Origin of the sequence: Acetobacterium sp. UBA5834, assembly GCF_002435675.1 — a bacterium.
Lineage (GTDB): Bacteria > Bacillota > Clostridia > Eubacteriales > Eubacteriaceae > Acetobacterium > Acetobacterium wieringae.
On sequence record NZ_DJGY01000060.1, the window covers coordinates 115,344 to 173,014 of the forward strand.

Sequence of the window (57,671 nt, forward strand, 5' to 3'; positions counted from 1 at the left end):
CTGGTTGGTATAGAGGATTTGCTTTTGCGGTTTGGCGACTTCAAACGCTTTCACATCCTTGTTCTTGATCCACGGTTTTAACCAACACGATTCAAAGCCCGGACGAACCGGATCCGTCACTTCAAAGATAAAAGCCTTGTCGTTTCCAGTGATAATGCCTTGAAAACTGTGGACAACATTATCCAGGGTAAAGGGGGTTTTGGCCTCAATCTTCTCGATGATTCTCCGGGTCAGCGGTGAATAGAGCCGCCAGGAATCGTCATTCAGCTGAATCTGCGAAAGTTCAAAGGACTCATAAAAATCGCTTGGCTGATCGGTTTGAACGAGCGATTCGATCAGTTTGGAATAGCTTTCCGGTTTGTGGTTTTTAATAAAGAACCGTTTAACCTGAATCCTTTGAGCATCATCAATCCGATTCGTTTTAAGCAGTCGGATAATGGCCGGATCAACCCCAACCCCCTCAATCACCCGGAGTCCGTTGAAATCAACGATTTCCTGAATTGCAAATGCTTTTCGGATAAAGGCCCGTAACGGTTTTCCATACAAAGCTTCGATAAAATAGCGGGAGGTGATATGGATAAGCTGCCCCCCCGGTTTTAGCAGTTCCCAGCCCCGATAGATAAAGCAATAGGAAAGATCCCCCTTATCCCGATACACCTCACCGTAGCGGTTTTTTAACTGCTTCATATAATCCGTCTGGATTTCTTTATGGCCGACATAAGGCGGGTTCCCGATGACTACATCGACCGACTGCACGGCAACTAATTCTTCGGTCAGAATATCGCCGCAAAAAATTCCCAGCGGCTTAACGTATTCTTTTCCTTTTAAGGTCAGGATCAGCCGGGTTACCAGACAGGCCATCGGATCCCGGTCAACTCCCAGCAGGCCGGTTTCCAGCAACTGGCGATGCTGCGTGGCTTGCTGCTCCGGAGTCAGTTCACCACTTCGAACCATAATCGCATCGTATATTGCACTAAGCAGGGATCCGCTTCCGCAAGCCGGATCGAGAACCCGAAAATCCTGCTGTTGGTTACCCGGTGAAAATGCTTCAAGTACATCCGCCGCCATATACCTGGCGATGTTTTCCGGAGTATAAAAGACCCCATGGTTTTTCTTGTGATTAAGCAGCAAACTGGCTTCGTAAAGGTTGCCGATCAAGCCGGGATTTTCTCCCGCCAGTGCGGGGGATGACTGAATAAATTCAGAGACCCACGCCCATATCTCATCCCCAATAGGCTGAGGCTCTGTCTGCTCCTGCCCCCAGAATGGTGTCTCAAGGGGGCGGCCCTGCCAGATTGCCAGGACATAATCCAGCGTAAAATTCTTTTTGATGGCCTTCTGGTGGGCTTCAAAGTCAAGGTGCTGATTATCTGCCAGGTATTTTAAAACAATGCACTTTAATAAAAAAAGCACATTGGCACTGCGCTCCTCAGCCAAATAGTTATATTTATTAATAAATCGTGTCAGCTTATCTGAAATCTCCTGAAACTTCATTAAAACCTCTCTTTAATTGATGTTAGCGTTATCTTGTTATTATACCATTATTTGCCTGAAAAAGATAAAGAAAAGGCTGAAATAAACGTTTCGCACAAAAAAAATCCAGAGAGTCTGATCTCCGGATTTTATTATGAAGTTATTTTCAAACTAATAGCTGATTCTAAAATAGTCTGATCTCGGTGATGGCCGTGTCATGCTCACCGTCCGCAGGTCCCGCTACCACTGAATCGATGACGAAAACCACCGAATCACCGGGATTAATGGTGACCGGGCTGATTGAGATCACCTGTTCATCCCGGATCCGTTCAAGAATCATGTTGGCCACTGGGCTGGTATTAACATACATCACCAGTCCCCGAACACTACCATTTTCAGCAAAGGATGTAGTAGTCTTGACGTAACCGTTTTTAATGGCCACTCCATGAATGGTCAGTGCGGAGGTTCCGTTATAGACACATTGAACATACTCACCAATCCCATCGCCAGACACCCCTTCAACCCAGGATGTGTTATCACTGCCATCCATCACGTTGCCGACATAATAACTGATCCCAGCCATATCCGGTAGGGTCGAAGACGCATAGAGACTGAAATTCGCATATTCCCAACCGGTGGCGGTGCCGCCTCCCGAGTCGGACCCTTCTGACTCAGATCCACCAGATGTGGTTGGAATATCATTGATAACGTATTTGCCTTCAATTATTTTACTGGCAAAACCAGCCCCATTGACTTCAATGGCTTTGATTGTTTTTTCACCTTTTGTCAAGGTAATCGGTTCTGTATATACGATTGAACTGACTGTGGGCTGGGATCCATCCGTCGTGTAAAAAACCATATCATTGGCATCCGCCTTAACGATTTCCAGTTTTTGTTCCCCCTGATAGGTACCCGGATTCAGATTAAAGGATGGCGCTTTAACCGTATAGCTACTTTTCTGATCGGCATATTTACTGTCTCCGGTAACTTCGGATGCCCGATCCAGCAGAGCAAAAAGATCCGTTTCTGATACTCCGGCCTGAATTTCCGAAGCAATATAGGCATCAAAGATCATTTTTAATTTTTCTGAGTTTTTTTCTTTTCGGATTGCTTCTTCGAAGAAGGTATTGGCCATTTTATAATTGCCCGCCCCGGTGTAAGCTTTGGCTTTTCCAAAAATTGCTGCAGCGCTATTCGGATCCAGCTTTAACACTCCATCGAAGGCCACCAGCGCTTCGCTATAATTTTGAACGGCCAGCAAATCTTCGCCGTTTTTCAGACCGCTGTTGATGGCATTGATTTTTTGAAAATTAATAAATCCAAAAACGGCTCCGGCAATCAGAAAGACTCCGACCACCGTCGCAATTGCAATAATGATCCCCTTATTCTTGCCCTGCTGCCCCGTTTTGCGATCCGGAATCCCACTTTCTATTTTTTCCCAATTCGTGTCCTCCGTTACCTGAGACTCCCACTTTTCCAGGCTCCGGATCGGATTTCCGCAGTTCTGACAAAACAGGCTGGATGCTTCGTTCTCGTGGCCGCATTTTTCGCATTTCATCTTAATCTCACCCCTCCAAAAACAGAATTGGCAGTTTTTTAAATCACTTATTTGTTTCTGACGCTTCCAACTTGATTACTGATTGAGCATACAAATTGTTTACCCATTTATAGTTCAATTAATCTCAGCGTAAAATTAATTCAAATCAACTTCTGATTTTGGGCATAAAAAAAACGACCATCTCATGCCGTTTTTAAAAATTCTAAATGGTGCGAGAGACGGGAGTCGAACCCGTACGCCTTGCGACACACGCCTCTGAAACGTGCTTGTCTGCCAGTTCCAACACTCTCGCATAAATCATTTTGAACACCACTATAGAATACACGCTTTTATACAAATTGTCAAGTCATATTCAAAACTTTTTTGGTATTTTTATTTTACACCAGTCAATTGAGTCCTTTAATATAGAATAACAGCACCGACCCGATCTGAAGCGCAATAATTATCGGAATTCCCCAGACAAACAAAGCGTGCCTGGTTTTATGGTGAAAAACCCGCATCCCCAGCAATCCGCCAATAGAGCCGCCAATCACACATAAGCCCATCAGGGTTTTCTCCGGAATCCGCCAGACCGCTTTTTTTGAACGCCGTTTGTCCTGCCAAAACAGTCCAAAAGTAAGTAGATTAACAAGGATCAGATAACTTATTATATAGTTCATTTCTTATTTTTCCTTATTCGTAAAATGATTTTCCATTCAACTCAATATTTTCACCTAACACATACAAGGTTCTTTTACCAATCGGATGATCGGTTATGGTTGAGAAAAATATATTTATGCAAAACATTGGCATGTTTTCATCAATTAACAGTCGGTTTGAGATGTATTTATTGGGATAATCCATGGTCACTTCAATGCTTTTTTTTACCTCAAAACTATTAAAAATTCGATGCATGATGGCAATGTTTTTCTCGGCTTTTTTTTCAATCCCTGCAGTCAGGTAACGACCAGTAAGAAACAGCGAATCGATGCTGTAGCCCACCGGCATTGCATCCGAAAAATACATCCGTCTGATTTCAAGCGTCTTTAATTCCCGTCGCTCGCCTTTTAATTTTGTCATCGAAATCAGGATATCTTCAGTCTGGATGTCTGTTATTTCTTCATTGATGTTTCCCTCCAGGGAAAAATTGACTAAAAAAAGATCCTTCTCTCGCTCTTTGACAAACGTCCCGACGCGTTCAATCGAGACCAGATAGCCCTTGTTTACCAGCGTGGCCAGGCTTTTTCGGACCGTCACCCCACTGGTATTATATTTTTCAGCCAGCTCCTGATTGGTCGGTAATTTTTCATTGGGTTTAAGTGAACCACTTCTGATCTCAGACAGAATATCGTTGACAATTCGTTCGTATATTTTTACTTTCATTTAAGTCCTTCAATCTATTCCTGATAAGACGTTCCACGGACGCAGCACCATTCACGCTTAATAAACAGCTGACGAAAACCCATGGGTTCATTATCGTCTAATATTTTTTGGGTAATTTGCATCACTGGCGTTTCTTCCGGGATTTTTAGAATTTCTGCCACTTCCCGATCACAATTCATCGCCGTCACATTCATCCTGCCCTGCATTTGAAACAATTTGTTTTTCTGCGACAATATTTCACTGAAACTGGTATATTCAAAATTATCGTTCCAAACAGTAATTCCCGGAAAATAGGGAATGTACTGAATATCATAGGCAATCGGCTTTTCCTCATAAAGCAGTACCCAGCGGACATAAACAACCCGGGCGTTGGGGGCTACCCGCAGATGGTAAACCAAATCAATGGTCGGTTTGATAATTTCCGATCCCAACAGTTCGACCCGTTGGTAGGGTTTTTTTAAGAGCTGTTCGGTTTTTAATGAAATCAGGTATTTATCGTTACTTTTTTCAAGTACATAATTCCCTTTTCCCGGTATCGAATAAATATAGCCTTCATCAATTAACTTCGAAATGGCATTACGGATGGTGATGCGACTGACACCATATTCATCAGCCAGGGTATTTTCCGGCGGGATGGCGGAATTGATGGCATAAAAATTCTTCTGGATCTTGTATTTAATGCTATCGGCAATTTCTTCATATTTGTGATTAATGCGCTTCGCCCCCCTCCGTTATCCAAGTTTTGCATTGCTTGACCCCTTCATAGACATCATGAGCAAAGGCGTCCACTCCAGTGTATTCAATTGCCTGGCGATGGGTCGAGAGTCCCCCGACAATAATTTTAACCTGATCCCTGATTCCAGCAGCCACCAGAGCGTCATTCACGGCTTTGATATACCGGACCCCTTCGGCGAGAATTGAGCTGATGGCAATCACATCGGGCTTTAATTTGATGGTTTCTGCCAAAATTTCCTGGGCGGTAATGTTAATCCCCAGATCAATGACCTCAAAATTTGACATCAACGCAGCACTCTTAAAAATTGACTTGCCAATGTCATGCAGATCCCGCTCGATGGTGCACAGTAGAATCCGACCAATCGGTTCACCCGATCCCTCATTGATCAGCTTCAGACTCGGCAATTTTAACACTTCTTCAAAAATGATGCCCGCCATCATTAAATCGGTCACACCATACCGCCCCTCTTCAAAATAATGACCGATGTGATCCAGACCAAGCTGGATCGCTTCGACAATCTGGGCCTGGGATGCGCCCTCTCGAATCGCATAATTGACAAGTTTAAGCACTTTTTTTTCTTCAATTTTTTTCATGGCCTCGACAATACTCTCAAAAGTAGTTGTATTCATGGCATGATTAGTCGATATATTCATCTGGCAGGTAACCCCTTATTATTTTAATCTGTTCTTTAGTTGGTGCGGTAAATTGATAACTATCTAAACGTCTGATAATCTCATCGTCGGTCTCTTTTAGTACCGCTGCCTTTGTTTTCCCTTCCCCAAAACCATGGGGCCGATATTGCTTTCTGATTAATTTAAGGTTTCGTGAAGAGATGTAATTTCCGGTTGATCCCACCTTCAGGATTTCATCCATCATCGTTGTGACATCATTAATTTCCATTCCCTGGACAAAGTCTTTCAAACTTAAGAAAGCATATTCATCCAGAATATATTTATTGTAATTAATTGTTTTTAAAGCATCTTCCATCCCAAAGCTATGCATCAGACAATCGACCTCTGCCAGCAGAGTTGAGAGCAGATTGATCCCGCTTTCAAAACCACTTTGATAATCGAGGTATTTTGAGTCGGTAAATGTACCGCCGGCCCGAAATGGAATTTTGTAATATTCTGCCATCCCCTTCGCAGCCAGTGTAAACAATGCCGTTGCAGGACTCCCAACTAATGTTTCGGCCTTGAACGGATCCACTCCAAATAGCGGCAAACCATAAATAATTGGCAGACCGGGGCTTTGAATCTGAGCAAAGACAATTCCGGCAATAATTCCGGCGTTGGCCAGCAGAAAATTACCGCCGGGAGTGGGCGGCGCTGTTAAACCGCTTAATCCACTGCCGCAGGCAATCATCAGTGGTTGATTTTCCAGACAATGAACGGTAATCACTTCCGTTGTTGAATGCCCCATAATCATCGGCGCCGATACATTGACATTACCAAGCACGACCGGTTTATGGTCAATGCCACGGTAGCGTTTAACCATTGCAATGCAAGCGCAGGACTCTTCCTGACTACCGACAATTGAAAGGCAAGGTTTATCAGAGTATTTTAAAAGCATCGCCATCCGATAGGCGCTTCGCAAGTCCAGAGGAATATCGAAAGGTTCAATGGTATAGGGACTCGCCATTTTAATTAGCTGATTCTGCTGATTGAGTTTGGTAAAATTCACATAATCCCTTCGGGTTCCCAAAGCAATCACTTCATTTCGTGACACATAGGTTCCACCATAAGCTGGCAGCGTGCAAATTTCACCCTTTCCGACTACCACACGGCCGCTATTTGAATAGACAGGAAAGGCAGAAGGTACCAATTTGAGACTTTCTTCAACCAGCGGCGCATCAAGAAAAACCTGTTTACCATCAACTCTGGCCCCGGCTTTTCTGAAAATCTCCTGTGCTTCATTCGAAAAAACAGTAATCCCCATGGTTTTTAAAAGTTTCAGTGACTGTTCATGGATAAGATCACATTCTTTTTTCGAAATGCTAAGCGTTAATTTCATGATCACTGCCCCCTGCAATCCCATCAATTTTGATACATTTTAAGATTATATCACAATAACCCCGGTTTGTTTACCGTTTCATCATGATAATTTCAGGTCTCATTCTTAAACGCCTTAAAAATTGAAACACACATCATAATCAGAATAAAAACAAAGGGCAGGGCCATAATAATCGCCACATTGCGGATTGCTACTAACCCGCCGCTTAACAGCAGCACAATGGCCATGGATGAAAGCACGATCCCCCAGACAACCTTTATTTTACGATCCGGATTTAAATCACCGTTTCGCGAGAACATCGCCACCACAAAATTGGCCGAATCGGCTGAAGTCACGAAGAATGTTACAATTAACAAGGTTGCCAAAAACGAAATCGCCTGGCCGAACGGTAAATGTGATAAGGTGACAAATAATCCAACCGCCACATCGCCGGTAATGGCCTCGGCAATACTTAGCTTATCGATGATTTCAAAATGCAGGGCGGTTCCACCAAAAACGGTAAACCAGAGACAGCAAAAAAGCGCCGGAATGATAATCACACCCATAATAAACTCTTTGACGGTTCGCCCCTTTGAGATCCGGGCGATAAAAGTTCCCACAAACGGGCCCCAGGACATCCACCAGGCCCAATAAAAAATGGTCCAGTTACCCAGCCAGGGATCATCGCTAAATGGTGTTAAGGCCAGACTCATTGGCAGAATATTATGAAGATAAGCACTTAAGCTGACAAAAAAAGTATCAATGATAAAAACCGTTGGCCCAGTAAATAGCACAAAAATCATGATTAGCAGCGCAATCACGATGTTGGTGTTACTGAGTGTTTTTATCCCTTTATCCAGTCCTGTTATCGAAGAAATCAAAAACAGCACCGTAATGATGACAATAATGATAATCTGGACGGTGATCGTATTGGGGATGCCAAAAAGTGTTTTGAGACCGCCATTAACCTGCAATGCCCCCAACCCCAATGACGTTGCCACACCGATCACGGTTAAGACCAGCGCCAGCACATCAATCAGCTTGCCAGCAATTCCTTTGGTCTTTTCACCCAGCAGCGGCTCAAGGGTCGAGCTGATCAGACACGGCTGTTTTTTCTTGAAGGTGACATAAGCCAAAGCCAGACCAACGATGGCGTATATCGCCCAGGGGTGAAAACCCCAATGCAAAAAGGCATACTGAAATGCCTTGCTGGCCGACTCACTGGAGGCCGCCTCAATCCCCAGCGGTGGCTGTAAGTAATGATAAACCGGTTCGGCCACGCCCCAAAATACCAGACCAATGCCCATTCCGGCACTAAAAAGCATTGCAAACCAGGAAAAATTTGAATACTCCGGGCGGTCGTCTTCATCCCCCAACCGCAGTTTTCCGTATTTACTGAAAGCCAGCCCCAGACAAAAAATCAGAATCCCCAGCACCGAGACCAGATAGAACCACCCCAGATTATGAGTAATCACACCAAACAGGACATTTGTCACATTCAGTAATTCATCGGTAAAAACAAATCCAAAAAACAAAAAAACAACTAACAAAACAAGTGAAATATAAAGTACCATAGTGTCTTCCTCTTTCTTATTCATGCACCAGTAATGCCATCTATAAAGTATCAACCGATCAGGTACAATTTGCAACCATCGCTTTCCATTGCGATTTACCACCCATATAAGCTAAAAACTTTCTCCGTCGCGATGATCCGTGAGAAAGTTTTTAACCCGGGTTTTAGAAACATGATTAAATCATTATTTGACTGGTCCGATTTGCCCTTGTCGGTAGGCTTTGCTGTACTTTCGACAGTGCTTATCCTGACCAAGCAGGGCGTAGGTGGCAAAGATGGTACCCATCATATCACGGTTGAGCGGATCAATCACAGCGGAATCCATTCCGGCTTCCATGGCAAAGGCCATGCAGGTTTTGTTCAGCAATGATCGCACTGGTAAACCAAATGACATATTGCTGATCGCTCCGGTTACATGAATCGTCGGATATAATGCTTTGATTTGGCGGATTTCTTCAGCGAAATTAAGCATCGAGTTGTTTTCAGTTGACAAAGCCATTACGCAGGGATCAATATGGATCCGATCGGGCGTAATCCCATATTTTGCCGCTTTTTCAACCATGATTTTGGTGATTGCCACCTTTGTTTCGACATCGTTGGGAATGCCCTTGTTATCACAGGTTAAACCAACCACCTGCCAGCTGTTTCCTTCCAGAAGCGGCAGTAACACCTCGCATTTATCGCCTTCTTCTGAAATCGAATTGATCAGGCCAGGCTTGTTGGCGTATTTAAAAACGGCTTCAATCACCCGAGGATTGGGGCTGTCAAGACACAGTGGCGTATCGGTTGCGTTTTGAACAATATCCATCAGCCATTTCAACGTTTCTATTTCAAATTCCGGTGCGGTGCTGGCACAGACATCAATATAAGTCGCTCCCGCCTCGGTTTGTTTCACCGCCAGGGCGGCGATATAATCAGCATCTTTTTTTTCGATCGCTGCTTTGACGGATGGAATCGTGCCGTTTATTTTTTCTCCAATTATTATCATCTTTTATCTCCTTGAAATACAGATAAAAGACAGTCTTTGTTACTGCCTTCTATCTGTTATATTATCGTTTACTCAAATCATTTTTGAATGTCTGCTCATTTTCTGTTTGGTTGAGCTAATAAATTAAGCAACCCATTCCTGACAGATCTTGACACCTTCAGCGGCATTGGTGGTATATTGATCGGCCCCAACATGTTCACAGGCTTCTTTAGTAACCGGATTTCCGCCAATAATAATTTTGGCGTCAATTCCAGCTGCTTTCACCATTTCAACGGTTTCCTTCATGGCATCGATGGCCAGGGTCAAAACACCGCTCATTCCGATGATGCAGCCCTGATTTTCTTTGGCGGTCTTAACAAACAGTTCCGGCGCAACATCAATTCCCAGATCTATCACTTCAAAACCCGCTGCTTCTGACATGCTTTTGAAAATATTCTTACCGATATCATGTAAATCACCATGAACCGTACCAAGTATAATGGTCCCGGCAACTGTATCAGCGCCACTGCCCAGCACTGGTTTTAACAGATTGATAGACTCGGTTAATAGTTCACCGGCAAAAATCAGATCGCCAACAAAATAGTCGCCCTTTTCAAACAGTTCACCAACAATTGCCATACCTGCCTGACAGGCGGCAATGGCTTCCTGGGCTTCTGGTTCTGACGGACTCGCTTTAACAAACTCGTTGAGTAAATCCATTACCAGTTCTTCTTCCAAATCTCCTACTGCTTGTGTTAATTCTTTTAAATCTAACATTTTTTTACCATTCCTTTTTTATTTTTTATTGACATGATGGTTGCAACCATCATGCCCTGGCCTGATTCTTTATCAATTATATTTGTTTTAGAATTTTTCGCTTTCCGGCAGATAACGGTTTAACAGTTCCTGTTGTTTTTTGGTCAGGTCTGGAGCCTGATAGCTTTCCAATCGTTCTTCGATAATTTTTGAAGCCCGCTGTCTGATATCGCCCACTTCTTCAAAAATAACGGCTGGATCACCAGCGGTTTTATTAAAAATCTGTGATAAGTGATGCTGATCGCGGTATTCTTTCGGGGTTCTTCCTGATAAATAATTACCCAGTGGGCCAGCCTTCTTGATTTCGTCAAAAACCTTACCGGCTTGTGTATCCGAGATTTTAATCCCTTTGTTTAGTCGCATCAAGATGCGATTGACCTCTTCATCGAGAACAAATTTTTCATAACTGCCGACGGCGTAGGATTGAAGAATCCCGGCATTATTCAGCGCAAAGTCTGATTTTCCCAGGTAAGTGGTCATCAATGTCGTCATTGATTCAACCCCAGCCTGATAATCGGGTTTGAGTGAATCCGAACCACTGACACCGGTTCTGACCGGTAGCCCATAGTAACGACCTAATGCCAATGTCGCCATTTGAATCAATTGTGCTTCCGGGGCACCAATGGCAATGGCGGTTTTACGCATGTCAGTCGGCGAAGACACGGTTCCGTAAATAACCCCGACGCCAGGATTAATCAATTGCGTTAAGACAATCCCAGCCAGAATGGTCGCATTATCCTGAATTACCGAACCCATCAGTGCTGCTGGAGCGGTCAGATTGGTCATCGAACAGGTGATAATGGTCACCGGCTGACCTTCTTCAACCAGACCCATGATGTTATCCAGCACCTCATAAGAATAGCCCAACGGCGAAAGGGCGCAGCAATTGGTTAACAATACCGGTCGATCCCAAATGTCATAGAATTCTTTGTACAGGTTGGCGATTTCTTTGGCCGCATCTTTCAAGCTCTGTTTTTTGACATTTAAACTGTTGGCAACATTACCATAGGTTGGTCGGTCTGAATATTTAAGACATAATGCCACCTGAGGGATATAGAAATTATCCTGGGATTTGTCTAAGTCCGGAGTATCATACGCTGAATTGTTGACAAAATCAGTCACATCACTGGTATGCATCAATTTAAGAAATTTAACCACATCCGGCAGTAATGCCGCTCTGTAAGTATCATCTTCAAATAAAAATTTTGAAGGACCGTAACAGCCAACTGTTTTCGGTTTAAAGCGCTCACCAATGTGTGTTTCACCAGCACTTGTGGTCACGGAAAATGATTTCGGTGCTGTCGCCAGAGCTTTGTTTAAAAGTTCTTCACTTATTTTTACAATATTCCCTTCGACGGTTGCACCATGTTTTTTAAAGATCGCCAGGGCCTCTTCGCTGGCAAAGGAAACACCGACTTCTTTTAAAACTTTTAAAGAATACTCATGCAGCAGTTCCACATCACTGGTGGAAACGTATTTTTCATAAAAGCGTCTGTTCATATACATTTGAAATAACCTCCGGTTTTTTTAATAAATACATGTATTTCGCAACTAAACTATAGCACAGCTTCGAAATTGTTGTCAATACTTATTTTGTAATCGAAATCACACCTGTGGATGATCTACATTATAAGAACTTCGAATAAATATTTCTGAATTACCTCAATTTTTTGGATATTTATTAAGATTTTCAGTTATTTTCCTTTCTTCAAAATAATTGTTGACCGTTTACAGTTATCGTGTTATACTCCATTGCATTAGACATGTGTTTCGCAATAATGTTTCAGGAGGATGAAATGAAAAATTTTGGATTTAGGAATGCAATGGTATTTTTAATACTAAGTGCTACAGTTGCTCTTGCCTATCAGTTACCCTTTTTACGCTTTACTTTTTACGATCAATTTGCCGCTGCGTATCAGCTTAGCAATACGCAAATTGGCGTTCTGGCCTCGGCCTTGAATTTAACCTACACCTTCTGCTATCCCATCGGTGGCTGGATGGCCGACCGCTTCTCCATGCGTTCAATGATTTCCACCACCCTGGCGGCTTATGCTGTGCTGACTTTCGCTTTTGCGATGACCACAAACTTTACGGCGCTGCTGATTATTCATTTTCTTTACGGGTTTTTCGGTATTGCCACCCTGTGGTCGGCCTACCTCAAAGGGATTAGAAATTTAGCGAACGAAGACAATCAGAGTAAAATGTTTGGAGGCAGCGAAGCTTTGCGCGGTGTTATTCAAACCCTGATGGGATTTGCCTTTCTGGCGATTGTCGGTTTAGCCGCTACCCCAGCCGCTGGAATGAAAGTTCTCTTTATATTTGGTGCCGGTGTTTGTGCCCTGTTTTTTGTTCTGGCCCTATTCTTTCTCCCCAAAACAGATATCAAACACGAAACCCAATCCGTCGTTAGTGAAACCAAATACAGTGTTATGGATGTCCTGAAAAACAAAGGCGTCTGGATCACAATTCTGGTCATTATGTTTGCCTATATTACCTGGGCCATTGGCAATGCCTATATGACGACCTATACGGTACAGGTGCTTAACATCTCAACAACAACAGCCAGTGCTATCGGTATCGTACGCAGTTACATCATTGTCTTGTTAGCTGGGGTAATTGGCGGCTTTTTTATGGATAAGTTCACGTACAAAGGCAAAGGCTTTATGATCGCTTTTGGTGCCATCGCCGCTGCTTTGGTTGCTCTGCTCTTTTCTGCCAAGGTGATTGCCATCAGCATCGTCCTGACTCTGGTGATCGCATTCATCGCAAATATTATGAAATCCACCTACTGGTCGATCATGGATCAGGCTGGTATCCCCGTTGGAATGACCGGAATGGCTACAGGTATTATCTCATTTATCGCTTTTATCCCGGATGTCTTCTACGGCCTGATTTGCGGTAAGTGGCTGGATGATGCCAAAGCTGCCGGTGATATTGCCACTGGCTTCAACCAGATTTTTATCTTACTGATCGTTTGTGCGATCCTCGGAATTGGTTCCTCGCTGTTACTGGTAAAACGAACCAACGATTTAAAAAACATGGAATCTGTGTCATCAGATTTAAAACCTGAAACTACACCTATATCGTAAAAAAATGCTCCAACTGGAAATATTCCGGTTGGAGCATTTTTAGGGCTTAAAACCCAATCTTTTAATATGATTATGTTTTTAAAAAACAGCATTTAAAAGCGCCTGATCGAGCAATGTCGGTCAAGCGCTTTTTGTTTATATTTTTAACCCATTAAACCCGGATAGAGCGGATATTTTTCGGTTAAAAAGGCGACCTTTTCCAGGGCCAGTTCCATGTCTTTTTTAATCAGTGCCGCTTCAATGGCATCGGCAACCACTTCCATGTCCGCTTCCACCAATCCCCGGGTGGTTACGGCAGGTGTTCCGACCCGGATGCCGCTGGTCACAAAAGGACTTTCCTTATCATAAGGAATGGCATTTTTATTGGCAGTGATGTTGACTTTTCCCAAGGTTTCATCGGCCTCTTTCCCGGTCAGGCCGACCTTGCTGACGTCTAACAGCATCAGGTGATTGTCGGTGCCACCGGAAACAATTCGAAAGCCCCGTTTTTCCAGCGCCGCCGCCAATACTTTAGCGTTCTTGACCACCTGTTCCTGATAGGCCTTAAACTCAGGTGTTGCGGCCTCTTTGAAAGCAATGGCCTTAGCGGCGATCATATGCTCCAGGGGACCGCCCTGGGTACCGGGAAAGACACCCTTATCGATCAGCTTGGCATATTCTTTTTTGCAGAGGATAATCCCCCCACGAGGACCCCGCAAGGTTTTATGGGTAGTGGTGGTAACAAAATCGGCATAAGGCACGGGACTTTGATGTTGTCCAGCCGCCACCAGACCGGCAATGTGAGCCATATCCACCATCAGATAACACCCAGCGGCCTTGGTCAGCTTTGAAATCCGTTCAAAGTCGATGGCGCGAGGGTATGAGCTGGCGCCAACTACTACCAATTTGGGCTGGTGTTCGTTGATCAGCTTCTCGATCTCATCATAATCGATGGTTTCGGTTTCCTGATTCACCCCATAAGAAATGAAATTGTAATATATTCCAGAAAGATTGGCCGGACTACCGTGGGTTAAATGACCGCCCTGATCCAGGCGCATCCCCAGAACCGTATCACCCGGTTGCAGAACTCCCATGTAAACTGCGGTATTGGCCTGGGCTCCAGAATGAGGTTGGACGTTGGCGTGTTCGGCACCAAATAAGGCCTTGGCCCGATCAATAGCGATCTGTTCAATGGTATCCACATGAACACAGCCACCGTAGAAACGGTGTCCCGGCGTACCTTCGGCGTATTTATTGGTTAAATGACTCCCCATGGCTAACATCACTGCGTCTGACACAAAGTTCTCAGAGGCGATCAGCTCTAAATGACTTTGCTGTCGATGCAATTCCTTTTTCATGAGTTCATAAATCTCAGGATCAGCAACTTTTACTTTTTCAAAATACATAATTTCCTCCATAAAACTCTTTCTAATAGTCATTTCGCCGATTTGAAAGCCTTTCAAGGGAAGCCGCAATACTTTTTAAATAGATCGATATTTCTTCAATTTTCACTTTGAAATAAAATACAAACATGATGCCTGACATCAAAAAAAAGATCAGTAATATCGGGATGATACTCCAGGCCACACCGGCCATACTATTTATAAATTGATTCATATCGTCCTCCACTAGGCCGCTGTCTTTCTATGAAAGACAGTTGTACGGCAATAACATTTACTATTGTAACATTAAATTCTGATAATGCAATACACATTCCATCATTTTTTGTGATTTGTTTTATGGTTTGGAAAATAAGGACCGCTTAGCAATCGTGGCCAATCCCGAAAGTCTTAACCATGATTCCAAAAGCTAACACTATATGTGCAGATGTTTTTCTGACTATTCTACCACTTCAATGGTATCCCCTGCTTTGATAACGCCACCTTCGAGGATAATGGTAAAGATACCTTCTCTTGGCATTACGCAATCGCCGACCTGTTGGGCGATTTCACATCCGGCATGGCATTCTTTGCCAATCTGGGTCACTTCCTGCAGGGTTTCGCCGATTCTTAGCTTTGTTCCCACCGGCAGTTCATAGACGCAGATGCCTTCAGTCGTAATGTTTTCAGCAAAATTACCGGCACATAGTCCCGCTGCGCCCATGGCGATCATCTTATCAATACTCTCCTGTCCCAACAAACTGACCTGACGATGCCATTTTCCGGCGTGGGCATCACCCTCCAGTCCAAAATCCTTTATAAAATTCCCGACCGAAATCGGTTTTTTCATGACACCTTTTGTTTCGCTAATATTAATTGCTATTACTTTTCCACTCATGTTTTTTCTCCTATTAAATTTTATTGATGGTTGGGATTTATAAACTCACCGGATTTGCCACCGGTTTTTTTAGCCAGATAAATCGCTTCAATGGTCATTTCTTTGTCGACTGCTTTGCACATGTCATAAATGGTCAGGGCAGCCACTGAAACCGCTGTTAGGGCTTCCATTTCCACCCCGGTCTGACCGGTGTTTTTAACCACGGCTTCGATTAGAATTCGGGAATTTGCCTCATCAATTTGAAAATTAATGTCACTGCCGGAAATAAATATATTATGACACATCGGGATCAGATCAGCCGTTCGTTTAACGCCCATAATTCCAGCAACCTGAGCCACTCCCAGAACATCGCCTTTTTTCATCTGGCCGTCGATGATTTTTTTAAGAGTTGCTTTTTTCATACTGATGGCTCCTCTGGCAACGGCCATTCGTTCAGAGCTTTTTTTCTCGCTGACATCCACCATTTTACTGCGGCCCGCCTCATTAAAATGAGTGAACTCGACGATCTCTTTATCCATTTCGTCCATATCATCCTCCAATTTCGTTCATATTTCTTAGTAACTGCTTTTCATGTTCATTAATATGATGCTTTTCCGGTTTTTTATTAATCGCCTGTAAGAGAATTTCTTTATAGGTCATTCCGGCTTGATGCAGCGCCACCAGGTCAATTTCGAAGTCTGAATGGAGGCAGGGTTTGATTTTACCATCGGTGGTCACCCTAATCCGGTTACATTCGCTGCAAAAATGCTTACTGATGGGATTAATCAGACCGACTCTCCCCTTGGCTCCAGGCAGCTGGTAATACTCTGCCGGTCCGGTTTTGTCCGGGATCAGTAGTGGTGTTAACGCTGGCACGCGCTTTAGCACCTCATCATTGGACAGGTATTTATTTTCTGCAAAACCGCTGGATTCACCCAGCGGCATCAGTTCAATAAACCGCACATAAACAGCTTCGTCCCGGGTATAATTGACAAAGCTTTCAATTTCATCATCATTAAACCCCTTGATCAGCACCGTGTTGATTTTAATGGGATGCATTCCCGCTGCCTTGGCGGCGGCAATCCCGGCAAAAACATCTTCCAGGTGCCCCCACCGGGTAATCTCATGAAATTTGACCGGATCAAAGGTGTCCAGACTGATATTCACCCGGTTTAAGCCTGCCGCTTTTAAATCTTTGGCGTATTTCGGCAAGAGAATCCCATTGGTGGTCATAGTGAGATCCTCAATCCCGGGAATCTCGCCAATTCTTCTGACCAAATCAACAATCCCATGGCGCACCAGCGGTTCTCCGCCAGTTAAGCGAATCTTATTAACCCCCAGGGACACCCCAGCTTTAATCAGATCCAGAATTTCTTCAAAGGACAAATTCTTCTGATGCGGATGTTTCTCAATTCCCTCCTCCGGCATGCAGTAAACACATCTTAAATTGCATAAATCGGTGATGGAAATACGCATGTAATTTATTTTTCTTCCATAATGATCCTTCATCTGTTTCCTGCTTTCTCCCCTGATGTCTAGGGTTTAACGATTTCTCCCGGCTGCTCCAGTTCATATCCCCCCAGCCGTTTTAGTGCTTCTCTGAATTGTTCTGATTTAAGTACCTTGATAAATATCTGCACCCGGGGATCGTCCAGATTTTCTTTTAAAATAACAAAATCATAGGCTTCATCACCAATCGGGATAAAATCCAGATCCATCATATTGGCGGCCGATAAAACCCCGATCCCGACATCGCAGGAACCGGACGCAACCGCCGAAGCCACCATCATATGGGTGTTCATTTCCCGGCTATAGCCCAAAATCTGATTGGCATCGAGCTGCTTTTGTTTTAATAAGTAATCCAACAATACCCGGGTACCTGAGCCCCGCTGCCGATTGACGAAACTGATATCCGGTCGGATCAGGTCGGTAATTCCCTGAATATTTTTGGGATTGCCTTTGGGTATAATCATCCCCTGGGTTCGTTTAACCCCTTTAATCAACACGACCCCCTCGTCAGCCAGATAACGCTTTAAATAGCAGAGATTATATATCCCGGTTTGTTCATCCAGCAAATGGATCGGGGCAATATGACACTCGCCTTTTTTGATTGCCATAATCCCACCCAGACTACCCACATGGGCCGAAGACAAGTTTACCAGTTCTTTGTTTTGATGAATGATATTGGCAACGATATCCATCAATACATCGTGACTGCCAATCGAAACCAGGGTATTTTCAATTTCTTCCCGGGGCCGCATCAGAATCAGCTCGACCTCTTCCCCGGCTTCATACCCTTCGACATTTTTGGGAATCTTCAAAATACCGTCAGCATTAACCAATGACATGGTCACCCCTGCGCCCCGATCCAGCGGCGTAGCCACAAAGCGCTGATTGACCCGACCACATTTCATCCGGACAAACTCCAGATACTTAAGCGATGACATCAGACGTTTTGAAAGCACTGCTTTGATGGTGACTCCCTCCGTCAGGATCTGATGGTTAAAGGCCAGAATTACCGGTTTAACAAAGCTTTCAAAGACAAAATAGGCAGAGACCGGATAGCCGGGAATCCCGATCACCGGTTTTCCCTGAATCATTCCCAAAACCACGGGTTTTCCCGGTTTAATGGCGACGCCGTGAACCACAACTTCACCCAGTTCTGCAATCAGCTTGCGGGTGTAGTCTTCGGTTCCGGCTGAGGAACCAGCGGAAATCAGCACCACATCATTTTCATCAACAGCTTTAATGATCGCCTTTTTGATCACCTCGTAGTCATCCTGTACTGTCGGGTAACGTCGGGCTTTGCCGCCATATTCTTTGACCAGCCCCGCAAACATATGGGTATTGGAATCAATTATTTTTCCTACCGCCATCGCTTCCCCGGCTTCCACCAGTTCGGTACCGGTGGGAATAATCCCCACCCGGGGTTTGTCCATCACTTCAATCTCCGTAATGCCGCCAGCCAGCAGGGCCCCCAGATCGATTGGGCGAACCCGGTGAAAAGCCGGGATAATCAACTCTCCGGCAACGATATCTTCACCAATTGGCCGGACATTCTGCCACAACGAAACCGGATTGTTGATGCTGACTTCATTATCACTTTTTATGATCACATCCTCAATCATCACCACCGCATTGTAGGGATCAGCAATTACATCTCCAGTATCGACAAAATTAAAATCGCTTCCTTTTATCAACGTCCGGGGATGACGTTCATCCACACCGACCATCGCCATGGCTTCCACGCAGATGCCATCCATGGCCGAGGCATTATAATAGGGCGATGAAATTTTCGCAAAAACAGGCTCTTTCGTCACCCAGCCCTGGGCTTCGATGACGGGTAGAACACGGCCTTTTTGATGCGCTTCGGCAAAGGATAATAAGGCCAGATACTTGGACACTGCCAGATTGAGATCTTCATTTTTTAAATATAAATTCCGTTCGTCTTTTTTTCCGGTATTTTCAGTATTCATTATTCCCTCCAGTTCAGATCTAAGTAGTCAGTCTACGAGCTTTTTAAAACAGGGTTACCAAAACCTGATCGCCAGTATTTTTTCCTTCTTCGTTTTCGGTAATTTCAATATAACCGTCAGAATACGCTAACAGCGTAATCATTCCCGATTTACCGTGAGTAGGCCGGACTTCGATGCCATTTTCAGTCTTTTTGATGGCCACGGTCTGGAAAGTTCGTCGGCCCGGGGCAGCATGAACATTTTCCGTAAGCACCCCCTGGACGGTCAGATCGTTTACACTATCCTGTCCATAATACAAGCGCATAAATTCCTGTAGTACGATCATCATCACCATAATAGCGGCGGCTGGCTGGCCCGGTAAACCGATTACCGGTTTTTGCGAAACGGTTCCCAAAATCGTCGGTTTTCCCGGTTTAACTGCCAGACCATGGAGTAGCACCTGTCCCAGCCCATCAATGACCTGAACGGTATAATCCTTTTCGCCCATCGAACTTCCACCAGAAAGGATCACCATCTCGCCGTTTTCGATGCCCTTTTGCACGGCTAAGCGAATCTCCTCACGGTCATCTCTGGCGTAGGCGGTTGAGATGACCTCGGCGCCCAAACGTGTTGCCACCGCTGCCAGCGCCGGGGTGTTAATGTCAATCACTTCCCCAGGTTTAGGTGTTTCACCAGGCCGAATGATTTCATCACCAGTGGAAATAATGCTGATCCGGGGACGCTTAAAAACCTCGATCTGCAAATAACCCAAAGCCGATAAAACGCCGATGTCCTGAGGTCTTAACTGATGGCCCCGGGAAAAAACCAGTTCCCCCTTTTTGATGTCATCACCAATTTGCATCATGTTTTCATTGGCACCGGCATTGGTGTAAATGGCCAGGTCTTTTTCTCCCAGTTTTTCAGTATACTCAATCATAATCATGGCTTCAGTACCGGCTGGTACCATCCCCCCAGTTGGAACATAGAAGGTTTCACCCTGGTTAAGGCGCTCGGCGGTTTCTTTGCCCATCTGGACTTCTCCGGCGATTCTTAAAAAGCCCGGTATGGCCTGGGACGCTCCTTGAACGTCGGTTAGTTTCACCGCATACCCATCAACCACGGACCGATCAAAGTGCGGAACATCGATAGTCGATACAAGATCAGCCGCCAGTATCCGCCCTAATCCATGGCTTAAATCAATGGTTTCATTCTCTAGCGCGATATCTATAAATGACTCATTGATAATTTTTTTCATCTCATCAATGGTTTTTACTTTTAATAACTCCATTTTTTTCTCCTTACCGACCATTTTTTTCATTCGGTGTCTGCTTTCTATTCTAACGGTTATTGTCAGAAAAAACAATATCAATTCAAGACTTTAATTTTTCGTTAAAAATTGTTATACTAAAATGAATAGTTTTTATTGGACTTAAGGAGGTGGCGCAATGTCACGTTATGAACGCAATTTTCCAGCTTTTTCCGAACAGGACTTTGAGCGCATTCAACGTGCCACAATTTGTATCGTCGGCTGTGGCGGTTTGGGGGGCTATATCATTGAGATGCTGGCCCGAGTCGGGATCGGTTCACTGATTTTGATTGATGGTGATGTCTTTGAAGATTCCAACCAGAACCGCCAGATTTTCTCAACCGAGAAAAATATTGGCACCCCCAAAGCTAAAGCGGCAGCAGCCCGGGTCAAGTTGATCAATAAAGAAGTGACGACCACCTATTATCACGATTTTCTCGACGAGGAAAACGGTTTTTCCTTGATTGGCGATGCCGATCTGGTGATGGATGCTCTGGATAATGTACCAGCCCGGCTGACCCTCCAGACCTTGTGTAAGGAAAAGAACATCCCCCTGATCCACGGTGCCATCGGCGGCTGGTTTGCCCAGATCACCACCGTTTTTCCGGAAGATGATACCCTGTCCCGACTCTATGACGGTGAAAAAGAATACGACTCCAAGGCTCTGGGCAACCCATCCTTTACTCCGGCTCTGGCAGCATCGCTACAGGTATCTGAAGCCTTGAAAGTCCTAACCGGCAAAGAAGAAATTTTGCGAAACAAACTGTTATATATCGATTTATTGGCCAATGACTTTTTTACATTTAATATTTAGGAGGAAAACATGTATCGAACTGGAATAATGACCTTAAGTGATCTGGGCTCGAAGGGCCAACGGGAAGACAAAAGCGGTCCGATGATTGAAACGATGCTGGCCGAAACCAAACTTTATGAGGTAGTCAAAACCATCATTCTTCCGGATGATCTGGACACCATTAAAGTTGCCCTGATAACCTGGGCCGATGAAGACCATCTGGATCTGATTCTGACTACCGGAGGCACCGGCTTTTCCGGACGGGACTGGACCCCGGAGGCCACCATTGCCGTCTGTGACCGGATGACTCCCGGCATCCCCGAAGCGATGCGTTATCACAGCCTGCAGATCACCCCCAAAGCAATGCTCAGCCGCAGTGCCGCCGGTATCCGCAAGCAAACCCTGATCATCAACCTCCCCGGCAGCCCCAAAGCCGTCAAAGAAAACCTTGAAGCCATTCTGCCAGCCCTGGATCACGGCCTGGAGATGCTCCAGAGCAGTGGCTCCGCCAATTGCGCCGAACCCATCAAGTAACCTAAAAAAAAGCGTATCTCCCCATCTGGTGAGATACGCTTTTTACTGTTTATTTCCTAAAGTTCCATACCGTTTAAGATATCACGCAATTGAACCAGCTCATCAGCAGTCAACGTGATGCCCTTACGCATTTTTTCGTGATCTGCATTCCAATCCCGGATATCATACTTGGGGTCCCGTTCATTCCAGCTAACCAAATTCAGCTCTTTCTGCCAACCACTGGGCAACTCGCTGAGAACACCGATTTCTTCTACAACTTTGAATGTTATTGCTGCCATCTTAACCTCACCTTATAATAATTCATCAAGTTTACCGCTAAACTCAATTTCTTTAAGCTCTGAAAAACCACCAACAAATGTCTCCCCTATAAAGACAAAAGGCACCGTATAATGATTGGTCTGATCCTGTAATTGGCGCCGGGTCTGCACATCATTGTAAATATCAATTTCGGTGTACTTCAAACCCTTATCATCCAGAAGTTGTTTGGCGGCTCGACAATAGGGACAGTGGGCCCAAGTATATAATTTAATTTCTTTCATTTTTCAGGTCACCTTCCTTTTTAAAAATTTCTATTCCTCTTGAATTTTATCATATTATTTCATTTTAACCCTTATTTCCCAAGTGTCAACAAATAATTCTTAAATAATTGTAGAATTATTCAGTCAATTATCGTATTATTAATCTATTAACAATAAAAGGAGATTATCATGCAAAATGTAACGATCGTGGATCATCCACTTGTCATGCACAAATTAACCCACCTGAGAAAGATGGAAACACCGTCCCGGGAGTTTCGGGAACTGGTGAAAGAACTATCCAGCCTGATGGCCTGGGAGGTTACCAAGAATTTTCCGCTTAAAGAAATCGAGATTGAAACACCCATCTGCAAAACAACCCAAAAAGTACTGGCCGAAAAAGATGTGGTCATTGTCCCTATTCTACGGGCAGGTTTGGGCATGGTGGAAGGTTTTACCAACATCATCCCCAAGGCCAAAATCGGTCACATTGGTCTGTACCGTGATCCCGAAACGCTCCAGGCGGTGGAATACTACAAGAAACTGCCTTCTGATATTGCCGAACGAGAAGCCATAATTGTCGACCCGATGCTGGCCACCGGGGTTTCGGTCATCCATACCATTCGCCTATTAAAAGAAGCCAACTGCCCCAATATCAAGGTGGTTCATATTCTGGCCTGCCCGGAAGGGATCAAAGCCGTCACCACCGCTTATCCTGATATCCCGATTTTTTGCGCTGCCATCGATGATCACTTAAACGACCACGCTTACATTGTACCTGGTTTAGGTGATGCCGGTGACCGCCTTTTCGGTACCAAGTAAATTTTAAAATCATTTTTCAGGCAATAAGAAATCACACCAAGGCTTTTACTAATTGTCAGGAATCCAAACCCTGGAGGTTACCATGCAACAGTCACGATACAACTTATTTACCGCCATCGCGCTGATTGTTGGCGTCGTTATCGGTTCTGGTATATTTTTTCGAAGCGATAATATTCTGGTCGCCACCGGCGGCAATGTGTTTTTAGGTATTCTGGTCTTCGTCATTGCAGCCATCAGCATTGTCTTTGGTTGTTTAACCATTGCTGAACTGGCAGCCCGAACCGATCGTCCCGGCGGCGTTCTTTCCTACGCCAAGGAATTTATCAGCCCCAGCATGGGTTCTGCCTATGGCTGGTTCCAGACCTTTATATATTTACCCACCATCACCGCTATTCTGGCCTGGGTTTCCGGCATTTATTTCTGCATTCTCTTTAATGTCGAACAGACTCTGGAAGTTCAGATTCTGGTGGGGATCTGCTGTTTTTTGGTGCTTTATGCCACCAATATTCTGTCAGCCAAAATTGGCGGTCATTTTCAAAGTGCCGCCATGGTCATCAAACTGATTCCGTTGGTTATCATCGGCTTTGCCGGTCTGATCTTTGGCGGTACCGCAGACCATTTCACCAGTACAGCCATCTCTGAAATCGGCTCTACCAGTTGGATTGCGGCTATTGCCCCGATTGCCTTTTCATTTGACGGCTGGATTATATCCACTTCAGTGGCCTATGAAATAAAAAACAGCAAACGAAATCTGCCCCTGGCCCTGGTCATCAGTCCGATGATTATTCTGGTGCTTTACATTATTTATTTTGTGGGCATTTCAAATCTGGTGGGGCCGACCGAAATAATGAACAGTGGCGATGCCCATCTGGACTATGCTGCCAATATGATTTTGGGTCCCAGTGGCGCCAAAATCCTGATGCTCTTTGTGTTCATCTCGGTACTGGGAACCCTCAATGGCTTGGTCATGGCAATGATCCGGATGCCTTATGCCTTGGGTCTGGATCAAATGATCCCTAAAGCCAAAGCAATGACGAAGATTTCGTCTCACTTTGATTTTCCGGTCAATTCAGCTTTTTTTGCCCTAATCATTGTTGGATTCTGGTTGATGGTTCATTATTTTGCTCAGAAATATAAGCTGTTTCCGAATTCCGATATTTCCGAAATCGCCGTTGTCGCCAGCTATCTGTTGTACCTGGGCCTCTACTATAAAGTTTTTTCACTGTGGCGAAAAAAAGAAATCAAAAGCCTGTTCCGGGGCCTGATCTGTCCTCTTCTGGCTGCCATTGGCTCGTTGATCATTTTCTCCGGAGGCATTCAGAATCCGTTGTTTGGCCTTTATTTTGCCATTTGCGCCATTGTTTTTGGGGCTGGATACAGCTATTACCATTTTGCCGTCTTAAAAAAACAACTAAAAAAATAATGTTTTTTTGATTATTTGTGTTAATTAAAAAAATTTGGGTAAATAAAGAATATAGCTTTTCTCCTCAAAGCATATTATATTAGAAGCGGAACACCCTCACCGGGGTGTTCCGCTTCTCTTTTTGATAAAATTTCGATTTTTTTATGCTGCCATGATTTGTCCTGATCAAACGTAGATGATATTCACTTCTTTATTGATGCTCCGCAGCATATCTATCAGTTTTTGGGTCACCCGCCATTTTGTCGTCAGTTCCTCCGGAAAATCCGGGTTCTGATGGGCCGGATTAATCGAATTCCCCATGATTAAATCAATGGTGGTACATTCGTTCATTAAAATATTTGCCAGCATCGATGCGCCGTTTTTTTCCTGAAATATTTCCCGACCACAACGATTATTCATATAATCTTCACAGATCCGCAAGGTTTCCTGAAGGGTCAATACCCCCTCTGTTACCAGATCGATCCCTTTAATGGTAGCGATCGGCGGCACCCGATCCGACATGGTCGAAAAATCAACCTTGACCTCTTCGCCGAATTCCCGGGCCACAATATTGGCAGCGGTTCCGCCACAGACAATCTTCTTGCCCCGGGCCCGCTCCAGCAGCCGTTTAATCTCGGCATCCTTCTCCTGATCCAGCGGTGGCCCCGAAAAAATGGTGATATATTTTCGTTCTTCCACCTTAATAACGGCCACCGTGGTATCATCTCCCGGTTCTTCGCCATAAAGGTTGTAGCAAGTATCCACCAGTGCCATCGAAATGTCCTTGGCCTTTTTGTTTTCATAGGAGCGTGCCAGAACGTAATCCGCCGCTTCTTCCCATTGCCAACCAAAGTTTAACAAATGGCCAATCCCGGCATGAATCACACCATCACTGAAAAAGGCCATAATATCGCCTTTTTCGATTTCCATTGAGGTTTCATAAACCGATTTTCCCTGGAATTCAATTTCTTTTCGTTCCAGTTCGATAATCTCCCCATCCCGGATAAACACCAGTGGCGGGTTATCAAATTCCAGAATATAAGCCATCCGGTTTCTAAATACCTGCACAATCGTAAAGGTCGAGTAAGCCATATGGCGAACGCTGCATTTGGGTAGGGTTGCTTCCAGGGTTTCGAGCACATCCATAATCCCCATTTTTTCTTCCAGCATGGTGGCCGCAATGGTAGAGGTCAGGGTTGCCAGAATATTGGCTTTGACGCCGCTGCCCATGCCATCAGCCAGCACCACTATGACACTTTCATCATTGATCCGAACTTCCACATTATCGCCGCAAAGCTCTTCATGAACCTTGTTGACACTATCGCTGGCAATATCCATAAATAACGCCATTAAACTTCAACCTCCCGACTGGTTACCACTTTCTGGAGCTTGGTCAGGGTCACCTTGGTTTCAGCCGTGGTTTCACCCAGTAAGCCAGCAATTTCGTGGGCAACCCGCATTTGTTTGTCGATAACCCGTTGGGCCATTTTCAGGGTTTCTTCCTGAATTTTTTGCATGTCCTGCTCCTGCTTTTCCTGGCGGGTGATGTCAATAAATATTCCCATATACAGCTCCTGCTCGGGAATATAGGTCAAGATTTCCATAAAGGTGCGGTTTTCTCTTTCGTAGTGACCTTTGCCGGTATAGGTATTGCCCCGGTCATGATTGAGTTTTCTAAAGGGATTGTAATCCAGAGCGTCGACAAAATTGTAACGCATCACATCTTCCTTTTTCATATTAAAGAGGCGTTCCGCCGCAGCATTGAACTCGATAATCCGAAATTTTTTATCCAGCACCGCAATGGCGTTGGGGGTGGTGGTGATAATCAAATTCGAAATGGCTTCGGTCTTACTGGTGATCAGTGGCAGACACATATCCAATTCCGCCATATTCCAATAAACCGCCCGGGCCTTATCCCGACAGGTTTCATAACCACAGGTTCCGCAATTCAGTTCGTCCCGTTCCGTAAATTTGGACATCTGGTTGAGGATTTTTTCCAGCTCTTCGGTCGGTACCTCGCCCAGATGATGAACGGGCCGTTTATGAAATGAACGCCTGGTATCAACCGCTGGAATATCGGTGGAGGGTTCCTTTTTACTGTTTAAATCAATATAGGTCTGCAGCATCTCCACCTTTTCATATTTAGACAGCGGACTGTGAATATTACCCGGGCCATTGACACAGCCCTCCTCACAGGCGTTCATTTCGATCCAGTATTTTTTATCCAGCTGGTGAATCTCATCGAGAAACTCCATACAGTCCTTGACTCCATCAATACGCAAAATTTTCCGGCTGCCATCAAGGTTTTCGACACTGTTTTTAGCCAATCCGCCAGTAATCGGATAAAGCCGTCCGGTGTTGGTACCAATGGCATTAAATTCTTCCATCGGCATTTTATTGGGGATGATGTTTTCTTTTTTAATCCAGCTGTCAATTTCATCAAAGGTTAAAACCCCATCAATGATGCCCCGGACATCCTTGTCGTGTACCTCCATTTTCTTAGCCAGGCAGGAGCCAGCATAGACAATTTTGGCATTGGGGTATTTTTCACGAAGAATCTTGCCATGGGCAATCATCGGCGAGACTTGACGACTCAGCGATGAGAGATACTGAGGATAGTAAATCTCAATAAGGTTTTTGATCGCCGCACAGGATGACGAAATAATAAATTTCTTATCACTGCGATACTCATCGGCATAGGCTTTAGCCACCACCTCAGCGCCAATCGAGGTCTCCTCGATAATCGTGAAGCCCAGCTCCCGAAGAATTCCCAGATACTGGCGGGGATGATCCAGATAATAAGCCGTCGGAAATACCGCCGACAGACTTAGTACCACCTGCTCGGTTTTTAGCCATTGCTTGATGGTATCGACATCACTATGAATTTCCTTGGCGTTATGGGGACAGGTAGCAATACAGACCCCACAGCCAATACACATCGACTGAATAATCTGGGCATGTTTGTCCTTAAGCTTGATGGCTTTTACCGGGCACTTGCGAATACATTTATAACAATTACGGCATTTATTTTTTGAAAAATTGATAATACTCAATTATTTTCCCCCCATAATTTTCTCGAAGACTTCTTCCACATTGTCAACAGACACAGCATAGATGATCTCATCACATTCCACAGCCACACCCTCGGTGCATTTTCCCATACAAAACGATCCCACCAGTTCAACCTCATCCCCCAGCCCCCGCTGATCAATGATCTGGTTCATCGCTTTCACCACCTTATACGATCCATTTACATGACAGGCACTGCCAACACATACTCTTATTGTCTTCATCACATTTTCCTTTATCAAAATTTCTAGCTCAATCTGATTGATTCATGGTATCATCAGATTTTTTGTCTGTCAACGGCTGGGCAAAAATGTCATGGTAAAAGACATTTTACAAAATGAGATCAAAATAAGGATAAAAAAACGTACAGTTTTTGATCAATTTTTCGCTACACGCAGCACTTTTGTGCGCTTTTTTTAAGGGTCATTCCCGTTGCTGTGAATAAATGATCGGTTCCTGGGTATTTACTAACGCAAAGACACAATTCCACTGCAGGCTTGACTCAAACTATCTGATTTGATATAATAAAATCAATTAAATACGGTTTCATAGTGAAAACAAACAATCCGAATTGATGAACCTACGGTTTTCTATGGTTTATCAATCGTTAGAGTCTCGTTAGAAATGACGATGCTTTCCAGTGTGTAGAGGATGGTTAACGCAGAATTTTCGATTGTTTTTTGAGCAATCGATTATTTTTTTTGGATTCACTTCTCTTTATTGTCGTCTTTAGAGTATCTGCTCTTTTGATAAAATATTTTAGGAGGAAAAAAATGAAAAAGAAATTGTCACTATTGGTTATTGTTTTGTTTGTTTGCACCATTGCCCTCAGTACGCTGGGCTGTACTCCGGCAAAAAAAGACTTAGAGCCCGGCTCCAATGGAGAAATCATTCTGGCCACCACCACCAGCACCCAGGACAGCGGTTTGCTGGAAGAAATTCTGCCCGATTTTGAGGCCCAAACCGGAATTGCCGTCAAGGTTGTCGCCGTGGGCACCGGTAAAGCCATGGAAATGGGGAAAGCTGGTGAGGCTGATGTCCTTTTAGTACATGCCATCACCCAGGAGGAACAATTTATCAAAGACGGTTATGGGGTTGAACGTTTTGCCGTTATGCATAATGACTTTGTGGTGCTGGGACCAAAAGAAGACCCGGCCAAGGTCAAAACGACAGCTGCTGATAATGCAGTTAAAGCCTTTACCGCCATTGCCGCCGTGCCCGCAACCTTTGTCTCCCGGGATGATAAATCCGGCACCAATACCAAAGAACTGGAAATCTGGAAAGCTGCCAATATTACTCCAGCTGGTGACTGGTACATAAAAACCGGCACCGGGATGGGCGAAACCCTGACCGTCACCAATGAAAAACTGGGCTACACTCTGGCAGACCGGGCCACTTACGCCAACATGAAAGACACCATGGCTAATCTGGAAATCGTCTGCGAAGGTGATGAAATGCTTAATAACCCATATGGGGTTATTGCCGTCTCGCCAAGTATTAATGACCAGATCAATGCCGAAGGTGCCCAGGCGTTTGTGGATTGGATCGTATCTCCTGAAACTCAGGAACTGATCGCATCCTATAAAGTCAATGGCGATCAACTATTTGTTCCGGACGCTGTTAAAAAATAACAATCAATTGAGATCCTGGGAGATGTCATCTTCCAGGATCTCATTATGGAGAAATCAATGGACTACATACTCAATGGTTTTGTTGAAGCCTTTCGGCTGATTTTTTCCTTTGACCCTGAAATCATTCAAATTGTTCTCTTATCGCTTTTCGTCTCTTTTTCATCGACCCTTTACGGAACCTTGATTGGGGTGCCCCTTGGCATCATTCTGGGAATCAATAATTTTCGAGGCAAAAAAGTGGTATCCCGGTTGCTGTATACCTTTATGTCGTTTCCACCGGTTATCATCGGTTTGTTTACCGCCCTCTTTTTGGCCCGTTCGGGACCCTTCGGCCAGTTTCAGCTGATGTACACCCCTACCGCCATGATCATTGCCCAAACCATTCTGGTGACGCCGGTTATTATGGGCATCGTCTTTAACCATGCCAGCACCAGCGGCTACGAGGTGGTGCAAACCGGTAAAACATTGGGAGCCCAGGGACTTAATATCCTGATATTGCTGGTTCTGGAGCTAAAAGGGGTCATTATGATTGCCCTGGTAACCGGTTTTGGTCGGGCCATTTCGGAAGTTGGTGCCGTTATGATTGTTGGCGGCAATATCCGGGGCTTCACCCGGGTGATGACCACCTTTATCGCCATGAATAACAACATGGGCCAATACAGTGTTTCCATTGCCATGGGTCTGATTCTGATGACCATCTCGTTTATCACCAATTCTGTTTTATATCACTTTATCATGGGAGATCAGAATGAATATCAAGACTAGCCATATTGTTAAGACCTATAAACAAAAAAAAGTGCTTCATCTGGATGGCCAATATGGTGAGCTGTTTTTTGAGTCCGGCCAAATTCATGGTATTATTGGCCCCAACGGTTCCGGAAAAACGACCCTGATGAAAATAATGGCTGGCCTGATCACCCCCTCCTCTGGTACGGTGCGCTATAATGATCATCCCTTATGTCAGGATATTTTTTCCCAAATGACCTACTCCACCCATACCCCTACGCTTTTTTCGCGATCCGTCTATGAAAATATTGCCTACCCGTTAAAAATCCGCAACTATGAAAAAGACCGGCTCCATCAGACCGTGTCGCAATTGCTGGAAGAATTTGATATCAGTGAAATCAAAAATCAGAATGCCCGCCGCCTTTCCGGTGGCGAATCCCAAAAAACCGCATTGGCCCGGGCCCTGTCTTTTTCACCGCAGGTACTTTTTTTAGACGAACCGACTGCCAATATCGATCCCAAAAGCATCCAGCTCATTGAAGCCGCCCTTAAAAAACGAAATCGAGACCAGGGCCTGACCATTATCATCATCACCCATAATCTCAGCCAGGCCTTCCGGATCTGTACCCATTTGACTTTTCTCGATCAGGGCGCCTGTCTGTTTTCCGACACCCCGGAAAAAATCATGGCTTCCACCCACCCAACCATCGATGAATTTATCTCATTCAATCGATTTTAAGGTTTTATTTTCATAACTAAAGGCATATTAAACTTAAATTTCTTTTTATTCCTGTTTTTTATCTGAGCTGACGTGAAATTTTGATTGCAAAAACAGGGATCTTATAGGTATAATTATTACTTAGTCCTGACTTTATAACAGGTCATTATATTGGGAGGAAAGCCATGAGATATGTACCAACATTTTGCCTGCGTGAAGGAATGATGTTAGGAAATAATCTTTGGGGTGAACGGGGTGAGCTGATACTTGCCAAAGATACGGTTCTGACTGAAGATTATATCGAACGAATAAAAAAACTGAATTATAATGGCATCTATGTTGAAGACGATCTGACCAAAGACATTCAAATCATCAATATCATCAATGACCGGGTTCGCGCTGAAACCGTAAAATGTGTAAAAGACGTCTTTATTACCACCGAAAGTAAAGGTTCTTTGAAAAAGAATACCTTTAATGATATGCAAAAGCAGATTGAGTCCATTGTTGATGAGATTCTTCAAAACAGCCACATGGTTATCAACATGGTGGATTTGAAGGTTTTTGATGACTATACTTATTTCCATTCAGTGAATGTCGCTGTCCTTTCCATCGTTCTGGGAACCGCCCTGGGCTTACGCCGGGAACAATTATGCGATCTGGGTATCGGTGCAATTCTGCACGATATCGGCAAGGTTTTTGTCAAGAAAGATATTCTCTGTAAAGCCGGGGTACTTTCTGATGACGAATCCTGTGAAATGCAAAACCATTCCACCCTGGGTTATGATTATATCAAAAAAGTATCAAATATCAATTTGTCCGCCCGAATCGGGATTCTCGACCACCATGAAAAATTCGGTGGCGGTGGCTATCCCAATGACTTAAAAGAAGAGAAAATTTCGCTCTTTGGAAGGATCATCGCCATTGCCGATGTCTATGATGCCATGACCTCCGACCGCCCCTACCGTAAGGCCATCATTCCCTCGGAAGTCATCGAATACATTATGGGTGCCTCCCATACCCTTTTCGATCCGGATCTGGTTGATGTCTTTATCCGCAAGATTGCCCCCTATCCCATTGGCACCTGTGTGGAACTGAGTAACCGGTTGACTGGAATTATCATTGAGAATTATGAGAACTTTTCGATGCGACCCAAGGTTCGGATCTTTAAGAAAGACGGCGAAGATGTGACCCCTTTCGAACTCGATCTCAGTAACCGGGCCTTCCTGAATATTACCATTACCAGCATTCTATAGCTGTACCCAAACTGCACAACACCAACAGAGTCATGTTTCTGGCAACGGAGCATGACTCTGTTTTTTTCATTTAAAAATCCCGGTTGCCAATTCTAATTTCATTGCTATCCGCTTGATTACATGTTAGAATAAATTATTGTAATAGTGCTTATCCATAAGCAATGAATCGCTTAATCAACCCTGGGGAAAGCCTGGGGATTTTTTTGCTTAAATAGATGGTTTCGATACCACGGAGGATTTATGAATTGAAAAAAAATACCGAAAAGATTATACAAGTTAATAACCTGGTTAAACACTATGGGGATAAAACCATCATTGATGAAATTAATTTTTCCATCCGCCCCAATGAATTTCTGACCATCCTCGGCCCCAGCGGCTGTGGTAAAACCACCCTGCTGCGAATGATTGGGGGATTTGAAACCCCGGACTCTGGAGACATTCTTTTTGAAGGACGAACCCTGCTCAATATCCCGGCCAATAAACGGCCGATTAATACGGTTTTTCAGAAATATGCCCTGTTCCCCCATTTAAATGTCTATGACAACGTTGCCTTTGGACTAAAAATTCAAAAGAAATCCAAAGACGAAATCGATCGGCTGGTTCAAGAAATGCTGCGAATGGTTAATCTTCAGGGCCATGAACAACGGGATGTCAATTCCCTAAGTGGTGGTGAGCAACAACGGGTCGCCATTGCCCGGGCGCTGGTCAATCATCCCCAGGTGCTGCTGCTGGACGAGCCCCTGGGAGCCCTGGATCTCAAGCTGCGCAAAAATATGCAACTGGAGCTGAAAAATCTTCAGAAAAAAACCGGGATCACCTTTATTTACGTCACCCACGATCAGGAAGAAGCAATGACCATGTCCGATACCATCATCATTATGAACCGCGGCCGGATTCAGCAGATCGGCTCACCGGTGGACATATACAATGAACCCCGAAACGCCTTCGCCGCTGATTTTATTGGCGAAAGCAATATTCTCGAGGCAGTAATGCTTAAAGACTGTCTGGTTAAACTTCAGGAAGTGGCCATTCCCTGTGTCGATAAAGGCTTTGAGGAAAATGAAGCCGTGCTCACCGTCATCCGTCCGGAAGATATCGAAATTCTCCCCCCTGGCGTTGGCTTTCTTGATGGTTTCATTGAAACGGTGACCTTTTTGGGGATGCACTATGAAATTGTCCTGACCTGTCAGGGCATCAACTGGCTGATTCACACCACCCGGGAATTTTTCGCCGGAGACCCAATTAGCATCCAGGTTGACCCCAATAATATTCACATCATGAAAAAGGACAACGACCATGAAATCATTTAAGGAATACATCGCCTATCCCTATGGTCTGTGGATGCTGATTTTTATTGCGGTTCCGCTGTTGGTGGTGATCTGGTTCAGCTTTTTATCCAACCCGGATTTTAAGGCCGGGATCTACACCTTTACTTTGGAAAACTATCAGCAGTTTATGGATCCAGTGTATCTGGAATTATTATACCGCTCGTTTTTATATGCCGTCATTGCTACCCTGATCTGTTTTCTGATTGCCTATCCCCTGGGGACCCTGATCGTTTCGCTACCCGGTCATCGCCAAAATATGATGATTGTGTTGATGATCATTCCCATGTGGGTCAATTTTTTGCTGCGTACCTACGCTTGGATGGTACTGCTCAGCGGCAGCGGTTTGATCTCCCAATTTTTCGGCCTGCTGGGCTTCCGGGATGTCAGTCTGCTGTACACCCAATCAGCGGTGATTCTAGGGATGGTTTATAACTTCTTTCCTTATATGCTATTACCGATTTATACTTCCTTAAAAAAAATCGACCCGGATTTGTTACGGGCCGCCACCGATCTGGGGGCCAACCACTTCCAGATGTTTATGAAAATCAAATTACCGCTGAGTCTGCCTGGGATCGTTTCCGGCTGTATGATGGTCTTTATGCCAGCGGTCAGCACCTTTGTCATTTCCAACTTGTTGGGCGGCGGTAAATACATGCTGATTGGTAATCTCATTGAACAGCAGTTTTTAACCCTGAACAACTGGAACTTCGGCTCAGCAATATCAATGGTTCTGATGACGATAATCTTTCTGGTTCTCGGTATTGCCCGTTTAATTACCGGGAAAGAACTTGACACTGGAGGGCAGCTGCTATGAAAAGATTCTTTAAAAACCTGGCCTTTGGTCTGATCCTGCTGTTTTTATACGCCCCGATTCTAGTGCTGATTATTTATTCCTTCAACGATTCAAAAATCATGGGGCCCTGGGCTGGCTTTACCCTGAAATGGTATGTAATGCTTTTTCAGGATCGCTACATCCTCCAGGCCTTATATTATACCCTGATCATTGCCGTAGTAGCCACCACTGTTTCCACCCTTGTGGGAACAGTCTCAGCTCTGGGCATTTACCGGATGCGTTCTAAACTGAAACGCCCCTACCTGTTGCTCAATAACATTCCGGTGCTGGTACCGGATATTGTCATGGGGATCACCCTGATGTCGCTGTTTATTTTTATTGGCATGAAAATGGGCCTTACCACCATCATTATTGCCCACATCACCTTTTGTATTCCCTATGTGATCCTGGCGGTGCTGCCCCGGTTTAACCGGCTGCCGGAAAATATTTTCGAGGCCGCCCTGGATCTCGGTGCAACGCCTCGACAGGCTTTCTGGAAGGTACTGTTCCCGGAAATTCTACCCGGTGTGACCTCCGGCGCCCTGATCGCCTTTACCCTATCCATCGATGATTTCGTCATCAGTTTTTTTACCGCCGGCAACGGGGTCAGTAACCTGTCCATCACCATCTACTCCATGGCCAAGGCTGGCATCAACCCCAAAATCAATGCCTTGTCAACCATTATGTTCGGATGTATCATGGTCTTGTTAGTCCTAATCAACATCCGCAGTGAAAAAGGGATTAAAAATATTCAATAAAGCTTATGAGGAGAAAAGAATGAAAAAAATCGTATTAATTTTTGTCTTACTGTGTCTGCCCTTTCTGGCTGGTGGCTGCGGGTCTGATGATCGGGCCGAGCTGACGGTTTATAACTGGGGTGACTATATGGATCCGGAGGTGATCGCTCAGTTTGAAGAAGAATACAATTGCCGGGTCAATTATGAAACCTTTACCTCCAATGAAGACATGTATGTCAAGGTCAAAAACTCATCTGACACCTACGATGTCCTGGTGCCTTCTGATTATATGATTGAACGGTTGATCCAGGAAGAAATGCTCCGACCGATCACAAAAGACAATATCCCTAATCTGGCCAATATCGATGCTTCGGCCCAGAATCTGGCCTTTGACCCCGGCAATCAATACTCGGTACCTTATTTTTACGGGGTTCTGGGAATTGTTTATAACACGGCGCAAGTCACCGACCCGGTGGACAGCTGGAATCTGCTCTGGAACGACAAGTACGCTTCCAAAATTCTAATGTACGACAGCATCCGCGACAGTATGGGCGTCTCGTTGAAGCGATTGGGTTTCTCCATGAATGAAACCAGTGAAGCCAATATCAATGCCGCCCGGGATGCCCTGATTGCCCAGAAACCGCTGGTGATGGCTTATGTCACCGATAATGTCAAGAGCTTAATGGCCAGCGGTGATGCCGCCATGGCAGTGGTTTACTCCGGCGATGCGGCGATTATCATGAGTGAGACCGACAGTCTTGATTTTGCGGTTCCCAAGGAAGGTTCCAATGCCTTCTACGATAATTTTGTTATTCCCAAAAATGCCAAAAACCCGGAATTAGCCGAACAATTCATCAATTTTATGCTGACTCCGGAAATTGCCGCCAAAAATATTGAATATGTCGGTTACTCCTCACCCAACGCTCCGGCCCTGGCCCTACTGAATGCCAGCTGGTCTGAAAATGCCGGTTTTAACATCAGCAAAGAAGATCTGGCCCGCAGCGAAATCTTTAAAGATCTCCCCAATGATGTGATGGAGATTTACAACCGGGCCTGGACCGAGATAAACGTATCCAAATAATATAAAACAAAAGAACAACCTTTCCGGAGATTATTTTTCCGGGAGGGTTGTTCTTTTCTTGTGTTATTACGTTTTCACCCTTATTATTTCAATCGCTCATATGCCTTACCCACGGTGAGTCCCTGAAATACCGTGGTAAACAGCACAATGGCATAGGTGGCAATCAGAAAAATGCTGTAGGTATCCGCCGCCAGCGAAGTCCCCGTACCCATGACCAGTGCCAGACAAAGCCCTCCTTTTAAGCCAGCCCAGGTGAAAAATACCGTAAAACTGAATTTTGACATTTTTAATGGTAGATTTTTTACAAAGACCACATTTCCGAATACACCAGCGGTTCGGGCGATAGTATTGATTAATATTGAACCAATCAGAATGATCAAAATCCCCAGATTGGAGAATCCTTCGAGATTGCGGATATCCACAAACAAAAGCCCTACCAGTAAAAACAGAACCCCATTTAACAGGTTATCGATCACTCCCCAGAAATCATAAAACAGGTCATGGATTTCCTGGATTTCCTCATCCATCCCCCGTTTTTGCAAGCGGGCAATTCCGGTAGCGTAAAAGAGTCCGCAGATGACGGCCGCGATCGGCCCGGAAAAACCGAGATATTCGCAGATCAGATAAGCCGACATCACCGTTAGAATACTGGTAAAGATTTTAATATATCGGTTTTTGGTCTGTTTAAAGACCACTGACAACAACAGTGCAACGATCAGTCCAACCGCCACCGCCCCTAGAATATCGGCAAACAGCCCCCAGACAAAGCTGACCAGGGTCAGTTCGGTGCCGGTTTGTTCAAGAATACTCATCAGGGTGGCAAAAATTGCCACCGCTACCCCATCGTTAAACAGTGACTCGCCTTCAATAATCAAAGACAATCGGTGGGGCAGGCCCACCTTGCTGAGGATGCTCATGGCTGAAATGGGATCTGATGGCGACACAATCGATCCCAGAATCAAGGCCTCCAGAAAACTCATGTTTAGCTGAAATAAATAGGCCAATCCGTAAAAAAGACTGCCATAAATAAGAATTGATACCATCGTTCCAATGATTGCCATTCTACCAATTAAAAACTTATCCTCATCAAAGTCATTGAATTTAATCCGGGAGGCGCCGCTAAAAAGCATGAAACATAGAACCCCGTGAATCAGAAAATCATTGAAATTGAACTGCTTAACCAGATCCAGCAATTCTTCCGGCAATGTCAAGGCATGCAGCTGTTGAAGCAGGATCAGAATCAGACAAAAACCGAATCCAAAAACGACCAATCCAATTTCATAGGGTAGTTTGATTGTTTTTTCATTGATAAAGCTAAAGACCACCACCAAAAAAAGCACCACCGTAAATAGAATCAGCAGTTCATTAAAATTATACATCGATCTGTTATCCGTTAAACGCCTAAAATTTGTCGCTTCTTGGCCTCAAACTCCTGTTGCGTTAGGATTCCCTGATCACGAAGCTGACCCAGCTTGGCTAATTGAGCCAGTTGTTCGTCAAAATCCACATCCTGCTGGTAGCTTTGCTGCTGAGAAACCTGCTGCTGTTGATAGGCTTGTTGCTGTTGCTGAGCATAAGCCTGCTGATCTTTTTGGGCAAACCGCTGGGCCTGGCGACGACTGACATTATTTGATACGGCTGTGGCCGTTCCAGCCACAACGGCAGTTCTGGCTACTCCTCTTAATAATCCGGCCATTTAATTTTCCTCCTCTTCATCCAATTCGGCGGCGGCATCCGGATGGATTCGCCCTTCTGAAACCAGTTTTCCATTAGCATTAATCAGGGCCCGTTTAAGATCCTTTGCCCATAATTGTTCAATGATCAATAACCCGGCGGCGTTGTTGGGTGCCAGTACCTCACCAACTTCTTCGGTATCTTCCATGGAAATCAACCCCGCTTTTTCCCGGTGCAGAGCAGCAATGGATTGGGCCAGTTCACCATCCAGATTATTCAGTTCCAACGACACCACATTGCCGTTCTCATCTTTGAGAATCACCGCCAGATCAAGCACGTTGATTATTTTCTTGCTGACCGCATCGGTTAGGGCACTCAGCACCTCTCCTTTAAACTGGTTCCCTTCAAACTCCAGGACAATGTAATCAATTGGACCACGCATCTGTTTCTCCCTTCTGTATATCGTGATGATATACGACCCATGTTTAGATTTTGAATTCTTGTGTACTATTCGTTGTTTATTTACCCAAAATATTTTTAATTCAACAATTTAAAATATTTGTTTAGACATTTAAAATTGGGGAATCAATAAAAGAGAACTTATATCAGTTCACAGAAATTATTCTTACTAGGAGGTTTGAAAATGGAAAATGTTGTCGGTAATGTAACGAAAGGCCACAAAGGTCTGGGGATCGCCGCTTCAATTATTATGGTTTTACTGGGGATTGGGGTCTTTGTTGCACCGCAATTCTTTGTCAACATGATGATCTGGATCTTCGTTATTGGGTTAATGATTTATGGTGTTTTTATGATTTATGACTATGCCAAAAGTGAAATTAAAAATGGCTGGAGCCTGACTTCCGGAATCATGGCCGTAATTCTTGGTTTTCTGCTTATCTTTGCACCGGCTTTGGCCCGAGCTGAAACCTTCGGCTTTATGTTAGCTTTTATGACCTTGTTTACGGGCATCAATCAGATCACCGCTTCATCAGTGATGAAAAAACAGGGCGGTACTGGTACTGGCTGGCTGCTGGCAGCTGGGATTATCAACACCATTCTTGGCTTCTTCTTCCTCTTTAATCCCTACGTCATGCTTTTTGCCTTCTCAATCATTGCCGGTATTTATTTAATCGTCGGTGGAATTGCCCTATTTGCCTCCACCATGTCAAGCCATCCTGCAGAGCAATAAGTATTGTATCCAAAAACTGTTACTTTTTTGTATACGCTTTAAAAAAGATCTGAGCTCAGCGCCCAGATCTTTTTTTATTCTGTTTGATCAAGTCCCAAAAATCCCGGAACCGGAATGGCGCTACCAATCACAGCGCCAATCACCAGTGGAATAATCGCACTCAGGGGAAACATAATCAGCAATAATAAAATTACCGCCAATGGTTTTCGAAGGATTGCTCCGGTGAGACCAGAAGCAACCACAGCCACACAAAAAATGGGATCGATGGGTAGTAAAATCGCAAACGCATAGCCAATTGCTGCCCCGGAAAAAATTACCGGGAAAATATGGCCACCCCGCCAGCCCAGTTCCAAACAGATATTGGTGATCAGCAGTTTGACAATGGCAGTTACAAAGAGTAGCCCGACACCAATGCTTTCCCAGCCCGTCATCAGTCCCGTCATCTGGTGTTCTCCGGAAAACATGGTGTAGGGTAAAAATATCCCCACCCCGCCGAGAATCACACCGGCTACCACCGCTTTTACCACCACTTTATCTTTAAGCGGATGAATGGCTTTTTTGACAATGCTCTTAAAGATGAAATAAAGCATCCCCAACAGACTCCCTGCCAGAGCCAGGGGAATCACCAGTGTCCATTCATTGGTTCCCAGGGTTTTTATCTCCGGAAAATTTCCCAGACCCGGTCCGCCACCGATTGCATGGGACAATAACCGATATGCCCCCAGCCCACCAAGAATTCCCACAAAATACAATAAGATCTTGGTATTTTTTGGTATTTTTTTTACACTGCCGTCATCCTCAATCTGATTGACAAACCCAAATAAGGTTGAATTAAAAATGACGCCAATGGTGGCTGCCATCCCAATTTCGGCGATTTCATCCACTTCTGCCAGGGCAAATTTCAATTTGTCGGAAAACCAGAAGCATAAGCCCACAATAATCCCGGAAAGCCCGGCTTCCGGTCCCAGACTGCCACCGAAAACTAGAGGCAGTAGTGCCGCCATCCCAACAATATGGAGATTATTATAGGGAACCTTTTCTCCGCTTTTTACCTCCGCCATGATTTCCGAAAGTTCTCTGGGATAGGGGCCAAAGCGTTTTTCCCATAAGCCGACCAGCACCCCTCCCAGCGCACAAACCACCAACGGATAAGCAGTTAAATTTAGATTTTCCGGGATAACATGCCAGATAATTTCAATGCCATGATTTAATAAAAAGAGAATCAGCCAGGTGATCCCCCCAATGATTCCGCCTAAAAAACCTACAACCAGAATCATCACCAGGTTCTTTTTCAGCTCAAGCCACACGTTTCACCTCCTGATGCGTTCACGTCACAAAGCGCCCGCTTGTTACCCGTCGCCAATGACGTTATTAAAGTCATTATACCCTAATTTTACCCAAACTCGCAATCGCATCCATCGCGTTTTAAAATTAGAAGCACCACGGCTACAGCCGTTCGGTGCTGAATTGTACTCGATTCTTGCTAAATTCTTTGGCCTTGTATATGGCACTATCCGAATAGTTCAGCAGTTCTGCCGTGGTGATTCCATCCCGGGGGTAAAGTGCTATCCCGAAGCTGGCACTGATATTTAATTGCATATTCTCAATGACAAAGGTCTCCAGCAGTGCCGTGCGAATTTTCTCAACATACTCTAAAATTTCTATTTCCGTGAGATCACGTTGAATAATCAGCGTAAATTCATCGCCACCCAGACGTCCCAGCATGTCCTCCTGAAAAATAATCTTCTTTATTTTATCGGCAATGGCTTTTAGCAGCAAGTCCCCAATATAATGGCCTTTATAATCATTAATTTTTTTAAAATTATCCAGATCGATAAACACCACAGCAAACTGTGCCGCTTCTTCCTGATAGCGGTCAACCAGGGCATCAAGCTTACCAATCAGCATCTCACGGTTTGGCAGTCCGGTTAAAACATCGGTAAAGGCCAGATAATCAAGCCGCACCTCCCGCTGCTTCATCTTGCGGTTCAGTTCCTTCAACTTAACATTCTGTTGTAAGAATTCTTTTTCCGAATTGGCCAATTCGTCGTAGAGGGCACTGAGTTCCCTCTTTTGTTCGGTTATTTCACTTAATTTGGCATTGAAACTATGCTCATAAAAAGAAATAATACTGATCGTGATGATGGTACACAGGGGCACCACCACCCCCAGGATTGCCTCCAGATTCCCCCGGCCGATTACCACCCCGAAGAGTACCAGTAGCGAGGCTAAAATATTTATACCCACCGCAATCAAGTAGCCTTTATCCCGTACCGCGACCACCAGATAAACCGACACCATCACTTGAATTTGTGCGATAACTCCGGCGATATTACTTAAGGCTGAGAGCCGCACCTGAAGAAAAATAACGGTTATAAAGAGGATTACGCAAATCCCAATTTTAAGCCCCGAAAGCTTTTTATTTTCTGTCGCCGTTTTTTTCTTTTCCAGGTAATTTTTTTCCAGACGTGTCAGATTCTTGCTTTTTTCCATCGATTCCTCACTCATCTTTTTCATCTGATTCATCATGGGACACTTTCTGACCGTAGAAACGGCCAAACTTGACGACCATCCTTGCCATTTCATCCTCACCCAGAATCACCGGGGTGCCAATGGCCCGGGCTTTTACATAAACCTCGGCGCAATGCTCAATTTGTTCGGCAATGTTAAAGGCATTGAGAATATCTTTGCTGCCCGTCAATAAACCATGGTTGGCCATCAACACCGCAAAACGATCCTGCATCGCCTCAAAAGTTTTTTCTGCCAGTTCCCGGGTGCCAAAGGAGGCATAATCGGCGCAGCGCACATCCAAGCCCGAATAGGCCACCAGGTAACTGGACGCTGGCAGGGGCTGGCGCAGGGTTGCCAAAACGGTGGAATAAACTGAATGGGTATGAACCACCGCTGCAATGTCATCCCGCCTGACATAAAAGATCCGGTGCAGTTCATACTCACTGGAGGGCTTTCGGTTGCCATCAACAATATTCCCATCGAGATCCATCACCACCACATCGTCCGCCGCAGTTTCAAAATAATCGATACCACTGGGGCTGACTGCCATCAGGCCCCTTTCCCGATTTAAAATACTGATGTTGCCACCGGTTCCTTTGGTTAATCCGGCCGTAATCATCTTGCGGCAATACTTCACCACATCTTCCCGTTCTTTTTGTAAAAGCATTTTTCACCTTCTTGCTAAGATAACGTTTACTTAACCTGTAAAAAACAGATCTGTTTTATTGATTATTATTCATCTATTTTAACACAGACAAGTAAGCTAGACAATGTGTGGCGCATGATGTGTCAAAATTTTATACTAAAAGAAAAACTTTGCCGCAGTGTGATCTGCTCCAGCGGCAAAGTTTCTTGATTTTTGATTATAGTTTTGGGGCATTTGAGGTTACTGTTTAAAAGAGGGCTACCTAATGAGTTTCCGCATCACAAAATCCCCATATAGTTTACATAATTTTGTGGTTATCTCATCCTATTCGTAATAAATCTCGTCGATGGCACAGCCAGCCGGAACAATCGGGTAAACCCCTTCTTCGTTGGAGATCTTGACATGAACCAGTAAGGGTCCCGGTTGATCTTTGATTGCTTCCAGAGTCTGATTCAGTTCTTCCATGTTGGTGACCTTGTAACCAGGGATACCACTGGCAGCGGCCAGCATGATGTAGTCGGTGCATTGGACAATATCGGTTTGGGCATAACGTTTGTCGCTGAACAGCTTCTGCCATTGCCGGACCATCCCTAACGATTCGTTGTCAAACAGGAAAATTTTTAAGGGAATCTTATATTTGCTGACAGTGATCAGTTCCTGACAGTTCATCCGGAAACTGCCGTCCCCGGCCACCAGCAGTACATCGGCATCAGGGTTGGCCAGCTTAACGCCGATGGATGCCCCCAGGCCATAGCCCATGGTGCCTAAACCGCCGGAGGTAATAAACTGCGCCGGACGCTTGACATTCCAGTATTGGCCAACCCACATCTGATGCTGGCCCACTTCGGTGACCACAAAGGCTTCCGGGTAGGCGGCGTTGATGGTGTTGAGAATGTTCTTGGGGTGGTAATCCCCTTTTTCGGCACAGGGAATAACCCATTCTTTAATTCTTTTATACCACTCCGGATAGGTCTTTTCTTCAATGTCTTTGGTCAGCAGCGGCAGCACATCTTTGATATTGCCCTGAATCTGAATTTCAGCGGGGATATTTTTGGCAAACTCAGTGGGATCCACATCGATATGGATGATCGTTTTATTGCGGACAAAGGCATCGCAGTTACCGGTAACCCGGTCGCTGAAGCGGGCGCCGATGGCGATCAGCAGATCGGAATTGATAACCGCCAGATTGGTTTCCTGGAAGCCGTGCATCCCCACCATTCCCATCGACAGCTCGTGATCCCGGGGAATGCCCCCCAGGCCCATCAGCGAGTTGGCCACCGGAATCCCGGATTTTTCGGCAAAGGCAAGCAGTTCGACCTGGGCCTTGGATTTAAGCACCCCGCCACCGGCATAGATCATTGGTCGCTGGGCCTTGTTAATTGCGGTTACCGCTTCTAATATTTTTGATTCCTTGATGTCCGGATAGATCTGGCGCAGCTTGGGAATAAACATTTTCTGGTATTCGGTTTTGGCCAGGAAGATGTCCTTGGGAATATCGATTACAACCGGGCCAGGCCGTCCCGATTGAGCAATGACAAAAGCCTCCCGAATGGTGTCGGCCAGGTCTTCTACATTGGTAACCAGATAATTATGCTTGGTAATCTGCATGGTCACGCTGGTGATGTCAATTTCCTGGAAGGAATCCTTGCCCAGTAAAGGCGAAGCCACCTGTCCGGTGATGACAACCAGGGGCACCGAGTCCAGATAGGCATTGGCAATTCCGGTGATGGCATTGGTCGCACCAGGGCCAGAGGTGGTAATGGCGACCCCCACCGTATCACTGGTTCGGGCATAGCCATCAGCGGCGTGAACCCCATTTTGTTCGTGACAGGGGCCAATTTCAGTAATATCATGGTCGAGTCGGTAAAAGGCGTCAAATAATGGAATGACCACCCCGCCGGGGAATGAAAAGACATGTTTGATACCCTGTTCTTCCAGACAGCGGACGGTGATTTCCGACCCTAATAATAATTCTTTGTTATTCAAATCTTCACTTCCTTTCTGTTTTTGGTTGAGATTAATTAGTTTGTCGGGTCGCTTACGGGCGATCACGGATGACCAAGGGGTCAGACCCTCGCCCCTACAAACCGGGATTATCGTTAGTTATTTTTAATTTGATAATTGTAATTATTTTGTTTGAGGGGCGGGTAGTACCCGCCCGGTGGTTTTATTTTTTATTTTTCAAAGACAGCCCCGGTGGAGGCAGAGGTGACCAGTCGGGCGTAGCGGGACAGATAACCGGTTTTGATCTTGGGTTCCAGCGGTACCCAGGCCGCTTTACGCTGGGCCAAAACGGCATCATCCACCTTGACAGCCAGAGAACGGTTAACAATGTCAATGGCAATGATGTCGCCCTCTTCAATCAAACCGATGGTGCCACCCGCCGCCGCTTCCGGCGAAACATGACCAATACAGGCCCCCCGGGTCGCTCCCGAGAAACGGCCGTCAGTGATTAAAGCCACATCCTTATCCAGTCCCATCCCGGCAATGGCCGAGGTTGGGAACAGCATTTCCCGCATTCCCGGGCCGCCTTTGGGGCCTTCATAGCGGATTACCACGACGTCACCGGCCACAATTTTACCGGCTTTGATGGCAGCAGTCGCTTCTTCTTCAGAGTTAAACACCCGGGCCGGTCCTTCATGCTTTAACATTTCCGGAGCCACAGCGCCCTGTTTAACGACACCGCCATCCGGGGCCAGGTTGCCAAAGAGCACGGCCAGACCACCGGTGGGGCTGTAGGGATTGGTCAGTGGTCGGATCACTTCGGGGTTTTTATTGACCACGCAGGTTAAGTTTTCAGCAATGGTTTTACCGGTAACGGTCATCAGGCCGGTATCGATCAGGTCGGCATCGGCCAAAGTTTTCATCACCGCCTGAATCCCACCGGCAAAGTAAAGATCTTCCAGATGGTGATTTCCGGCCGGGGCCAGCTTACACAGGTGGGGCGTTTTGGCAGAGATCTCATTGACTTCCTGAAGATCGATGCAGACGCCGGCTTCGTTGGCAATGGCTGGCAGATGCAAGATACTATTGGTGGAACAGCCCAGGGCCATATCACAGGCCAAAGCATTTCTGAAGTTGGCATCGGTCATGATGTCCCGAGGTTTGATATCCCGTTTCCACATTTCCATGACCTGAATCCCGGCTTTTTTTGCCAGTCGCACCCGTTCCGCAAATACCGCGGGAATGGTGCCGTTACCAGGCAGACCCATGCCCAACACCTCGGTCAGGCAGTTCATGCTGTTGGCGGTAAACATTCCGGAGCAGGAGCCACAACCCGGGCAAACCGAATCTTCAAAGGATTTCAGCTCAGTTTCATCAATTTTGCCAGCATTAAAAGCGCCCACCGCTTCGAAGGCGGTATTTAAATCGGTGTCTTTCTGACCCACCGCTTTACCGGTGAGCATTGGCCCACCACTGACAACCACGGCGGGAATATTGAGCCGGGCGGCCGCCATCAGCATACCAGGAACCACCTTATCGCAGTTGGGAATCAAAACCAGCGCATCAAGGGAATGAGCGGTGGCCATGATTTCAATGGAATCAGCAATCAGTTCCCGGGACGCCAGCGAATATTTCATTCCGACATGACCCATGGCGATGCCGTCGCAAACACCGATAGCCGGGAATTCAATGGGGGTTCCCCCGGCCATGCGAACACCTTCCTTGACGGCTTTGGTGATGGTATTTAAATGGATATGGCCGGGAATAATTTCATTAAAGGAATTGACCACCCCGATTAAAGGTTGCTCCAGTTCTTCGTCAATATAACCCATGGCTTTGAATAAAGAACGTTGTGGCGTTGTTTCGACGCCTTTTTTTACACGATCACTTTTCATTTGATATCCTTTCTGTTGTGGTTTTGATATTTTCTAATAACTCGAATTGAGGGTGCGGGCGATCACGGATGACCAAGGGGTCAGACCCTCGCCCCTACAAAATAAATATTTTTTGATTTGAATTACCGGGGCGGCAGGCGGTTGACAACCGCCACTACAAACCGAAATTTATGTTCGTTCAGAAATTTCTAAAGGTTTTCGATTATTTTCTGGCCCATTTCAACGGTGCCAACCAGGGTCATGCCTTCACTGAAGATATCACCGGTGCGGTAGCCCTGAGCCAGGGTTTTTTGAACGGCGGCTTCAATGGCATCGGCTTCCGCCGTCAGATCCAGAGAATAGCGCAGCATCATCGCTACCGAGACGATGGTGGCAATCGGATTTGCTTTATTCTGGTTGGCAATATCGGGAGCCGAGCCATGAATCGGTTCAAACATACCAAACTTGCCATCAGCCATGCTGGCAGATGGCAGCATCCCGATGGACCCGGTGATCATGCTGGCTTCGTCGGATAAAATATCACCAAACAGGTTACCGGTCACAATCACGTCAAACTGTTTGGGGTTAATGACCAGCTGCATGGCGGCGTTATCCACATACAAATGGTTCAGTTCGACCTCCGGGTAGTCTTTGGCCACTTCTTCAACACAACTGCGCCAGAAGCGGGAAACTTCCAGAACGTTGGCTTTATCGACATTGGTCACTTTTTTCCCACGCTTCATAGCAATTTCAAAGGCTTTTTTGGCAATCCGCAGCACTTCTGGCCGACTGTATTTCATAATATCCCAGGCTGCTTCATCACCGTCCCGGCCTTTTTCACCGAAATAGACATCACCGGTCAACTCCCGAACCACCATAATATCCAGGCCGTCACCGATAATTTCCGGTTTCAGCGGACACGCCGCCTTTAATTCTTCATAAAGAATGGCTGGTCGCAGATTGGCATACAGGCCCAGACTTTTTCGCAGACCCAGCAGACCAGCTTCCGGTCGTTTATCACCCGGCAGATTGTCCCATTTAGGCCCACCCAGGGCACCCAACAGCACGGCGTCACTGGCCAGACAAATGTCCACGGTTTCCTGGGGTAATGGGTTGTCACAAGCATCGATGGCGGCTCCGCCAGCTAATACTTCGGTATAATTAAAGGTATGGTTGAATTTTTCAGCAATTTTATCTAAAACTTTGATGCTGGCTCCGACAATTTCAGGTCCGATTCCGTCTCCGGGAATCACGGCTATTTTATAATTCATTTGTTCTCCTCGTTTTGCAAAATAATTTTGTAATTTAGATGATCGTTTAATTTATTTATTTTCCAGTTCTTCATCGCTAAGTAGCTTATATTCAATGGAATCAATCAGGGCAATGAGGCTGGCTTCGATGATATCGGTGGACACCCCGACATTGGTCCAGATGTCGATGCCATCAGAGCTTTCAATCAGCACCCGAACCTTGGAGGCCGTAGCCGATTTGGAATCGATGACGCGGACCTTAAAGTCGGTCAGACGAATCTCGCTGATTTTGGGGTAAAAGACTTCCAGGGCCTTTCTAAGGGCCTTATCCAGGGCATTGACCGGGCCATCCCCTTCAGCCGCATTGATTTCTGATTGACCGTCGACGTTGATTTTAACCACGGCGGAGGAACTGAGGGCTTCTTTGGTATGGGTTTGTTCACCAATGGTTTTGAAATCTTCCAGGGTGAAAAATGGCTTGTGCAGCCCCAGCTCTTTGCGGATCAGCAGTTTGACGCTGCTTTCGGCCCCTTCAAACTGATAGCCCTGGTATTCCAGCTCTTTGATCCGATCCATCACCCGGGTGGTTTCGTCGGATTTCTTGGTCAGACTGGGGTCGACCTCGTTAATCAGCTGGATGATGGTGCTGCGGCCGGAAACCTCGGACATCAGAATCCGCCGTTCGTTGCCGACGGCTTCCGGTGAGACATGCTCAAAAGAAGCCGGGTTTTTCATCACGGCGTCGATATGCATGCCGCCCTTGTGGGCAAAGGCCGATTTACCGACGAAGGGTTCACGCCCGGTGAGGGCGTAATTGGAAATCTCGGCAATCCGAATTGCCGAAGAGGTCAGTTTTTGCAGTTCTTCCTCCGCCAGACAATGGAAACCCATTTTTAGCTGCAGATTCGGAATGATGGTAGCCAGATTGGCGTTGCCACAGCGTTCGCCATAGCCTAGGAAGGTTCCCTGAACCTGACGGGCGCCAGCATAAACAGCCATCAGTGAGTTGGCCACCGCCAGCCCGCTGTCGTTATGGCAATGAATCCCCAGGGGAATCCGTAGTTTCTGGCGGACATCGGTGACAATTTCCTGAATTTCATAGGGCAGGGTACCGCCGTTGGTGTCGCAGAGGGCCAGACAATCGGCTCCCCCTTCCTGGGCTGCCAGCAGGGCTTCGATGGCATAGGCCGGGTCGTTTTTATAACCATCAAAGAAATGTTCGGCATCAAAGGTGACATCTTTTCCCTGAGCTTTTAAATAGGCCATCGTTTCTTCGATCATTTTCAGATTTTCGGCCAGGGTGGTTTTGATGATATCGGTAATGTGAAAGGTCCAGCTTTTACCAAAGATGGCCACCCCCGGGGTTTCTGTTTCGAGAATCGCCTTGAGATTGGCATCATCCTCCACGGCAATACCACCCCGGCGGGTGCTGCCAAAAGCCACCAGCTTGGCATGATTAAGACGGATGCCCTTGATGCGATTGAAAAATTCGATGTCTTTGGGGTTGGAACCGGGGTTTCCGGCTTCAATGTAATCAATCCCCATTTTATCGAGGGTTTCGACCACGCGGATTTTATCTTCGACCGAGAAGGATATTCCTTCGGCCTGGGCCCCATCTCTGAGGGTTGAATCAAAGACTAATATTTTTTCTGACATTCCCATTTCCCCCTTATCACGGTTTTGAACTTACTTGTTCCTGGGTTTCTGTGCTTTGACTGTCTTTTATGTAAAGCATCTGGTTTACGGCGTCAACATAGGCTTTCAGGCTGGCATCGATAATGTCGGTACTGAGTCCCCGGCCATGGTAGACATGGGTGCCGTCGGATATTTTTACCTGGGCTTCACCCTGGGCATCGGTGCCATCGGTAACAGCGGTCACCCCATAATCAATCAGGGTCAGTTCACAGTCAACCAATTCACTGATGGCTTTAAACCCGGCGCTGATCGGTCCATCGGCCAGCGATACCGCTTCGATCAGATCACCATTTTTCCGTAAGCGGATGGTGGCAGCGGTGGAAATGGTATTCCCGGTGCTGATAACAAAGCGATCCAGGGAATAAACCTCGGGAATGGCCAATTGTTTTTGTTCGACCAGGGCCAGAATATCTTTATCAGTTATAACTTTTTTCTTATCCGCCAGAACCTTAAACTGATTGAATAAATCCAGGATCTCCTCTTCGCTGAGGCTATAACCCAGTGAGGTCAGCTTATCCACAAAGGCATGCTTGCCAGAATGTTTGCCCAGCACCATTTTGTTTTCTTTTAAACCGATCGATTCCGGTGTCATAATTTCATAGGTTTCTTTATTGGCCATCATCCCGTGCTGGTGAATGCCGGATTCATGAGCAAAAGCATTTTCGCCGACAATCGCTTTATTGGGCTGAACCCGAACCCCAGTTAACTTGGATAACAAGCGACTGGACCGGTAGATCTGGGTGGTGTCAATATTTGTATCGACCTGGTAAACATCATAACGGGTTTTGAGGGCCATGACAATTTCTTCCAAGGCGGCATTACCAGCCCGTTCGCCGATGCCATTAACGGTACATTCCACCTGACCGGCGCCAGCCTGAATGGCCGCCAGCGAATTGGCGACCCCCAGCCCCAAATCGTCATGGACATGAACAGAAATGGTAGCCTTATCAATGTTGGGAACGTTGTTGCGAATGCCTTCGATAAATTTAAAATATTCACCGGGAGTCGTATAACCCACCGTATCCGGGACATTGACAATGGTAACCCCCTGATTGATAACCCCTTCCAGCACCCGGTATAAAAATTCCGGCCGGGTTCGGGAGGCATCTTCAGCCGAGAACTCCACCTCACCACACAGGTTACGGGCAAATTTGGCCATGGCAATGGCTTTTTCCAGCACCGCGTCCGGGGACATCCGCAGCTTGTATTCCATGTGGATATCCGAGGTTGCCAAAAAGTAATGAATCCGGGGATTCACTGCGCCTTTTAAGGCTTCATAGGCGGTACTGATATCTTTTTCGGTACTGCGGGCCAGGCTGGCCACCGTGGCATTTTTAATCTCATTGGCAACCAGTTGAACCGACTCAAAATCACCAGGAGATGCAATGGCAAACCCGGCTTCAATGACGTCAATTCTCAGGCGTTCGAGTTGTTTCGCCATCTCTAATTTTTCTTTCAGGTTCATACTGCAACCCGGTGACTGTTCCCCATCTCGAAGGGTGGTATCAAATATTTTTACTATTCTGCTCATTGCATCTCCTCCTAATTATTTTGTTTTTTTGTTATAAAAAAAGGCAGAAGGTCTTCTGCCTTTGAGGTTGTCGATAAACTACCGTACCGACCAATTGTTAATCTGTTGTTCGCTACGGAATCGGACAGGCTACACCGTGTCCGCTCCGATGCGTAGGGTCTGACCCCTAGGTCACAACATGATGTAACAATTGTCGGTACTGGGTTATCCTTTTTGTGTCTGTTATTTTTTAATCCAGGACATCATGGTTCGTAATTCTGCGCCAACTTTTTCTACCTGAGTTTCTGTTTCAATTCGTCTTACAGCGTTGAAGTATGGGCGGTTGGCCTGGTTTTCAAGGATCCAGTTACGGGCAAAGGTACCATCCTGAATGTCACTAAGAACACCCTTCATGGCTTTTTTAGTTTCTTCAGTGATAATTTTGCTGCCCGTGATATAATCACCATATTCAGCGGTATCACTGATGGAATAACGCATGTAGCCCAGTCCGCCCTGGACAACTAAATCGATGATCAGTTTCATTTCATGGACACATTCAAAATAAGCGCTTTCTGGTTGATAGCCAGCTTCAACCAGGGTTTCAAATCCGGCTTTCATCAGGGCAGTAACCCCACCACAAAGAACCGCTTGTTCACCGAAAAGATCGGTTTCGGTTTCTTCTTTAAAGGTTGTTTCCAGAATACCAGCCCGGCCGCCGCCGATTCCGGATGCATAAGCCAGACCCAGATCATGGGTATTGCCGGATGGATCCTGGTAAACAGCAATCAGACAGGGAACCCCACGGCCTTCCTGATATTGACTTCTAACGGTGTGTCCTGGTCCCTTTGGTGCGATCATGAAAACATTAACGTCAGCTGGGGGAATAATCTGGCCATAATGAATATTAAAACCATGGGCAAAAACCAGACTGTTGCCTGCTTCAAGGTTTGGTAAAATGCTTTCTTTGTAGATTGCTGCCTGTTTTTCATCAGGAAGCAGAATCATGATAATATCCGCAGCCTTGGTGGCATCAGCGGCAGTCATAACTTTTAAGCCGGCTTCTTCAGCAATCGCCCAGGATTTGCTGCCTTCATACAGACCAACAATGACATTGACCCCTGATTCTTTCAGGTTCAGGGCATGAGCATGACCCTGACTTCCGTATCCAATAATTGCAACTGTTTTTCCATCGAGTAACCCCAGATTACAATCCGCATCGTAAAATAATTTTGCCATTTTTTAAATTTCCTCCTTGAAATGCTTCAATAATTTAATTTTCTAATTATATAAATTCACTTGATGTGACCATTATATACTCACGTTAGTTGTGTAAACTAAAAAAATCCGCCTCTGTATAACAACAGAGGCGGATATAAGTATCCACGGTACCACTCTAAATTTAAAATAGCTTTACAACTATTTCCTCTTCTGGTCTGAACGCAAGGCGAACCTAACCATAGTCATTTAACGTTGACATCCCGGACGGGATCACGGCCTTCCCTACTAATTGGGTAAATGTTCAGGTTGGCAGCTCGCAAGTGAGTATTACATACCATTGTACTATTGGAATCACACCATCCTCCAACTCTCTTAAATACAATTATCGGTATCTTTCTCTTGGTCATAGCAGTTGTTTTATTTGTTTATTTTTTTGCTTACTTTAAGTATTTGAGTCATTATATCGATTTATTCTGCCTTTGTCAATCATAAAATATCAGAGAAATCATGATATCGGTTTCTAGTTTGAACCATTGTAAAGCCAAACCTTAAACCTCGGTGATCTCATATTCCTTATTGCCCAGCCCCAGCTTGACAGCGTGATCAACACAGACCTGCCAGTTGGTTTCGGGGTGAACCAGGGTAAAGACATCCAGATTGGCGAGATCCTCAGCTTCACTTTCGATAATCCGTTCCTCGGCACAGCTACCCCGGAGAATCCGGGCCTTATTACAGGCGTCGGCACAGGCCATATCCAAGGCCACCGGATCTTGAGATGCAAAAATACCGACATCCTGAATAATCGGCAGATCGTTTTCAACATGGCAGTCACAATTAGGCGACACATCGATAACAAAGCTGATGTGGAAATGCGGACGGCCATCAATGACAGCCTTAGTGTATTCAGCAATTTTTTTATTGAGGACATCATTGCTTTCATCATATTTGGGCGAAATGGCATCAAAGGGACAGACCCCAATACAGCGACCGCAGCCAACACAGAGCTCATCGTTGATCCGGGCTTTGCCATCCTCGACTCGATAGGAAATGGCTCCAAAGGCACAGATTTTGCCACACATCTTGCAACTGCGACATTTCTTTTCTTTAACAAAGGGTTTGCTGTTGGAATGCATTTCCATCTTTCCCCGCCTGGAACCGCAACCCATTCCGATGTTTTTCAGTACCCCGCCAAAACCGGTGTTTTCATGGCCTTTGAAATGGGTCATTGAGATAAAGACATCGGCATCCATAATCGACCGGCCGATTTTGGCGCTTTTGACACATTCCCCGCCGGCCAGCGGTACCTCAATGTCATCGGTGCCCTTGAGACCATCGCCGATAATAACATGACAGCCGGTAGTGAAGGGGTTATAACCATTTTCGTAGGCGGCTTCAAGGTGCTCCAGAGCATCCTTGCGCCGTCCCACATATAAGGTGTTGCAATCAGTCAGAAAGGGTTTGCCACCTTTTTCCTTAACCATATCGACGATCACCTTGGAATAGTTGGGTCTTAAATAGGCCAGATTTCCCGGTTCACCGAGATGGATCTTTATGGCCGCAAATTTATTTTCGAAATCAATCTCGGTCATGCCGGCGGCAGTGACCAGTTTTTCCAGCTTTTTTAAAATATTATTAGAACCCGTTGTCCGTAAGGTCGTAAAATACACCTTTGATTTGCTACTCATCTTCATTTCTCCTTTGTTTGAAAAAATCTTTCAGTATTTCTTCACATTCTTGTTCACAGATACCCGGGTAGATTGCCATCTGTTTGGGGAGCATCGGGTGTTGGCCCAGCCGGGCCGTCGATTCGACCCCGCCAAATTTCTTTTCGGCAGCACCATAAACCAGCACCGGAATCCGGGCTTGAATAATGGCCCCCATACACATCACACAGGGTTCGGCGGTAACATAGAGCTGACAGTCGTCCAGCCGCCAGCGCCCCAGTTTTTCGGCCCCGGACCGGATCACCAGCATTTCGGCATGGGCAGTTGGGTCGGCCAGACTTTCTTTCTGGTTATGGGCCCGGACCAGGATCTTGCCATCGCAAACCAGCACTGCCCCGATGGGAACCTCGCCTTTTTCGGCCCCGGCTTTGGCGGTCTCGATGGCCAGGGCCATCAGCTCCTGAAAGCTGTATTTTTTGTCGATAGATGGCACCTCCCTTCATTGAAAATCAAAGTAATTCGGTAATTTACACCGAAAAACTCGATTGCTTTGATGTCTGTTTTCATAAACAATTTTGTAACGTGTAGGCGAACAGGCCACAGCCTGTAGGCCGAACAGTGTGAAAATTGTTTGATGTAAACAGGCAGCAAAGCTCCGCACACTTTAGCAATTACCTGCCTAAAACAAGTCCCCAGCCCCATTGTCCATAGCCGGTACGGGGATTATTGGCCGACTGCTTTTGGCCCGGTTGCACTGACTGCGGATTGAGTACCGGTTGCGGGGCGGCTCCGGCGGTTACATTAGGTGTGTTAATAGCTGCCATAAAACGGTCGTTACCAGCGTTCTGCAGATAGTTGATAAAGGCTTCGTCACAGGCTGAATACTCATTGATGATGGCTGCCGCCTGTAAGCCCGGGTAGTCTTTGCTGGTGGCCAGATAATTATTGCAGGCAAGGGTGTAGGTGCGATTGGGGTCCAAATCCACTCCACCGACCTTGGCCGAATACACCCGTTGGCCCGCTGGTTTCGTTAAATCATAGGCGGCGGTGATGCCACTCCATTGAAGATAGCTGCCGCTGTTGCCGGGCCAGGAATTGTCATTTTTGTCTTTGGCAATCTGGTTGTTAACACCGATTTCGATGCTGGTTTCCAGCATTTTTTTGATGTCGGCGCCGGTCACCTGTTTGGTCACCAGATAATTACCAAAGGGCAGGACGTCGATCACCTGTCCCTTGTTGATCTCCCCGGCCGGAATCTGAGCCCGGATTCCCCCGGCGTTTTCCACCGCAATTTCGGCGCCGGTAACAAAACGATAACTGTCGGATAGAGCTCGACCCAGGTTTAGCTCGCCCAACCGGACATCCTGCCAGATATTGTCGGTGGGTCCACCCAGTTTTACCGGGGTATTTCCGACCACCTGTTTTTTGATGGGTTCTTCCCGGGCTTCAATGGTTGCCGTCAAAGCCGCCACCGTCGGATCAGCGGGAATCAACTCATCGGTTGCCTGGGCGACAGTTGTCAGGGTTTCCGTTTTACTCACAACCAGATAGGAAACTTCCGTCGCATCGGTTTGAATCTCCGGCGTCAGCTCTAATGTACTTTTTTCAGCCAACGCCTGGATCGCTTCGACGTCGGTTTCTCCGCTGACATTTTCGTCCCCGCCAGCTTGCGCCGGGATTTCTTCTTCTGTCATTTCCGGTTCAAACAGTTCTACCGTGACCGCTTCATCTGCTGTTGTTTCTTCGGCTGCTATTTCTTCGGTTGGTGCTACTTCCCAATTCTCCGCTTCCGGAACTTCGATCCGGCCCGCCAGCGCCACTGCTTTTTTCAGTGTCAATTCAACCTCACCCACGGCACTGGAGTAGCAGCCAGTCTGAACAATCAGGGTGCCGTTGACTTCGCGGTTTTCGACATCATGGGTATGACCATCAACAATCACATCGATTCCCGGGGCGCCCTCGGCGATGGCATCACTGCGCATTAAGGTGCCATTATCCGAATCACCGATATGGGTCAGGGCAACAATCACATCGCAGTTCTGGGCTTCCAGCGCCGCCACCGATTGCTGAGCGGCGACCAGCACCGATTCCCGGGTACCAAAGGTCAACCCCGCCACATTGGCCGGGGCCGTATCGGAGTAAATATCCGGGCTGATCAATCCAAAGACACCAATTCGGATGACTTCACCATCCACAACAATGTCTTTAATTAGATAATCGTCACTAAAAAAGGGCTTGCCGGATTCGCTATAGGTCACATTGTTGCCTAAAATTTTAGTATTGGCCATGGTGCCCAGTTCCAGCAATCGGGCGCTGCCATAATTAAAATCGTGATTGCCGGGTGCAATGGCATCAAAACCCACCGCTGCCATCAGTTCGGCAATCGAACCGCCGGTTTCGATGGTGGCAAAGGACTGGCCATGAAAAATATCCCCGGCATCCACCACCAGATCGGGCTTTTCCTGATTGATGATGGTTTTAAGCTTGGCATAACCGATGGTGTTGTTTTTAACACTGTAGCTATAACGGGAATGGGTGTCATTGGTATGAATGATCTTAAGGGTGATGGTCTGATCGTCGTTGACGGTGGCGGCAAAGGCGGTGGTGCCAAAACAGCCAGTAACCATCATTAACACCAATACCCAACCAAGAACTTTGTTAATCTTCTTCATCACAACTCCTTTTTGGCTTTCTGGTATTTTATACCCATTATATATTTTTTCTACGGGATCGCAAAGTAATAAAACCGATTTACTAAATAAAAAAACTGCTCCGGGGAGTAAACCCAAAACAGTTTTTTTGCAAATTTAAAATTTATGTACCAAGACTTATTGCAGCGCCGGTTTTCCGGTATACCGCAACAACGCCTTACAAATGGCGACTGTGAGTATTCCCGCTACAATCGCTTCCGGCAAACCATTGATGGCAATAACCGAAAGGATGACACCGTATAAGGTGGACACGGCCACATTTTTGGCTTCAGCATAGCTCTGTCCGAAAAACAGATAAATAAAATTCATCACCAGTAGAGTATTAGTCAGCGATCCGGCTACCCCGGCAAAGCCCAGCGCCAAGACATCGTTGTTTTTTATCTTTTTCATGCCTGTGTAGACATAATGAGGAACCACACCAACCAGAATTCTGGGAACAAAACAGATCACCAGACTCCAGAAGTTACCAGAATAGGTTCCCAACGAATAAAAGGGAGTGAACACAAAGGACGTCACTGTCGGGTTAAAGGTATTGTTGATCAGGCTGGTCAGTCCAAAAACAAATCCCAGAAAAGCTCCATAAAAGGGCCCCAGCATAATGCTGCCAATAATGACAGGGATATGAATGATGGTAGCCCGGGTGAATCCCAGCGGAATATAGCCAAGAAACGGTGTAACTGCCAACAAGACGATAATCGCCACAAAAAAGGATAATTTGACCAAATCGTTGGTCTTGATATTTTTCATTTTTACCTCCTGCTATCGTTCCAGTCTCGCCGGATACAATGCACCTTTATTCTAACGTCTTTTTTATTTATTTTCAATAAAAATTTACTTTGATCCTGGATTTACTAAAAAACTAACCCAGTACCGACTATCAGAAGACAATAAAAACTTATATTTACTCCTGGCCCCCGGGTTTGGTATAATGATTATGAAAATTAATGAAAACAGTTGGAAAAGGAAAGCCGATGAAAAATCTATTAAAAAATAAAACCGTTGTTCTGGGTATTACCGGAAGCATCGCCGCTTATAAAATGGCCAATGTGGCCAGCAGTCTGGCCAAAATGGGCTGCGATGTTCAAGTCATCATGACCAAAAATGCCCAGGAATTTATCGCCCCCCTGGTCTTTGAAAGTTTAACCGGTAATAAGTGTATTGTGGACACCTTTGACCGCAATATCCGTTATGATGTGGCCCATATCAGTCTGGCCAAACGGGCCGATCTTTTTATGGTGGCACCCGCTTCAGCCAATGTCATTGGAAAAATCAATGCCGGGATTGCTGACGATATGCTCACCACAACTATCATGGCTTGTCACTGTCCCAAGCTGATTGCCCCAGCCATGAATACCGCCATGTACGAAAACCCGATTGTTCAAAATAATCTGAACAGTCTTAAAAAACTGGGTTATCAGATCATCGATCCGGCGGTCGGGATGCTGGCCTGTAAAGATGTCGGCGCTGGCAAACTCCCCGATGAAGAACTACTGATCAACCACATTCTCCGGGAAATTGCCTTTTTTCATGATCTCAAAGGCAAAAACATCTTAATCACGGCCGGTCCCACCTGTGAAGCCATCGATCCGGTTCGTTACATCACCAATCATTCCAGCGGAAAAATGGGTTATGCCCTGGCCCAAGCGGCGATGCTGCGAGGTGCCAATGTGACCTTGATCACCGGCAAAACCGCCATCACACCCCCGGCCTTTGTCAATGTTGTTCCGGTTGTTTCCGCCAGTGACATGTGTTCCCAGGTGATGGATCATTTTGAAACCACCGATA

General features: G+C 45.7%; 54 protein-coding genes, 1 tRNA gene, 1 pseudogene and 1 riboswitch (2 of these 57 cut by a window edge). Of the genes and pseudogenes, 15 read left to right on the forward strand and 41 right to left on the reverse strand.

The annotated features are described in order from the left end of the window. The 13 genes and pseudogenes from B3F51_RS12080 to B3F51_RS12135 all read right to left on the reverse strand — a co-directional run. Nucleotides 1-1,494, reverse strand: the 5' portion of a protein-coding gene (locus tag B3F51_RS12080) for an Eco57I restriction-modification methylase domain-containing protein (protein ID WP_286947321.1). 570 nt of this gene lie to the left of the window's left edge; only the first 1,494 of its 2,064 coding nucleotides appear in the window; the start codon lies at nt 1,492-1,494; its stop codon lies beyond the left edge, outside the window. Nucleotides 1,495-1,657: 163 nt separating this feature from the next. Beyond that, a complete protein-coding gene (locus B3F51_RS12085; protein WP_286947322.1) occupies nt 1,658-3,031 on the reverse strand; it encodes an NADase-type glycan-binding domain-containing protein in 1,374 nt (457 codons plus the stop codon). A gap of 207 nt (nt 3,032-3,238) precedes the next feature. Beyond that, nucleotides 3,239-3,323: transfer RNA gene (locus tag B3F51_RS12090), tRNA-Leu, on the reverse strand. A gap of 94 nt (nt 3,324-3,417) precedes the next feature. Then, nucleotides 3,418-3,690 carry a DUF1294 domain-containing protein gene (locus B3F51_RS12095; RefSeq protein WP_286947323.1) on the reverse strand — a complete coding sequence of 91 codons (273 nt, stop codon included), beginning with the start codon at nt 3,688-3,690 and terminating at the stop codon, nt 3,418-3,420. A gap of 13 nt (nt 3,691-3,703) precedes the next feature. Next, nucleotides 3,704-4,393, reverse strand: coding sequence for a GntR family transcriptional regulator (locus B3F51_RS12100; RefSeq protein ID WP_286806920.1), 690 nt, complete (start codon nt 4,391-4,393; stop codon nt 3,704-3,706). A gap of 14 nt (nt 4,394-4,407) precedes the next feature. After that, complete coding sequence (locus B3F51_RS12105; RefSeq protein ID WP_070372765.1) at nt 4,408-4,824, reverse strand: UTRA domain-containing protein; 417 nt, start codon at nt 4,822-4,824, stop codon at nt 4,408-4,410. A 93-nt stretch (nt 4,825-4,917) separates the two neighbouring features. Then, nucleotides 4,918-5,106 (reverse strand): annotated as a pseudogene (locus B3F51_RS16275) (GntR family transcriptional regulator); the annotation flags it as partial. After that, nucleotides 5,102-5,782 carry a cobalamin B12-binding domain-containing protein gene (locus tag B3F51_RS12110; protein ID WP_070372766.1) on the reverse strand — a complete coding sequence of 227 codons (681 nt, stop codon included), beginning with the start codon at nt 5,780-5,782 and terminating at the stop codon, nt 5,102-5,104. The pseudogene B3F51_RS16275 and the gene B3F51_RS12110, both read right to left, overlap by 5 nt. Continuing rightward, nucleotides 5,766-7,139 (reverse strand): trimethylamine methyltransferase family protein, encoded by a 1,374-nt coding sequence (locus B3F51_RS12115; protein WP_286947327.1) that lies wholly within the window; start codon nt 7,137-7,139, stop codon nt 5,766-5,768. Before B3F51_RS12115 ends, B3F51_RS12110 begins: the two co-directional genes overlap by 17 nt. A gap of 92 nt (nt 7,140-7,231) precedes the next feature. After that, nucleotides 7,232-8,692 (reverse strand): glycine betaine uptake BCCT transporter, encoded by a 1,461-nt coding sequence (locus B3F51_RS12120; RefSeq protein ID WP_286947329.1) that lies wholly within the window; start codon nt 8,690-8,692, stop codon nt 7,232-7,234. 183 nt (nt 8,693-8,875) lie between these two features. Beyond that, a complete protein-coding gene (locus B3F51_RS12125; protein ID WP_286947330.1) occupies nt 8,876-9,679 on the reverse strand; it encodes a methyltetrahydrofolate cobalamin methyltransferase in 804 nt (267 codons plus the stop codon). A 123-nt stretch (nt 9,680-9,802) separates the two neighbouring features. Further along, complete coding sequence (locus B3F51_RS12130; protein WP_148636262.1) at nt 9,803-10,435, reverse strand: cobalamin B12-binding domain-containing protein; 633 nt, start codon at nt 10,433-10,435, stop codon at nt 9,803-9,805. Nucleotides 10,436-10,522: 87 nt separating this feature from the next. After that, on the reverse strand, nt 10,523-11,980 hold the full coding sequence (locus B3F51_RS12135; RefSeq protein ID WP_286947332.1) for a trimethylamine methyltransferase family protein: 1,458 nt from the start codon (nt 11,978-11,980) through the stop codon (nt 10,523-10,525). A 290-nt stretch (nt 11,981-12,270) separates the two neighbouring features. Here B3F51_RS12135 and B3F51_RS12140 point away from each other — a divergent pair, with 290 nt between their 5' ends. Beyond that, entirely contained in the window at nt 12,271-13,563 is a 1,293-nt protein-coding gene (locus B3F51_RS12140) for an MFS transporter (protein ID WP_286947333.1), read from the forward strand. Between the two features lie 143 nt (nt 13,564-13,706). Here B3F51_RS12140 and glyA read toward each other — a convergent pair whose 3' ends face one another. The 7 genes from glyA to glp all read right to left on the reverse strand — a co-directional run bounded on the left by glyA (nt 13,707) and on the right by glp (nt 20,541). Further along, nucleotides 13,707-14,948 carry a serine hydroxymethyltransferase gene (gene glyA / locus B3F51_RS12145; RefSeq protein WP_286947335.1) on the reverse strand — a complete coding sequence of 414 codons (1,242 nt, stop codon included), beginning with the start codon at nt 14,946-14,948 and terminating at the stop codon, nt 13,707-13,709. 22 nt (nt 14,949-14,970) lie between these two features. After that, nucleotides 14,971-15,159, reverse strand: a complete 189-nt coding sequence (locus B3F51_RS12150; RefSeq protein ID WP_148636259.1) for a hypothetical protein — start codon at nt 15,157-15,159, stop codon at nt 14,971-14,973. Between the two features lie 222 nt (nt 15,160-15,381). Further along, a complete protein-coding gene (locus B3F51_RS12155) occupies nt 15,382-15,819 on the reverse strand; it encodes an MOSC domain-containing protein (protein ID WP_070372776.1) in 438 nt (145 codons plus the stop codon). A 20-nt stretch (nt 15,820-15,839) separates the two neighbouring features. Continuing rightward, the gene (gene moaC / locus B3F51_RS12160) at nt 15,840-16,337 is read right to left on the reverse strand and encodes a cyclic pyranopterin monophosphate synthase MoaC (RefSeq protein ID WP_139142412.1); all 498 of its coding nucleotides are present in this window, start codon (nt 16,335-16,337) and stop codon (nt 15,840-15,842) included. Nucleotides 16,338-16,347: 10 nt separating this feature from the next. Next, nucleotides 16,348-17,307: a GTP 3',8-cyclase MoaA gene (moaA, locus tag B3F51_RS12165; protein ID WP_148636258.1), complete on the reverse strand. Its 960-nt coding sequence runs from the start codon at nt 17,305-17,307 to the stop codon at nt 16,348-16,350. Between the two features lie 26 nt (nt 17,308-17,333). After that, nucleotides 17,334-19,274, reverse strand: a complete 1,941-nt coding sequence (locus B3F51_RS12170) for a molybdopterin biosynthesis protein (protein ID WP_286947338.1) — start codon at nt 19,272-19,274, stop codon at nt 17,334-17,336. Nucleotides 19,275-19,317: 43 nt separating this feature from the next. Beyond that, nucleotides 19,318-20,541 carry a gephyrin-like molybdotransferase Glp gene (gene glp / locus B3F51_RS12175; RefSeq protein WP_228882942.1) on the reverse strand — a complete coding sequence of 408 codons (1,224 nt, stop codon included), beginning with the start codon at nt 20,539-20,541 and terminating at the stop codon, nt 19,318-19,320. 157 nt (nt 20,542-20,698) lie between these two features. Between glp and B3F51_RS12180 the strand changes: the two genes are divergently transcribed. Beyond that, the gene (locus B3F51_RS12180; RefSeq protein ID WP_286806990.1) at nt 20,699-21,373 is read left to right on the forward strand and encodes a HesA/MoeB/ThiF family protein; all 675 of its coding nucleotides are present in this window, start codon (nt 20,699-20,701) and stop codon (nt 21,371-21,373) included. Nucleotides 21,374-21,382: 9 nt separating this feature from the next. After that, the gene (locus tag B3F51_RS12185; protein ID WP_286806994.1) at nt 21,383-21,886 is read left to right on the forward strand and encodes a MogA/MoaB family molybdenum cofactor biosynthesis protein; all 504 of its coding nucleotides are present in this window, start codon (nt 21,383-21,385) and stop codon (nt 21,884-21,886) included. Between the two features lie 56 nt (nt 21,887-21,942). Here B3F51_RS12185 and B3F51_RS12190 read toward each other — a convergent pair whose 3' ends face one another. Both B3F51_RS12190 and B3F51_RS12195 read right to left on the reverse strand, forming a co-directional pair. Then, nucleotides 21,943-22,164 carry a YdbC family protein gene (locus B3F51_RS12190; RefSeq protein ID WP_070372782.1) on the reverse strand — a complete coding sequence of 74 codons (222 nt, stop codon included), beginning with the start codon at nt 22,162-22,164 and terminating at the stop codon, nt 21,943-21,945. Nucleotides 22,165-22,176: 12 nt separating this feature from the next. Then, a complete protein-coding gene (locus B3F51_RS12195) occupies nt 22,177-22,425 on the reverse strand; it encodes a glutaredoxin domain-containing protein (RefSeq protein ID WP_286806998.1) in 249 nt (82 codons plus the stop codon). A gap of 168 nt (nt 22,426-22,593) precedes the next feature. On the opposite strand from B3F51_RS12195, the gene upp reads away from it, so the two are divergent. After that, on the forward strand, nt 22,594-23,223 hold the full coding sequence (gene upp / locus B3F51_RS12200; protein WP_070372784.1) for a uracil phosphoribosyltransferase: 630 nt from the start codon (nt 22,594-22,596) through the stop codon (nt 23,221-23,223). 82 nt (nt 23,224-23,305) lie between these two features. Beyond that, nucleotides 23,306-24,646: an APC family permease gene (locus tag B3F51_RS12205; protein WP_250933148.1), complete on the forward strand. Its 1,341-nt coding sequence runs from the start codon at nt 23,306-23,308 to the stop codon at nt 24,644-24,646. Nucleotides 24,647-24,811: 165 nt separating this feature from the next. Here B3F51_RS12205 and B3F51_RS12210 read toward each other — a convergent pair whose 3' ends face one another. Genes B3F51_RS12210 through B3F51_RS12220 form a run of 3 tightly spaced genes read right to left on the reverse strand, consistent with a single transcriptional unit; the run spans nt 24,812 to nt 27,918 of the window. After that, nucleotides 24,812-25,975 carry a SpoIIE family protein phosphatase gene (locus B3F51_RS12210; protein WP_070372786.1) on the reverse strand — a complete coding sequence of 388 codons (1,164 nt, stop codon included), beginning with the start codon at nt 25,973-25,975 and terminating at the stop codon, nt 24,812-24,814. Continuing rightward, nucleotides 25,975-27,678, reverse strand: a complete 1,704-nt coding sequence (locus tag B3F51_RS12215) for a [Fe-Fe] hydrogenase large subunit C-terminal domain-containing protein (RefSeq protein WP_148636252.1) — start codon at nt 27,676-27,678, stop codon at nt 25,975-25,977. Before B3F51_RS12215 ends, B3F51_RS12210 begins: the two co-directional genes overlap by 1 nt. Then, the gene (locus B3F51_RS12220; RefSeq protein WP_148636251.1) at nt 27,679-27,918 is read right to left on the reverse strand and encodes a (2Fe-2S) ferredoxin domain-containing protein; all 240 of its coding nucleotides are present in this window, start codon (nt 27,916-27,918) and stop codon (nt 27,679-27,681) included. A gap of 328 nt (nt 27,919-28,246) precedes the next feature. Further along, nucleotides 28,247-28,363, forward strand: a riboswitch (molybdenum cofactor riboswitch). Nucleotides 28,364-28,467: 104 nt separating this feature from the next. Here B3F51_RS12220 and B3F51_RS12225 point away from each other — a divergent pair. From B3F51_RS12225 to B3F51_RS12260, 8 genes are all read left to right on the forward strand, one after another. Next, nucleotides 28,468-29,325, forward strand: a complete 858-nt coding sequence (locus tag B3F51_RS12225; RefSeq protein WP_228882935.1) for a substrate-binding domain-containing protein — start codon at nt 28,468-28,470, stop codon at nt 29,323-29,325. A 57-nt stretch (nt 29,326-29,382) separates the two neighbouring features. Then, nucleotides 29,383-30,090 (forward strand): ABC transporter permease, encoded by a 708-nt coding sequence (locus B3F51_RS12230; RefSeq protein ID WP_148636249.1) that lies wholly within the window; start codon nt 29,383-29,385, stop codon nt 30,088-30,090. Beyond that, on the forward strand, nt 30,074-30,790 hold the full coding sequence (locus B3F51_RS12235; RefSeq protein WP_286807018.1) for an ABC transporter ATP-binding protein: 717 nt from the start codon (nt 30,074-30,076) through the stop codon (nt 30,788-30,790). The genes B3F51_RS12230 and B3F51_RS12235 overlap by 17 nt, the downstream gene beginning before the upstream one ends. Nucleotides 30,791-30,954: 164 nt before the next feature. Beyond that, nucleotides 30,955-32,022: an HD-GYP domain-containing protein gene (locus B3F51_RS12240; protein WP_148636247.1), complete on the forward strand. Its 1,068-nt coding sequence runs from the start codon at nt 30,955-30,957 to the stop codon at nt 32,020-32,022. Nucleotides 32,023-32,267: 245 nt separating this feature from the next. After that, nucleotides 32,268-33,332: an ABC transporter ATP-binding protein gene (locus tag B3F51_RS12245; protein ID WP_349680223.1), complete on the forward strand. Its 1,065-nt coding sequence runs from the start codon at nt 32,268-32,270 to the stop codon at nt 33,330-33,332. Then, nucleotides 33,319-34,164 (forward strand): ABC transporter permease, encoded by an 846-nt coding sequence (locus B3F51_RS12250; protein ID WP_286947344.1) that lies wholly within the window; start codon nt 33,319-33,321, stop codon nt 34,162-34,164. The genes B3F51_RS12245 and B3F51_RS12250 overlap by 14 nt, the downstream gene beginning before the upstream one ends. Then, complete coding sequence (locus B3F51_RS12255) at nt 34,161-34,940, forward strand: ABC transporter permease (protein ID WP_286947346.1); 780 nt, start codon at nt 34,161-34,163, stop codon at nt 34,938-34,940. Before B3F51_RS12250 ends, B3F51_RS12255 begins: the two co-directional genes overlap by 4 nt. Nucleotides 34,941-34,959: 19 nt before the next feature. Next, nucleotides 34,960-36,000 carry an ABC transporter substrate-binding protein gene (locus B3F51_RS12260; protein WP_286947349.1) on the forward strand — a complete coding sequence of 347 codons (1,041 nt, stop codon included), beginning with the start codon at nt 34,960-34,962 and terminating at the stop codon, nt 35,998-36,000. 83 nt (nt 36,001-36,083) lie between these two features. Here B3F51_RS12260 and B3F51_RS12265 read toward each other — a convergent pair whose 3' ends face one another. Genes B3F51_RS12265 through B3F51_RS12275 form a run of 3 tightly spaced genes read right to left on the reverse strand, consistent with a single transcriptional unit; the run spans nt 36,084 to nt 38,116 of the window. Then, nucleotides 36,084-37,379 carry a cation:proton antiporter gene (locus B3F51_RS12265; RefSeq protein WP_286947351.1) on the reverse strand — a complete coding sequence of 432 codons (1,296 nt, stop codon included), beginning with the start codon at nt 37,377-37,379 and terminating at the stop codon, nt 36,084-36,086. A gap of 14 nt (nt 37,380-37,393) precedes the next feature. Continuing rightward, complete coding sequence (locus B3F51_RS12270; RefSeq protein WP_070372798.1) at nt 37,394-37,696, reverse strand: SHOCT domain-containing protein; 303 nt, start codon at nt 37,694-37,696, stop codon at nt 37,394-37,396. Further along, nucleotides 37,697-38,116, reverse strand: a complete 420-nt coding sequence (locus B3F51_RS12275; RefSeq protein WP_070372799.1) for a DUF6325 family protein — start codon at nt 38,114-38,116, stop codon at nt 37,697-37,699. Nucleotides 38,117-38,317: 201 nt separating this feature from the next. On the opposite strand from B3F51_RS12275, the gene B3F51_RS12280 reads away from it, so the two are divergent. Further along, a complete protein-coding gene (locus tag B3F51_RS12280; RefSeq protein WP_286947355.1) occupies nt 38,318-38,863 on the forward strand; it encodes an HdeD family acid-resistance protein in 546 nt (181 codons plus the stop codon). A 74-nt stretch (nt 38,864-38,937) separates the two neighbouring features. Here B3F51_RS12280 and B3F51_RS12285 read toward each other — a convergent pair whose 3' ends face one another. The 13 genes from B3F51_RS12285 to B3F51_RS12345 all read right to left on the reverse strand — a co-directional run bounded on the left by B3F51_RS12285 (nt 38,938) and on the right by B3F51_RS12345 (nt 56,633). Next, a complete protein-coding gene (locus B3F51_RS12285) occupies nt 38,938-40,170 on the reverse strand; it encodes a chloride channel protein (protein WP_286947357.1) in 1,233 nt (410 codons plus the stop codon). A 139-nt stretch (nt 40,171-40,309) separates the two neighbouring features. Continuing rightward, nucleotides 40,310-41,392 (reverse strand): GGDEF domain-containing protein, encoded by a 1,083-nt coding sequence (locus B3F51_RS12290; RefSeq protein WP_286947359.1) that lies wholly within the window; start codon nt 41,390-41,392, stop codon nt 40,310-40,312. After that, the gene (locus B3F51_RS12295; protein WP_286947361.1) at nt 41,364-42,041 is read right to left on the reverse strand and encodes an L-fuculose-phosphate aldolase; all 678 of its coding nucleotides are present in this window, start codon (nt 42,039-42,041) and stop codon (nt 41,364-41,366) included. The genes B3F51_RS12290 and B3F51_RS12295 overlap by 29 nt, the downstream gene beginning before the upstream one ends. A gap of 303 nt (nt 42,042-42,344) precedes the next feature. Then, a complete protein-coding gene (gene ilvB / locus B3F51_RS12300; RefSeq protein ID WP_286947363.1) occupies nt 42,345-44,006 on the reverse strand; it encodes a biosynthetic-type acetolactate synthase large subunit in 1,662 nt (553 codons plus the stop codon). Nucleotides 44,007-44,194: 188 nt separating this feature from the next. Then, complete coding sequence (gene ilvD, locus B3F51_RS12305) at nt 44,195-45,859, reverse strand: dihydroxy-acid dehydratase (protein WP_286947365.1); 1,665 nt, start codon at nt 45,857-45,859, stop codon at nt 44,195-44,197. A 188-nt stretch (nt 45,860-46,047) separates the two neighbouring features. Next, nucleotides 46,048-47,109 carry a 3-isopropylmalate dehydrogenase gene (leuB, locus tag B3F51_RS12310; RefSeq protein WP_228882895.1) on the reverse strand — a complete coding sequence of 354 codons (1,062 nt, stop codon included), beginning with the start codon at nt 47,107-47,109 and terminating at the stop codon, nt 46,048-46,050. A gap of 51 nt (nt 47,110-47,160) precedes the next feature. Next, on the reverse strand, nt 47,161-48,744 hold the full coding sequence (cimA, locus tag B3F51_RS12315; RefSeq protein ID WP_286947367.1) for a citramalate synthase: 1,584 nt from the start codon (nt 48,742-48,744) through the stop codon (nt 47,161-47,163). A gap of 16 nt (nt 48,745-48,760) precedes the next feature. Next, a complete protein-coding gene (locus B3F51_RS12320) occupies nt 48,761-50,314 on the reverse strand; it encodes a 2-isopropylmalate synthase (RefSeq protein ID WP_286947369.1) in 1,554 nt (517 codons plus the stop codon). A 222-nt stretch (nt 50,315-50,536) separates the two neighbouring features. After that, nucleotides 50,537-51,529, reverse strand: a complete 993-nt coding sequence (gene ilvC / locus B3F51_RS12325) for a ketol-acid reductoisomerase (protein WP_286947370.1) — start codon at nt 51,527-51,529, stop codon at nt 50,537-50,539. 530 nt (nt 51,530-52,059) lie between these two features. Beyond that, nucleotides 52,060-53,196, reverse strand: coding sequence for a DUF362 domain-containing protein (locus B3F51_RS12330; protein WP_286947371.1), 1,137 nt, complete (start codon nt 53,194-53,196; stop codon nt 52,060-52,062). Further along, the gene (locus B3F51_RS12335) at nt 53,189-53,668 is read right to left on the reverse strand and encodes a nucleoside deaminase (RefSeq protein WP_228882886.1); all 480 of its coding nucleotides are present in this window, start codon (nt 53,666-53,668) and stop codon (nt 53,189-53,191) included. Before B3F51_RS12335 ends, B3F51_RS12330 begins: the two co-directional genes overlap by 8 nt. Nucleotides 53,669-53,846: 178 nt before the next feature. Then, on the reverse strand, nt 53,847-55,847 hold the full coding sequence (locus B3F51_RS12340) for a bifunctional metallophosphatase/5'-nucleotidase (protein ID WP_286947372.1): 2,001 nt from the start codon (nt 55,845-55,847) through the stop codon (nt 53,847-53,849). A gap of 156 nt (nt 55,848-56,003) precedes the next feature. Beyond that, the gene (locus B3F51_RS12345; protein ID WP_286947374.1) at nt 56,004-56,633 is read right to left on the reverse strand and encodes an ECF transporter S component; all 630 of its coding nucleotides are present in this window, start codon (nt 56,631-56,633) and stop codon (nt 56,004-56,006) included. A 224-nt stretch (nt 56,634-56,857) separates the two neighbouring features. On the opposite strand from B3F51_RS12345, the gene coaBC reads away from it, so the two are divergent. After that, nucleotides 56,858-57,671: the 5' portion of a bifunctional phosphopantothenoylcysteine decarboxylase/phosphopantothenate--cysteine ligase CoaBC gene (gene coaBC, locus B3F51_RS12350; protein ID WP_228882880.1), read on the forward strand. The gene runs 386 nt beyond the window's last position; only the first 814 of its 1,200 coding nucleotides appear in the window; its start codon is at nt 56,858-56,860; the stop codon falls past the right edge of the window.

Coding starts and splice junctions, on each gene's coding strand:
- B3F51_RS12115 (WP_286947327.1), bottom strand. CDS start 7,139: ATGAAATTAACGCTTAGCATTTCGAAAAAAGAATGTGATCTTATCCAT.
- ilvD (WP_286947365.1), bottom strand. CDS start 45,859: ATGAAAAGTGATCGTGTAAAAAAAGGCGTCGAAACAACGCCACAACGT.
- B3F51_RS12135 (WP_286947332.1), bottom strand. CDS start 11,980: ATGTATATGAACAGACGCTTTTATGAAAAATACGTTTCCACCAGTGAT.
- B3F51_RS12185 (WP_286806994.1), top strand. CDS start 21,383: ATGTATCGAACTGGAATAATGACCTTAAGTGATCTGGGCTCGAAGGGC.
- B3F51_RS12220 (WP_148636251.1), bottom strand. CDS start 27,918: ATGAAGACAATAAGAGTATGTGTTGGCAGTGCCTGTCATGTAAATGGA.
- moaC (WP_139142412.1), bottom strand. CDS start 16,337: ATGGATAAAGAGATCGTCGAGTTCACTCATTTTAATGAGGCGGGCCGC.
- B3F51_RS12120 (WP_286947329.1), bottom strand. CDS start 8,692: ATGGTACTTTATATTTCACTTGTTTTGTTAGTTGTTTTTTTGTTTTTT.
- B3F51_RS12140 (WP_286947333.1), top strand. CDS start 12,271: ATGAAAAATTTTGGATTTAGGAATGCAATGGTATTTTTAATACTAAGT.
- B3F51_RS12205 (WP_250933148.1), top strand. CDS start 23,306: ATGCAACAGTCACGATACAACTTATTTACCGCCATCGCGCTGATTGTT.
- leuB (WP_228882895.1), bottom strand. CDS start 47,109: ATGAATTATAAAATAGCCGTGATTCCCGGAGACGGAATCGGACCTGAA.
- B3F51_RS12230 (WP_148636249.1), top strand. CDS start 29,383: ATGGACTACATACTCAATGGTTTTGTTGAAGCCTTTCGGCTGATTTTT.
- B3F51_RS12130 (WP_148636262.1), bottom strand. CDS start 10,435: ATGTTAGATTTAAAAGAATTAACACAAGCAGTAGGAGATTTGGAAGAA.
- B3F51_RS12340 (WP_286947372.1), bottom strand. CDS start 55,847: ATGAAGAAGATTAACAAAGTTCTTGGTTGGGTATTGGTGTTAATGATG.
- B3F51_RS12190 (WP_070372782.1), bottom strand. CDS start 22,164: ATGGCAGCAATAACATTCAAAGTTGTAGAAGAAATCGGTGTTCTCAGC.
- B3F51_RS12085 (WP_286947322.1), bottom strand. CDS start 3,031: ATGAAATGCGAAAAATGCGGCCACGAGAACGAAGCATCCAGCCTGTTT.
- B3F51_RS12155 (WP_070372776.1), bottom strand. CDS start 15,819: ATGAGTGGAAAAGTAATAGCAATTAATATTAGCGAAACAAAAGGTGTC.
- B3F51_RS12290 (WP_286947359.1), bottom strand. CDS start 41,392: ATGATGAATCAGATGAAAAAGATGAGTGAGGAATCGATGGAAAAAAGC.
- upp (WP_070372784.1), top strand. CDS start 22,594: ATGCAAAATGTAACGATCGTGGATCATCCACTTGTCATGCACAAATTA.
- B3F51_RS12180 (WP_286806990.1), top strand. CDS start 20,699: ATGTCACGTTATGAACGCAATTTTCCAGCTTTTTCCGAACAGGACTTT.
- B3F51_RS12125 (WP_286947330.1), bottom strand. CDS start 9,679: ATGATAATAATTGGAGAAAAAATAAACGGCACGATTCCATCCGTCAAA.
- B3F51_RS12100 (WP_286806920.1), bottom strand. CDS start 4,393: ATGAAAGTAAAAATATACGAACGAATTGTCAACGATATTCTGTCTGAG.
- B3F51_RS12345 (WP_286947374.1), bottom strand. CDS start 56,633: ATGAAAAATATCAAGACCAACGATTTGGTCAAATTATCCTTTTTTGTG.
- B3F51_RS12330 (WP_286947371.1), bottom strand. CDS start 53,196: ATGAGTAGCAAATCAAAGGTGTATTTTACGACCTTACGGACAACGGGT.
- glp (WP_228882942.1), bottom strand. CDS start 20,541: ATGGAGTTATTAAAAGTAAAAACCATTGATGAGATGAAAAAAATTATC.
- B3F51_RS12225 (WP_228882935.1), top strand. CDS start 28,468: ATGAAAAAGAAATTGTCACTATTGGTTATTGTTTTGTTTGTTTGCACC.
- B3F51_RS12255 (WP_286947346.1), top strand. CDS start 34,161: ATGAAAAGATTCTTTAAAAACCTGGCCTTTGGTCTGATCCTGCTGTTT.
- moaA (WP_148636258.1), bottom strand. CDS start 17,307: ATGAAGGATCATTATGGAAGAAAAATAAATTACATGCGTATTTCCATC.
- B3F51_RS12280 (WP_286947355.1), top strand. CDS start 38,318: ATGGAAAATGTTGTCGGTAATGTAACGAAAGGCCACAAAGGTCTGGGG.
- B3F51_RS12170 (WP_286947338.1), bottom strand. CDS start 19,274: ATGAATACTGAAAATACCGGAAAAAAAGACGAACGGAATTTATATTTA.
- B3F51_RS12250 (WP_286947344.1), top strand. CDS start 33,319: ATGAAATCATTTAAGGAATACATCGCCTATCCCTATGGTCTGTGGATG.
- B3F51_RS12270 (WP_070372798.1), bottom strand. CDS start 37,696: ATGGCCGGATTATTAAGAGGAGTAGCCAGAACTGCCGTTGTGGCTGGA.
- B3F51_RS12195 (WP_286806998.1), bottom strand. CDS start 22,425: ATGAAAGAAATTAAATTATATACTTGGGCCCACTGTCCCTATTGTCGA.
- B3F51_RS12260 (WP_286947349.1), top strand. CDS start 34,960: ATGAAAAAAATCGTATTAATTTTTGTCTTACTGTGTCTGCCCTTTCTG.
- B3F51_RS12150 (WP_148636259.1), bottom strand. CDS start 15,159: ATGAATCAATTTATAAATAGTATGGCCGGTGTGGCCTGGAGTATCATC.
- B3F51_RS12275 (WP_070372799.1), bottom strand. CDS start 38,116: ATGCGTGGTCCAATTGATTACATTGTCCTGGAGTTTGAAGGGAACCAG.
- B3F51_RS12320 (WP_286947369.1), bottom strand. CDS start 50,314: ATGAGCAGAATAGTAAAAATATTTGATACCACCCTTCGAGATGGGGAA.
- cimA (WP_286947367.1), bottom strand. CDS start 48,744: ATGTCAGAAAAAATATTAGTCTTTGATTCAACCCTCAGAGATGGGGCC.
- B3F51_RS12265 (WP_286947351.1), bottom strand. CDS start 37,379: ATGTATAATTTTAATGAACTGCTGATTCTATTTACGGTGGTGCTTTTT.
- B3F51_RS12110 (WP_070372766.1), bottom strand. CDS start 5,782: ATGAATATATCGACTAATCATGCCATGAATACAACTACTTTTGAGAGT.
- B3F51_RS12295 (WP_286947361.1), bottom strand. CDS start 42,041: ATGCTTTTACAAAAAGAACGGGAAGATGTGGTGAAGTATTGCCGCAAG.
- glyA (WP_286947335.1), bottom strand. CDS start 14,948: ATGTATTTTGAAAAAGTAAAAGTTGCTGATCCTGAGATTTATGAACTC.
- B3F51_RS12210 (WP_070372786.1), bottom strand. CDS start 25,975: ATGGCGTTATTTATGGATATTGCCAGCGATAGTGTCAACAAGGTTCAT.
- B3F51_RS12095 (WP_286947323.1), bottom strand. CDS start 3,690: ATGAACTATATAATAAGTTATCTGATCCTTGTTAATCTACTTACTTTT.
- B3F51_RS12235 (WP_286807018.1), top strand. CDS start 30,074: ATGAATATCAAGACTAGCCATATTGTTAAGACCTATAAACAAAAAAAA.
- B3F51_RS12240 (WP_148636247.1), top strand. CDS start 30,955: ATGAGATATGTACCAACATTTTGCCTGCGTGAAGGAATGATGTTAGGA.
- ilvC (WP_286947370.1), bottom strand. CDS start 51,529: ATGGCAAAATTATTTTACGATGCGGATTGTAATCTGGGGTTACTCGAT.